The following is a 56,055-nucleotide window of genomic DNA, read 5'->3' as shown; positions in this document are numbered from 1 at the left end:
CAGCCGACACAACCGTTCAGCGGAATCATCTCCCGCGCCTTCAGCAGCATGGAGAACTTCACCAACTGGACCCGCCACCTGGGCGACACCGGGACGCAATGGCTTGCAATGAAGGGGCTGCATCCTGCCGATGAACTGGTAGCATTGCCCGCAGACTTCACAGTGGAAAGCGAGCAGGCCCTGACCGTTCCAGGTTGCCAGGGCCAGCGCCATCTGCTGATACTGCGCCGCAAGGCATGACTGGGAACACACGCAACAATGGCTAAGGTATTCGCAATCGCGAACCAGAAAGGTGGTGTGGGCAAGACAACCACCTGTATCAATCTCGCCGCCTCGCTGGCCGCGACCAAGCGTCGTGTGCTGCTGATCGACCTCGATCCGCAGGGCAACGCCACCATGGGCAGCGGTGTGGACAAGCACGAGCTCGAGCACTCGGTCTACGACCTGTTGATCGGGGAATGCGACCTGGCCCAGGCCATGCATTACTCCGAGCATGGTGGTTTCCAGTTGCTGCCGGCCAACCGTGACCTGACCGCCGCCGAAGTGGTGCTGCTGGAAATGCAGGTCAAGGAGAGCCGCCTGCGCAACGCCCTGGCGCCGATTCGCGAGAACTACGACTACATCCTCATCGACTGCCCTCCGTCGCTGTCGATGCTCACGCTCAACGCCCTGGTCGCCTCCGATGGCGTGATCATCCCGATGCAGTGCGAGTACTACGCACTGGAAGGTCTCAGCGACCTTGTGGATAACATCAAGCGCATCGCCGCCCGGCTGAACCCGGAGCTGAAGATCGAGGGCCTGCTGCGGACCATGTACGATCCGCGCCTGAGCCTGAACAACGATGTCTCGGCGCAGCTGAAGGAGCACTTTGGCCCGCAGCTGTACGACACGGTCATTCCGCGCAACATTCGCCTGGCCGAGGCCCCGAGCTTCGGCATGCCGGCCCTGGCCTACGACAAGCAATCGCGAGGCGCGCTGGCTTATCTGGCGCTGGCCGGGGAACTGGTACGCCGTCAACGCCGTCAATCACGCACTGCACAAACAACTTAAGGAATCCGTATGGCCGTCAAGAAACGGGGTCTCGGACGTGGGTTGGATGCACTGCTCAGTGGTCCTTCCGTCAGCGCGCTCGAAGAGCAGGCTGTGAAGATCGACCAGAAAGAACTGCAACACCTGCCGGTCGAGCTGATCCAGCGTGGCAAGTACCAGCCGCGCCGGGACATGGACCCGGAGGCGCTTGAAGAGCTCGCGCACTCGATTCGCAACCATGGCGTGATGCAACCGATCGTGGTGCGCCCGATCGATGGCAACCGCTTCGAGATCATCGCCGGTGAGCGCCGCTGGCGCGCCACCCAGCAGGCTGGCCTGGACAAGATCCCGGCGATGGTCCGCGAAGTGCCCGACGAAGCCGCCATCGCCATGGCGCTGATCGAGAACATCCAGCGCGAAGACCTCAACCCGCTGGAAGAGGCCCTGGCCCTGCAGCGCCTGCAGCAGGAGTTCGAGCTCACCCAGCAACAGGTGGCCGATGCCGTGGGCAAGTCGCGGGTGACCGTGGCCAACCTGCTGCGCCTGATCACCCTGCCTGACGCGATCAAGACCATGCTCGCCCACGGCGACCTGGAGATGGGCCACGCCCGTGCATTGCTCGGCCTGGAAGAACACCGCCAGGAAGAGGGGGCGCGTCATGTTGTCGCACGTGGCCTCACCGTGCGCCAAACCGAGGCACTGGTTCGTCAGTGGCTCAGCGACAAACCTGATCCGGTCGAACCGAGCAAACCTGATCCGGATATCGCACGCCTTGAACAGCGGCTCGCAGAGCGCCTGGGCTCGGCCGTGCAGATCCGCCATGGCAACAAGGGCAAAGGCCAATTGGTTATTCGCTACAACTCGCTTGACGAGTTGCAAGGCGTGCTTGCTCACATCCGCTGAAACAATTCCCGTTGTAGCGCGCAGTCGGAAATCACTACCGAATAGTTGAATAGGGGTTAATCCACCCCTATACTCTGCGCGCATTTTGTCGGCACAAATTATGCCAAGTCATAACTGACTTGCTGGTCGACTTCCGAGGAGCAGTTGTGATGGAAATCCGCACGCCAAACCGCCTGCCTTTCCATCGCTGGGCGGTTTTCCCGGTACTGCTGGCTCAATTCGTCGTACTGCTGCTGGCAACGTTGGTGTTGTGGCAGTGGAAAGGGGCGGTCAGTGGATATTCAGGCCTTTGCGGAGGTTTGATTGCCTGGCTACCCAATGTGTATTTCGCCTGGAAGGCTTTTCGCTTCAGCGGGGCCCGGGCGGCACAAGCCATCGTCAAGTCGTTCTACGCTGGCGAGGCAGGCAAGATGATTTTGACGGCAGTGCTTTTTGCACTGACCTTCGCAGGAGTGAAGCCACTGGCGCCGTTAGCAGTATTCGGCGTCTTCGTGTTGACCCTTTTGGTCAGCTGGTTCGCGCCCCTGCTGATGAATAAAAGACTTTCGAGACCTTAGGGCGTTTGAGGCAACCATGGCAGCAGAAACCGCTTCGGGCTATATCCAGCACCACTTGCAGAACCTGACCTACGGTCAACTACCAGACGGCAGCTGGGGCTTCGCCCATTCGGCTGCAGAAGCCAAGGCAATGGGCTTCTGGGCGTTCCACCTGGACACCCTGGGTTGGTCCGTCGCGCTGGGTCTGATCTTCCTGTTCATCTTCCGCATGGCGGCCAAGAAGGCGACTTCCGGCCAACCTGGCGGCCTGCAGAACTTCGTAGAAGTGATGGTGGACTTCGTCAACGGCAGCGTGAAGGACTCCTTCCACGGCCGTAGCCCGGTAATCGCTCCGCTGGCGCTGACCATTTTCGTCTGGGTATTCCTGATGAACGCCGTCGACCTGGTACCGGTCGACTGGATTCCTCAGCTGGCCATCCTGATCTCCGGTGACCCGCACATTCCGTTCCGCGCCGTGTCGACCACCGACCCGAACGCGACCCTGGCCATGGCCTTCTGCGTGTTCGCCCTGATCATCTTCTACAGCATCAAGGTCAAGGGCCTGGGCGGCTTCATCGGTGAGCTGACCCTGCACCCGTTCGGCAGCAAGAACATCTTCGTTCAGATCCTGCTGATTCCGGTCAACTTCCTGCTGGAATTCGTCACCCTGATCGCCAAGCCGATCTCGCTGGCACTGCGTCTGTTCGGCAACATGTATGCCGGCGAACTGGTGTTCATCCTGATCGCTGTAATGTTCGGCTCCGGCCTGCTGTGGCTCAGCGGCCTGGGTGTGGTGCTGCAATGGGCGTGGGCTGTGTTCCACATCCTGATCATCACCCTGCAAGCTTTCATCTTCATGATGCTGACCATCGTCTACCTGTCGATGGCTCACGAAGATAACCATTAAGACCGCCTGGCGTGTCTGATAGCCTTCCCCGCCTGTTCGGGGGGAGGGCTTAAAAAGTCCGCAAGGGCATGCTGTACCAAACGATTTGTTTTACCGCTTCAAACTAAAAACCTAACCAATACGACGTAAAAGTCGGGAGGAAAGATGGAAACTGTAGTTGGTCTGACCGCTATCGCTGTTGCTCTGCTGATCGGCCTGGGTGCTCTGGGTACCGCCATTGGTTTCGGCCTGCTGGGCGGCAAGTTCCTGGAAGGCGCTGCTCGTCAACCAGAAATGGTTCCGATGCTGCAGGTTAAAATGTTCATCGTTGCCGGTCTGCTCGACGCCGTAACCATGATCGGTGTTGGTATCGCTCTGTTCTTCACCTTCGCGAATCCGTTCGTTGGTCAGATCGCCGGCTAATCACTCGTCACCACGAGTTGATGGCTGTATGAATTAAGACCGAGCGAGGTGTTGGCGTGAACATTAATGCAACCCTGATTGGCCAATCCGTTGCTTTTCTGATTTTTGTACTCTTCTGCATGAAGTATGTATGGCCTCCGGTCATCACTGCCCTGCAAGAGCGCCAAAAGAAGATTGCCGACGGTTTGGACGCTGCCAACCGCGCAGCTCGCGACCTGGAGCTGGCCCAAGAGAAAGCGGGTCAGCAACTGCGTGAAGCTAAAGCACAGGCAGCCGAAATCATCGAGCAAAGCAAGAAACGCGCTGCTCAGCTTGTCGAGGAAGCCCGTGATCAGGCCCGCGTCGAAGCTGACCGTGTGAAGGCTCAGGCTCTGGCCGAGATCGAACAGGAACTGAACAGCGCTAAAGACGCCCTGCGCGCCCAAGTGGGTGCCCTGGCCGTTGGTGGTGCTGAAAAGATCCTTGGCGCCACAATCGATCAAAACGCGCATGCGGAGCTGGTTAACAAACTGGCCGCTGAAATTTAAGCGAGGGCGATCATGGCAGAACTGACCACGTTGGCCCGACCTTACGCTAAGGCTGCCTTTGAGCATGCCCAGGCCCATCAGCAACTGGCCAATTGGTCAGCCATGCTCGGCCTGGCTGCTGCGGTGTCGCAAGACGACACCATGCAGCGCCTGCTCAAGGCCCCGCGACTGACGAGCGCAGAAAAGGCCGCCACGTTCATTGACGTGTGCGGTGACAAGTTCAATGCACAGGCACGGAATTTCATTCATGTTGCCGCGGAAAACGACCGTCTCCTGCTTCTGCCGGAGATTGCCGCCCTGTTCGACCTGTACAAGGCCGAGCAAGAGAAATCCGTGGACGTGGAAGTCACCAGTGCCTTCGCGTTGAACCAAGAACAGCAAGACAAACTCGCCAAGGTTCTCAGTGCACGGTTAGGCCAGGAAGTGCGCCTGCACGCGTCGGAGGATGCCAGCCTGATTGGCGGCGTCGTCATCCGCGCTGGTGACCTGGTAATCGATGGCTCTGTTCGCGGCAAAATCGCGAAACTGGCCGAAGCATTGAAATCTTGAGTTTGAAGGGGCAGCAGAGCAATGCAGCAACTCAATCCTTCCGAAATTAGTGAAATCATCAAGGGCCGCATCGACAACCTCGATGTGAGCTCCCAAGCCCGTAACGAAGGTACCGTTGTTTCGGTATCCGACGGTATCGTGCGGATCCACGGTCTGGCCGACGTCATGTACGGCGAAATGATCGAGTTCCCTGGCAGCGTATTCGGCATGGCCCTGAACCTGGAGCAAGACTCCGTTGGTGCAGTGATCCTGGGTGCCTATGACACCCTCGCCGAAGGCATGAGCGCCAAGTGCACCGGTCGCATCCTGGAAGTTCCGGTCGGCAAAGGCCTGCTGGGCCGCGTCGTCGACGCTCTGGGTAACCCGATCGATGGCAAAGGTCCTCTGACCACCACCGAAACCGACGCGGTCGAAAAGGTCGCTCCAGGCGTGATCTGGCGTAAGTCGGTAGACCAGCCTGTACAGACTGGCTACAAGTCCGTCGACGCCATGATCCCTGTCGGCCGTGGCCAGCGCGAGCTGATCATCGGTGACCGTCAGATCGGCAAGACCGCCATGGCCATTGACGCCATCATCAACCAGAAAGACTCCGGTATTTTCTGTGTTTATGTTGCTGTCGGCCAGAAGCGTTCCACCGTTGCCAACATCGTTCGCAAGCTGGAAGAAGCCGGCGCCCTGGCCAACACCATCGTGGTCGTTGCCAGTGCTTCGGAATCCGCCGCACTGCAGTTCCTGGCGCCATACGCCGGCTGCACCATGGGCGAGTTCTTCCGTGACCGCGGTGAAGACGCCCTGATCGTTTACGATGACCTGTCCAAGCAGGCCGTTGCCTACCGTCAGATCTCCCTGCTGCTGCGCCGTCCACCAGGACGTGAAGCGTACCCAGGTGACGTGTTCTATCTCCACTCCCGTCTGCTGGAGCGTGCATCGCGCGTTTCGGAAGAGTACGTCGAGAAGTTCACCAACGGTGCTGTGACTGGCAAAACCGGTTCCCTGACCGCCCTGCCGATCATCGAAACCCAGGCTGGCGACGTTTCCGCGTTCGTTCCGACCAACGTGATTTCCATCACCGACGGTCAGATCTTCCTCGAATCGGCCATGTTCAACTCGGGCATCCGCCCTGCAGTGAACGCCGGTGTTTCGGTATCCCGCGTAGGTGGTGCCGCTCAGACCAAGATCATCAAGAAGCTGTCCGGTGGTATCCGTACCGCTCTGGCTCAGTACCGTGAACTGGCTGCATTCGCCCAGTTCGCTTCCGATCTGGACGAAGCGACCCGCAAGCAGCTTGAGCATGGTCAGCGCGTTACCGAGCTGATGAAGCAGAAGCAGTACGCGCCGATGTCCATCGCGGACATGGCCCTGTCGCTGTACGCCGCTGAGCGTGGCTTCCTGACTGACGTAGAAGTCTCCAAGATCGGTAGCTTCGAGCAAGCACTGATCGCCTTCTTCAACCGTGATCACGCTGAACTGATGGCGAAGATCAACGTGAAGGGTGACTTCAACGACGAAATCGACGCAGGCCTGAAAGCCGGTATCGAGAAGTTCAAGGCCACCCAGACCTGGTAAGCCGCAGCGGGGGCTCAGGCCCCCGCTTGCTAACCTGATAGGTGATACATGGCAGGCGCAAAAGAGATTCGCAGTAAGATTGCGAGCATCAAAAGCACGCAAAAAATTACCAGCGCCATGGAGAAAGTGGCGGTCAGCAAGATGCGCAAGGCACAAATGCGCATGGCTGCTAGCCGTCCTTACGCGGAGCGTATCCGCCAGGTGATCGGTCATCTGGCCAACGCCAACCCGGAATACCGCCACCCGTTCATGATCGAGCGCCCTGTAAAGCGCGCCGGTTATATCGTGGTGAGCAGTGACCGTGGTCTGTGCGGTGGCTTGAACACCAACCTGTTCAAGGCCCTGGTCAAGGACATGAACGAAAACCGCGAACAGGGCGTGGAAATCGACCTGTGCGTGATCGGCAGCAAGGGTGCGACTTTCTTCCGCATCTTTGGCGGCAACGTCGTAGCCGCGATCAGCCACTTGGGCGAAGAGCCATCGATCAACGATCTGATCGGCTCCGTCAAAGTAATGCTGGACGCCTACCTGGACGGCCGTATCGATCGCCTCTCGGTGGTTTCGAACAAGTTCATCAACACCATGACCCAGAAGCCAACGGTCGAGCAATTGGTACCGTTGGTGGCAACCCCGGATCAGGATCTCAAGCATCACTGGGACTACCTGTACGAACCCGACGCAAAAGAGCTGCTGGACGGCTTGATGGTGCGTTACGTGGAGTCGCAGGTGTACCAGGCGGTGGTCGAGAACAACGCTGCTGAACAAGCGGCCCGGATGATCGCCATGAAGAACGCCACAGACAACGCCGGTGATTTGATCAAAGAGCTTCAGTTGATCTACAACAAGGCGCGTCAGGCTGCGATCACCCAGGAGATCTCGGAAATCGTCGGCGGCGCTGCCGCGGTTTAACGGTTCAAATATTCAGAGGATCCAGCTATGAGTAGCGGACGTATCGTTCAAATCATCGGCGCCGTCATCGACGTGGAATTCCCACGTGACGTCGTGCCGAGTGTTTACAACGCGCTGAAAGTACAAGGCGCGGAAACCACCCTGGAAGTTCAGCAGCAGCTGGGCGACGGCGTGGTTCGTACCATTGCGATGGGCTCGACCGAAGGCCTGAAGCGCGGTCTGGAAGTCGTTGACTCCGGCGCTGCCATTTCCGTTCCTGTTGGTAAGGCCACCCTGGGCCGTATCATGGACGTACTGGGCAACCCGATCGACGAGGCCGGCCCGATCGGCGAAGAAGAGCGTCGCGGTATCCACCAGCCAGCGCCTTCGTTCGCTGACCAGGCAGGCGGCAACGACCTGCTGGAAACCGGCATCAAGGTTATCGACCTGGTTTGCCCGTTCGCCAAGGGTGGTAAGGTTGGTCTGTTCGGTGGTGCCGGTGTCGGCAAGACCGTAAACATGATGGAACTGATCCGTAACATCGCCATGGAACACAGCGGTTACTCCGTGTTCGCTGGTGTGGGTGAGCGTACTCGTGAGGGTAACGACTTCTACCACGAGATGAAGGACTCCAACGTTCTCGACAAGGTAGCGCTGGTCTACGGTCAGATGAACGAGCCACCAGGAAACCGTCTGCGCGTAGCGCTGACCGGCCTGACCATGGCCGAGAAGTTCCGTGACGAAGGTAACGACGTTCTGCTGTTCGTCGACAACATCTATCGTTACACCCTGGCCGGTACCGAAGTATCCGCACTGCTGGGCCGTATGCCTTCGGCAGTAGGTTACCAGCCGACCCTGGCTGAAGAGATGGGCGTTCTGCAAGAGCGTATCACCTCCACCAAGGAAGGTTCGATCACCTCCGTTCAGGCCGTATACGTACCTGCGGACGACTTGACCGACCCGTCGCCAGCGACCACCTTCGCCCACTTGGACGCCACCGTCGTTCTGTCCCGTGACATCGCCTCCCTGGGTATCTACCCAGCGGTCGACCCACTGGACTCGACTTCGCGCCAGCTGGACCCGAACGTGATCGGCAACGAGCACTACGAGACCGCTCGTGGCGTTCAGTATGTTCTGCAGCGCTACAAAGAGCTGAAGGACATCATCGCGATCCTGGGTATGGACGAACTGTCCGAAGCCGACAAGCAACTGGTAGCCCGCGCTCGTAAGATCCAGCGCTTCCTGTCGCAGCCGTTCTTCGTGGCCGAAGTCTTCACCGGTTCGCCAGGCAAGTACGTTTCCCTGAAAGACACCATCGCTGGCTTCAGCGGCATCCTCAAAGGTGACTACGACCACCTGCCAGAACAAGCGTTCTACATGGTCGGCAGCATCGACGAAGCGATCGAGAAAGCCAAGAAACTGTAATTCCTGCGCCCCGCAAGGGGCGCTATCAGGTTGAGGCAAGCAGATGGCTATGACAGTCCATTGCGATATCGTCAGCGCGGAAGGAGAGATCTTCTCCGGCCTGGTCGAGATGGTAGTTGCGCACGGTAACCTAGGTGATCTTGGTATCGCTCCGGGTCACGCGCCGCTGATCACCAATCTCAAGCCTGGTCCGATTACGCTGACCAAGCAGGGTGGCGCCCAAGAGGTGTTCTACATCTCTGGTGGTTTCCTCGAGGTTCAGCCGAACATGGTCAAGGTGCTTGCCGATACCGTGCAACGTGCTGCAGACCTGGATGAAGCTCAGGCTCAGGAAGCCCTCAAGGCTGCCGAGAACGCCCTGAATCTGAAAGGCGCGGACTTCGACTACGGCGCCGCCGCCGCACGTCTGGCCGAGGCCGCAGCTCAGCTGCGTACCGTCCAGCAAATGCGCAGAGGCAAGTAATCGGCCCTCGGCTGATAACTTCTGTTGCGATTGAGTAAAAGGGTAGCCTCGGCTACCCTTTTTCTTTTTCTGATTTCTCCCCGGTCATTTCACTGACCACCCAGGATTGGTAGCCAGTAATGTCACTCGATATCGTTATTCTCGCCGCCGGCCAAGGCACCCGCATGCGCTCGGCGCTGCCCAAGGTGCTGCACCCGGTAGCCGGCAACTCCATGCTCGGCCATGTTATCCACAGCGCGCGCCAGCTGCAGCCGCAAGGTATTCATGTGGTGATTGGCCATGGGGCCGAGCTGGTTCGCGAGCGCCTGGCCGCCGATGACCTGAACTTCGTCATGCAGGACAAGCAGCTGGGTACCGGCCATGCGGTTGCCCAGGCACTACCGGGCTTGACCGCCGAAACCGTGCTGGTGCTGTACGGTGATGTGCCGTTGATCGAAGTGGAAACCCTGCAGCGTCTGCTGGCCAAGGCCAACGAGCAGCAGCTGGGCCTGCTCACGGTGACCCTCGACGACCCGACCGGCTATGGCCGCATCGTGCGTGACGAGCAGGGCAAGGTGACCGCCATCGTTGAGCACAAGGACGCCAACGATGCGCAGAAAGCGATCAAGGAAGGCAACACCGGTATTTTGGCCCTGCCAGCCGCGCGCCTGGCCGACTGGATGGGCCGTCTGTCGAACAACAACGCTCAGGGCGAGTATTACCTGACCGACGTCATCGCCATGGCTGTGGCCGATGGCCTGGTGGTGGCTACCGAACAGCCGCACGACCCGATGGAAGTGCAAGGTGCCAACGACCGCCGCCAGTTGTCGGAGCTGGAGCGCCACTACCAGTTGCGCGAAGGTCGTCGCCTGATGGCCCAGGGTGTGACCCTGCGCGACCCGGCGCGCTTCGATGTCCGCGGTGAAGTGACCGTTGGCCGTGACGTGCTGATCGACATCAACGTGATTCTCGAAGGCAAGGTGGTCATCGAGGATGATGTGCAGATCGGCCCTAATTGCGTGATCAAGAACACCACCCTGCGCAAAGGCGCAGTGGTCAAGGCCAACAGCCACCTCGAAGGCGCCGTGATGGGCGAGGGCAGCGATGCCGGCCCGTTCGCCCGCCTGCGCCCGGGCAGCGTGCTGGACGCCAAGGCCCATGTGGGTAACTTCGTCGAACTGAAAAACGCCCACCTCGGGGAAGGCGCCAAGGCCGGTCACCTGACCTACTTGGGCGATGCCGAAATCGGTGCGCGCACCAACATCGGCGCCGGCACCATTACCTGCAACTACGATGGCGCCAACAAGTTCAAGACCGTGATGGGCGAGGACGTGTTCATCGGCTCGAACAACTCGTTGGTAGCGCCTGTGGAAATCAAGGCTGGTGCGACCACTGCTGCTGGTTCGACCATCACCCAGACCGTGGAGGCAGGCGACCTGGCGGTGGCTCGTGCGCGTCAGCGCAACATCTCGGGTTGGAAGCGGCCGGAAAAGATCAAGAAGAGCTGAGTTATACACAGCTGTTTCGATCGAAAGCCGACTTATGTGAATAAGTCGGCTTTTTTCTTGGTCGTTTGGTGTTACTTGTGGGAGCGGCCTTGTGTCGCGAAAGGGCTGCGAAGCAGCCCCGGCAATATTCGCGTTGCCTGTGAAATCATTGGGGCCGCTTTGCGGCCCTTTCGCGACACAAGGCCGCTCCCACAAGGGCATGGCGATTGCCGGAAGAAACTATCCACAGGCAGTGACACCTTGACGAATCGCTCATCTTAGGTTTTGATTGCCGCCATTATCTTTCGAATCGAAACTTAAGCGCTCATGTCGAAACGAAATACCCCGCAGCGGCGGCACAACATCCTGGCTTTGCTCAGCGAGCAGGGCGAGGTGAGTGTGGATGCGTTGGCCAAGCGTTTCGCTACCTCGGAAGTCACCATCCGCAAGGACCTCGCTGCCCTCGAAACCAACGGCCTGTTGCTGCGGCGCTACGGTGGCGCGGTCCCGGTGCCACAAGAGTTGCTCGGCGAACCTGCCCAGCCGGTGTCTTCCTATAAAAAGGCCATCGCCCGCGCCGCCGTGGCACGTATCCGCGAACATGCGCGCATCATCATCGACAGCGGTAGCACCACGGCAGCCATGATCCCCGAACTGGGGCGCCATCCTGGCCTGGTGGTGATGACCAATTCGATGAACGTGGCCCGCGCCATCTGCGACCTCGAACACGAGCCGGTGCTGCTGATGACCGGTGGCACCTGGGACCCGCATTCCGAGTCGTTCCAGGGCCAGGTGGCCGAGCAGGTGTTGCGCTCCTACGATTTCGACCAGCTGTTCATCGGCGCCGACGGCATCGACCTCGGTCGTGGTACCACCACCTTCAACGAACTTCTCGGGCTGAGCCGGGTCATGGCCGAAGTCGCCCGTGAAGTGATCGTGATGGTCGAATCGGACAAGGTAGGGCGCAAGATCCCCAATCTCGAGCTGCCCTGGGGCAGCGTGCACACCCTTATTACTGACGAACGCCTGCCCGCAGCGGCACGCGAACAAATTCAAGCCCGCGGCATCAACCTGATCTGCGCCGCGATCAGCCAGGAGCAATAAACCATGTGTGGAATCGTTGGTGCCGTCGCCGAACGCAACATCACAGCCATCCTGATCGAAGGCCTCAAGCGTCTTGAGTACCGCGGGTACGACAGCGCCGGCCTGGCCGTCCTCACCCAGAACGGTGAACTGCAGCGCCGTCGCCGTATCGGCAAGGTCAGTGAACTGGAAGCCGCTGTTGCCGCCGAGCCACTGGCCGGCCAGCTGGGCATCGCCCACACTCGCTGGGCCACCCACGGTGCGCCGACCGAGGGCAACGCCCACCCGCACTTCTCGGGCAATGAAGTGGCCGTGGTGCACAACGGCATCATCGAGAACCACGAAGAACTGCGCGAAGAGCTGAAGGGCCTTGGCTATGTCTTCACTTCGCAGACCGATACCGAAGTCATCGTCCACCTGATCCACCATACCCTGAAGAGCGTTCCGGACTTGACCGATGCCCTGAAGGCTGCGGTGAAGCGCCTGCATGGTGCTTACGGCCTGGCGCTGATCAGTGCCAAGCAGCCTGACCGCCTGGTAGCCGCACGCAGTGGCAGCCCGCTGGTCATCGGCCTGGGCCTGGGCGAGAACTTCCTGGCATCCGACCAGCTGGCCCTGCGCCAGGTCACCGACCGCTTCATGTACCTGGAAGAAGGCGACATCGCCGAAATTCGCCGTGACCAGGTCTCCATCTGGGACCAGGATGGCCACAAGGTCCAGCGCGAAACCGTGCAGTACCACGAAGGTGCCGAAGCTGCCGACAAAGGCACCTACCGCCACTTCATGCTCAAGGAAATCCACGAGCAGCCAAGCGTGGTGCAGCGCACCCTGGAAGGTCGCCTGGGCAAGGACAACGTGATGGTCCAGGCCTTCGGCCCGCAGGCTGCCGAACTGTTCGCCAAGGTGCGTAACGTGCAGATCGTTGCCTGCGGTACCAGCTACCACGCCGGCATGGTCGCCCGTTACTGGCTGGAAAGCCTGGCCGGGATCCCGTGCCAGGTCGAAGTGGCCAGCGAGTTCCGTTACCGCAAGGTGGTAGTTCAGCCGGACACCCTGTTCGTCTCCATCTCGCAGTCTGGCGAAACCGCCGACACCCTGGCCGCACTGCGCAACGCCAAGGAGCTGGGCTTCCTCGGTAGCCTGGCGATCTGCAACGTCGGTATCAGCTCGCTGGTGCGTGAGTCGGACCTGACCCTGCTGACTCTGGCTGGCCCGGAAATCGGCGTGGCGTCGACCAAGGCTTTCACCACCCAGCTGGTTTCGCTGATGCTGCTGACCCTGGCTCTGGGCCAGGTGCGCGGTACCTTGGAAGCCGGCGTCGAAGCCGAGCTGGTTGACGAGCTGCGCCGCCTGCCGGCCCGCCTGGGCGAAGCCCTGGCCATGGACGCCACCGTCGAGAAAATCGCCGAGCTGTTCGCCGACAAGCACCACACCCTGTTCCTCGGCCGTGGTGCGCAGTACCCGGTGGCGATGGAAGGTGCGCTCAAGCTCAAGGAAATCTCTTACATCCACGCCGAAGCCTACCCGGCAGGCGAGCTGAAGCACGGCCCGCTGGCGCTGGTGGATAGCGACATGCCGGTAGTTACCGTTGCGCCGAACAACGAACTGCTGGAGAAGCTGAAGTCCAACCTGCAGGAAGTACGCGCCCGTGGTGGCGAGCTGGTAGTGTTTGCCGATGAGCAGGCCGGCATGACCAATGGCGAAGGTACCCACGTGATCAAGGTGCCGCACATCGCCGACGCCCTGGCGCCGATCCTGTACACCATCCCGCTGCAGCTGCTGTCTTACTACGTGGCCGTGCTCAAGGGCACCGACGTGGACCAGCCGCGTAACCTGGCCAAGTCGGTTACGGTCGAGTAAGCCAGAAGCCAGGGACGCTTTGCGCCCCATCGCGACACAAGGCCGCTCCTACAGGAGAACGCAATATCCTGTAGGAGCGGCCTTGTCGCGATGGGCTGCAAAGCAGCCCCGGCTATCTCACATCAAATCTGCATCGCCATCCCGTCCACATTCATCGCTGCCTGGCGCAAGGCCTCGGAGCGGGTCGGGTGGGGGTGGCAGGTGAGGGCGATGTCTTCCGCCGAGGCCGAGAACTCCATGGCCACGCAGAACTCACCGATCATCTCGCTGACACTTGGGCCTACCAGGTGCACACCCAGCACTTCGTCGGTCTCGGCATCGGCGATGACCTTGGCGAAGCCTTCGGTCTCGTGGTTGATCTTGGCCCGGCTGTTGGCCGTGAACGGGAACTTGCCGACTTTATAGGCACGCCCTTCGGCCTTGAGCTGCTCTTCGGTCTTGCCCACGGTGGCCAGCTCCGGACGGGTGTAGATCACGCCAGGGATAAGGTTGTAGTTGACCTCGTGGGGCTTGCCGGCGATGCGTTCGATGCAGGCCACCGCTTCGTCTTCGGCTTTGTGCGCCAGCATCGGGCCGGAGGTGACGTCGCCAATCACCCAGATACCCGGCACGGAAGTGCGGTGGTGGTCGTTGCCGAGCATGCCGCGCTTGTCGGTTTCCAGGCCCACGCTTTCCAGGTTGAGCCCTTTGGTATAGGGGCGGCGGCCAATGGCGACCAGTACATAGTCAGCCTGCAGCGTTTCTGCGGTGCCACCGGCGGCCGGCTCCAGGGTCAGGCTCACGCCATCGGCGCTGGCGCTGGCCTGGGTCACCTTGCTGCCCAGCTTGAACACCATGCCTTGCTTGGCCAGGGCCTTCTGCAGGGTCTTGGCGGTTTCTTCGTCGGTGCCCGGGCAGATGCGGTCGAGGTATTCGATGACCGTGACCTGGCTGCCCAGGCGGCGCCATACCGAACCCAGCTCAAGGCCGATCACGCCGGCGCCGATGACGACCAGGTGCTTGGGCACCTGTGGTAGCGACAGCGCGCCGGTCGAGTCGATGATGCGCTGGTTGTCGATGGTCACGCCCGGCAGGGGCGTAGGTTCGGAGCCGGTGGCAATGACAATGTCCTTGGCCTGCAGTGCGGTTTCGCTACCGTCCTCAGCCTTGACCACGACCTTGCCGACGCCATCCAGGCGGCCCCAGCCCTTGATCCAGTCGACCTTGTTCTTGCGGAACAGGTACTCGATGCCCTTGGTCAGGCCGGTCACGCTCTCGTCCTTCTGTTTCATCATCTGGGCGAGGTTGAGGGTAGGTTTGACTTCGATACCGAGGTGGGCGAACTCGTTACCACTGGCGGCTTCGTACAGCTCGGAAGCATGCAGCAATGCCTTGGAGGGCATGCAGCCCACGTTCAGGCAGGTGCCGCCCAAGGTCTGGCGGCCTTCCACGCAGGCTACGCTCAGGCCCAGTTGGCCGGCGCGGATGGCTGCGTTGTAGCCGCCAGGGCCACCGCCGATGATCACCACGTCATAGGATTTCATGGGTTCAACTCCAGGATGAAGAAGCGCAAGAGGGGCACAAGGTTAAGCTGAGATGCAAAAATTGTATACAATCTGCTGCTTGGATAAGATCAGTTGGTTCTAGACCATGGTCTCGTTTAGAGGAAACATCCCACGAATGAACTACTCTGATCCGGCGACGTTCGAAATATCAGGCGTCGTGGCCAAATACGGACAGGAGGGTCGTTCATGCTTGCGCAACTTCCACCGGCATTGCAGAGCCTGCATCTGCCGCTGCGGCTGAAACTGTGGGACGGTAACCAGTTCGATCTGGGGCCTAGCCCGCAGGTCACTATTCTGGTCAAGGAGCCACAGCTGATCAGCCAGTTGAGCCACCCGAGCATGGACCAGCTGGGCACGGCATTCGTCGAAGGCAAGCTGGAGCTGGAGGGCGATATTGGTGAAGCCATCCGCGTATGCGATGAGCTGAGCGAAGCGCTACTGACCGATGAGGACGACGCCCCACCGCAGCGCCGGGCCCATGACAAGAGCACCGACGCTGAAGCCATTTCCTACCATTACGATGTTTCCAACGCGTTCTACCAGCTATGGCTGGATCAGGACATGGCCTACTCGTGCGCCTACTTCCGCGAGCCGGACAACACGCTGGATCAGGCACAGCAGGACAAGTTCGATCATCTATGCCGCAAGCTGCGCCTGGACGCAGGTGAGTACCTGCTCGACGTCGGCTGCGGCTGGGGCGGGCTGGCGCGTTTCGCTGCTCGCGAATATGGCGCCAAGGTGTTTGGTATCACCTTGAGCAAGGAGCAACTCAAGCTCGGTCGCGAGCGGGTGAAGGCAGAGGGGTTGGCCGACAAGGTCGACCTGCAGATTCTCGACTACCGCGACCTGCCTCAGGATGGCCGCTTCGACAAGGTTGTCAGCGTTGGCATGTTCGAGCATGTCGGGCATGCCAACCTGGCGCTGTATAGCCAGAAGCTGTTCGGTGCCGTGAGGGAAGGGGGGCTGGTGATGAATCACGGTATCACCGCCAAGCATGTCGATGGCCGCCCGGTCGGGCGTGGCGCTGGCGAGTTCATCGATCGCTACGTCTTCCCCCATGGCGAGCTGCCGCACCTGTCGATGATCAGTGCCAGCATCTGTGAAGCGGGACTGGAGGTGGTAGACGTGGAAAGCCTGCGTTTGCACTACGCCAAGACCTTGCACCACTGGAGCGAGAACCTGGAGAACCAGCTGCACAAGGCGGCGGCGCTGGTGCCCGAGAAGACTTTGCGCATCTGGCGCCTGTACCTGGCCGGGTGTGCCTATGCCTTCCAGAAGGGGTGGATCAACCTGCATCAGATTCTGGCCGTGAAGCCGTACGCCGATGGGCACCATGACCTGCCTTGGACGCGTGAAGACCTGTATCGCTGAATTGCTCCAAAGCACGCAAGCGCGACACCATACACCCTTTGGGAGCGGGTTTACCCGCGAATGCGTCGGTACAGCCACTGACGTCTTCGCGGGTAAACCCGCTCCCACAAGGTCCGCGATACCCTGCAACGGGCGCAGGCGCATCAGAGAATCGGCGAAATCAGCCGCGCAATCCGCATCCCCAGTTGCTGCAGCCGATGAGTATCCCGGCTGTCCTCCGCAGTAATTTCCCGCGCCTGTTCAAAGTCATTGTTCAGCATGTTCTCGACCTGGTCAGCGAAGCCGCGGTCGACCGTCAGCAGGGTAATTTCGAAGTTCAGGCGGAACGAGCGGTTGTCCAGGTTGGCACTGCCAATCGCGCTGACATCGTCGTCCACTAGCACCACCTTCTGATGCAGGAAGCCCGGTTGGTAGCGGAACATGCGCACACCCGCACGTACCGCTTCAAAGGCGAAAAGGCTGGAGGCGGCATAGACGATGCGATGGTCTGGGCGTGACGGAATCAGCACTCGCACATCGACCCCACGCAGTACCGCCAAACGCAATGCGGCGAACACCGCCTCGTCGGGGATGAAGTACGGGCTGGTGATCCACACGCGCCGGGTGGCTGAATGGATCGCCTCAAGGAAGAACAGCGAGCAGGTTTCCTGTGGGTCGGCCGGGCCGCTGGCCAAGGCTTGGCACAGCACGCCGTTGTCCGGGTAGGCATCCGGCAGAATCAGCGGCGGTAGCTGGCGCGTGGCCCAGTACCAGTCTTCGGCGAACGATTCCTGCAGGCAGGCCAGCACTGGCCCGCTGATCTGCACATGGGTGTCGCGCCAGGGTGAGAGCTGCGGGTGGCCACCGAGGTACTCATCGCCAACGTTGTGCCCGCCGATGAAACCGAGCAAGCCATCCACCACCACGATCTTGCGGTGGTTACGGAAGTTCACCTGGAAGCGGTTGAACCAGCCACGACGGGTTGCGAAGGCATGAATCTGTACACCACCGTCGCGCAGCAACTGGCTGTAGCTTGCCGGCAAGGCATGGCTACCGACACGGTCATACAGCACGAACACCCGCACCCCCTCGGCGGCCTTGCGCAGCAGCAGTTGCTGCAGCGCTTTGCCAAGGTTGTCGTCATGGATGATGAAGAACTGCACCAACACCACGTCGCGGGCTTTTTCGATGGCGGCGAATATTGCATCGAATGTTGCCTTGCCATCGATCAGCAGCTTCACCTCGTTATTGGCAAGGCAGGGCATGCGCCCGAGCTTGGGCATGGCGCGCAACGCCGCATAGCTTTCCGACTCGCGGGCGGTAAGGGCTTCTTCTACCCAAGGCCGCCAGTTGAGGTTGGCCATGGCCACATGCATTTCCTGGTTGGCCTGGCGCCGGGCCTTGATGTAGGCATAGAACGAGCGCGCACCGAAGATCAGGTAAGGGATCAGGGTGAGGTAGGGGATGAAGAACAACGGCATGGCCCAGGCGATTGCGCCCTGGGCAGTGCGCACGGTGAATAGTGCGTGCAGTGCGGCGACGATACCCAGCAGGTGAACCAGGCCGAGTAGGTAACCGAAGAAGTAGGGGCTGTGGTAGTCCATATGCATCCTGCTTGCCGAGTACACTTGAGTAACAGAACACGTTCCCGGTCCGCCTTGCAACCTGCAGGTGGATTTGGCGTCTAAGGCTCAGCCCGGCCCGCTTGGCCGGCTTTTTCCAGGAGCGTTCGTCCATGAAGATTCGTCTGCCACTGTTGGCGTTGGCCCTAGGTGTGAGCAGCCCGCTGGTGCATGCTCAGATGCTACAGCCAGGTTTGTGGGAGCTGACCACCAGCAACATGCAGGTCGATGGCAAGCCGTTACCCGACATGGAGTTCATGCTCGGTCAGTTGAAGAACCTGCCGCCAGAGCAGCGCGCGATGATGGAAGGGGTGCTGGCCAAGCAGGGAGTGACTGTTGGGGGTAAGGGGGTGCGCTCTTGCCTGACGCCAGAACAGGTGGCAACCAACGATATCCCACTGCAGGACCCGAAGTCAGGGTGTACCCAGAAGATCACCGACCGCACCGGCAATGTGTGGAAATTTCAGTTCAGCTGCCCCAAAGCGCAGGGCAGTGGCCAGGCGACATTCCTCAGTGACCGGGAATTCACCACCCAGGTCAATGGAACCTTCAACGCCTCGGGTGTACAGCAGCAAGGCAGCATGAACACCCGTGCCGTGTGGTTGGGCAATGACTGCGGCTCGGTCAAGCCGCGCAGCTGACATCCCATTGCCACTGGCTGGTCGCGACAGCATCGTGGGCATGCAGGCTCTCTGCATGTTCCACGCGCAGCTTGAAGGCCGTGCTCCATTCCATTTGCCGTAGCGCCTTGTGCAGGCGTCGTGCGGCGTCTTCGCAGAACATCAGGTTCTGGCCGTTGGCCAAGGCAAAGGCTTGTTCGTCTGCGCGCTTCACTGCGGTCTGCACCGCCGTCCCCAGGCTTGCTTCTATCCGGTCGATCAACTCGGTGATTGGCAGAACCTGCTGATTGCTGCGCAGCCTTACCTGGATTTGCGCGTTACTACGTTGGCTATGGGGCGTCGCTACGATGCCTTCGGCGCTGCCAAGCCACTGTAGGACTGCAGATTTGTCGACCTGCTCGGCGCTGAAATGCGCCTGGAACTGCTGCTGAATCAGCTGCCGTGCAAGTGCAGCCGAGCATGGGCAGGTCGAGGAGTAAGGGATGGAAACGGATAGTTCCACGTGGAACATTTCATTTTCGATCCTTGCATCGACTGTGACGGCATAGCTTTTCCAACCCTCCAGCGGGCTGATCAATGCAGGCCTTTTTAGCAGATGCTCGAAGCGCAAACGCAGATAGGCGGCTGAAGAAAGGCCTTCGTGGCTGCTGAGGAAGTCAGCCAGCAGTTGGCGGATGGTGAGCGGCGTCAGAGGCTGATGCTCCAACGACTCCAGGGCGAGATAAAGCCGCGACATATGGATACCGCGTGCGCTGCCGTCTACCAGGCTAACGCCGGCATCGACAGTGGCAGCTGCTGTGCGCCCCTCGAACTGCACAGGTTGGGCGATCCCGCACATACCCACCCAGTTCAAAGGCAAGGCGTATTCATGGTTTTGTGCGGCAATGTCGGGGAGCTTGAGCTGAGTCATCTGGTATTCCAAACAAAAGGGAGATCAGCGGCCACCACCGATCAAGCTGCAATGCCGGGAGGGGCACCCTGGCACTTGGCGGGTTCATTCATCCTCCCGGGGGTACTCGTTCGTCACGAACGGCTTGGCGAAATTGTATTGTTACTTTATAACATTGTGCAATGCATCGTTTCGAATGCGCTCGCCTGAAGAGGTTTCGCCATGTCCAACCGTCTCCCTGTCACCGTGCTGTCCGGCTTCCTTGGCGCCGGCAAGAGCACCTTGCTCAACCATGTGCTGCGTAACCGCGACAACCTGCGGGTTGCGGTCATCGTCAATGACATGAGCGAAATCAACATTGATGCCAGCGAGGTGCAGCGCAATGTAAGCCTCAACCGTGCCGAGGAGAAGCTGGTGGAGATGAGCAATGGCTGCATCTGCTGCACGTTGCGTGAAGACCTGCTCGAGGAAGTGGCGCGGCTGGCCGAAGAAGGGCGTTTCGATTATTTGCTGATCGAGTCCACGGGGATCTCGGAGCCACTGCCGGTGGCCGAGACCTTCACCTTCCGCGACGAACAGGGCCGTAGCCTGTCCGACATGGCGCGCCTGGACACCATGGTCACTGTGGTCGATGGCCTGAACTTCCTGCGTGATTTCCAGGCAGCAGATAGCCTGGCCAGCCGTGGCGAAACCCTGGGTGAGGAGGACGAGCGCTCGATCAGTGACTTGCTGATCGAGCAGGTCGAGTTCGCCGATGTACTGTTGCTGAGCAAGATCGACCTGATCAGCCAGCACGAGCGCGAAGAGCTCATGGCCATGCTGCGCAGCCTCAATGCCCGGGCGCAGATCGTGCCCATGGTCATGGGCAAGGTACCGCTGGAACGTATCCTCGACACCGGTCTGTTCGACTTCGACCAGGCTGCCCAGGCACCGGGCTGGCTGCGAGAGTTGCGCGGCGAGCATGTGCCGGAAACCGAAGAGTACGGCATTGCCGCCACCACCTGGCAGGCCCGGCGCCCCCTTCATCCACAGCGCTTTTTCGATTTTATCCACACGCCCTGGAGCAATGGCCGACTGCTGCGTTCGAAAGGCTTTTTCTGGCTGGCCAGCAAATACCAGGAGGCCGGCAGCTGGTCGCAGGCAGGCGGCATGATGCGCCATGGCCTGGCGGGCCGCTGGTGGCGCTTCGTGCCGCGCGAGCAGTGGCCCCAGGATGTGGATAACTCCGCCGCGATCTTGAAGAACTGGATTGCCGAGAGCGGTGACTGCCGCCAGGAACTGGTGTTCATCGGGCAGAATATTGACTTCGAAAAATTATCCACAGCACTCGATGCATGCCTTTTGACCGATCAGGAAATGGAATTGGGGCACATGGGCTGGTTGCGCCTGCCCGATCCGTTCGGTCCATGGCATGAGGAGGCGGCAGCATGAACCCTGCACGCAAGCCTGTGGATATTTTTCAGGTATTTGGCGAGACACCGCAGGTGCTGACCGATGTGCTGCAGGATGGCGTGAACCTGGCGGTATGGCGCCGACGCTTGCCGCCACAACTGGAGGACTTTGCCGCCCTGGTAGTCAGCCTCGGCCAGCCCTTGGCAGACCAGCGCGTCATCGATGTGGACGAGCAGCACATGCCGGTATTCACCGAACTCTTGCGCGAAGCGGCCGACTTGCACGGCTATGAGGCATTCGTGGCGGATGTGGCCTGGCTGGTGGCGGCCTATACCTGCCTGGTGGGTGCGCAGCGGGTAGGTTTGCGCCTGCGGGTACTGACAGGCCCGATGTGCCCGCGCTTCCATGTGGATAACGTTCCGCTGCGTCTGCTCACTACCTACGCAGGCCCAGGTAGCGAGTGGTTGAAAGAGGACGCGAGCCCTCGTGGCAACTTACATACAGCAATACTGCCTGTGGATAACGTTCAGCACCTGCAAGCGGGCGACGTAGCTGTGCTCAAAGGTGAGAAGTGGCAGGGCAACGAAGGGGCGGGCCTGGTGCATCGTTCGCCGTCGGGGCAGCTGGGGCGTCTGCTGCTCAGCCTTGACTGGCTGGCCTGACAGCGCATAGTGAGGCATCACCATCGCCCGAAGCCGCCCCATGCTGCAGAACATTCCCACCCACGTGATTGCCGGCCCGCTGGGGGCCGGCAAGACCACCCTGATCCGTCACCTGCTGGCCCAACGCCCGGCCAATGAGCGCTGGGCAGTATTGATCAACGAATTCGGCCTGGTAGGCCTGGATGCGGCCTTGCTCAGCCGTGACGAAGACGGCATCGCCATCGGCGAAGTCGCAGGTGGCTGCCTGTGCTGCGTCAATGGCATGCCGTTCCAGGTGGGCCTGGGCCGACTGCTGCGCAAATCCCGCCCTGACCGGCTGTTCATCGAGCCGTCCGGGCTGGGTCATCCCTTGCAGTTGCTCGCTCAGTTGCAAAAAGCCCCTTGGGCTGGAGTGCTGACAATACAGCCATTGCTGATGGTCGTGGACGCGCAGTCGATGGTCCGGAACGAGCAGCTTCCGGAGGATCAACAGCAGGCGTTCGATGCTGCTGAAAGCGTTGTCTTGAACAAATCAGAGGCTGTGGATGAAAGCACTAAATTGTTGATAACTAATAAATTTTATAAAAAGAAAATATTCTGGACCGTCCAAGGTGGGCTGCCCTTGTCGGACCTTCCGTCTGTACCCCATGGCACTGTCGACAGCTCGCTTGTGGATAACAGGATTGTCGACAATCTTGTAAATCCACCGGCAGCGCTATGGGCAGACCCCGGCCAGCCTATCTGTCTTGCCCAGCAGGGAGAGGGAGGTTGGAGCATCGGCTGGCGCTGGCACCCTGGCCAGCAGTTTTATCCACAGCGGCTGCAGGCGTTCTTGCGGGCTTGGCCGTGGCGGCGCGCGAAGGGGGTTATCCACAGCGTGGAGGGCTGGCAATCATTCAATGGCCTGAATGGGGACATGCCTGCCTGGCAGCCCAGCGACTGGCGCAGGGATACGCGTATCGAGCTGATTTTCGACCAGCCGCAATCGCAATCCGCGCTGCAGGCCGGGTTGAGCGAATGCCGTGTCAGCTGATCAGTTGCGCCAGCGGTTGTGCTCCTGGCGCCACTGCTGCATCTCGATGACATTGTCGGTGCGCGGTGGGGTCTTGATCTCGAACGGGTAGGGCGCCAGTTCAATCTGTACGCTGTGGGCGCCGAACTGGGTCACGGTACCGGGGTGGCGCTGCTCGCCCGTAACGGTGAACTCGAAGGCGTAGACGCGCGCCAGGCGCTTGCGGCCGTTGGCGTCACGGACAAAGGCGATACGCTTGAGTGCGACCGCGTCGTCGAGCAGTTCGAGGTCGAGCTTGGCGCAATGCTGTTTGACCCGTTCCAGGGCTTTCTCGCGCAACCCGTGGTTGTGCCACAACCAGGCGCCTGCCGTGGCGACCAGCATCAGGACGAAGAGGTTTTCCAGGGTCAACATTTGCGTATGCTCCAAACAGGTCGATCCAGCTTAACTGCGTCCCTGGCCTGTCGTACAGGTGGCAATCGAGTTCATACTGCGGTGCGCACAATCCCTGAAACAGCTTTGGAAACCTCCCGCATGAAACGTACCCCGCACCTGCTCGCCATCCAGTCCCACGTGGTGTTCGGCCACGCCGGCAACAGCGCCGCGGTGTTTCCCATGCAGCGTATCGGGGTCAATGTGTGGCCGCTCAATACCGTGCAGTTCTCCAATCACACACAGTATGGCCAGTGGGCGGGTGAAGTGCTTGCCCCCGCGCAAATTCCTGCGTTGGTGGAAGGCATTTCCAACATTGGCGAGCTGGGCCATTGCGACGCGGTGCTGTCCGGTTACCTGGGCAGCGCCGAACAAGGTCGGGCGATTCTGGCCGGCGTCGAGCGCATCAAGGCAGTCAACCCAAAGGCTTTGTACCTTTGCGACCCGGTCATGGGGCACCCTGAGAAGGGTTGCATCGTGCCAGCGGAAGTCAGCGAGTTCCTGCTCGACGAGGCGGCTGCCAGAGCTGACATCCTGTGCCCCAACCAGCTGGAACTGGACAGCTTCTGTGGCCGCCGAGCGCAGTCGCTGGAGCACTGCGTGAACATGGCGCGCAGCCTGTTGCAGCGCGGGCCGCAGGTGGTGCTGGTCAAGCACCTGGCGTACCCCGGGCGCGCCGAAGACCAGTTCGAGATGCTGCTGGTGACCGCCGAGCAAAGCTGGCACCTGCGCCGCCCGCTGCTAGCGTTCCCGCGGCAGCCGGTAGGGGTGGGGGACCTGACTTCAGGCCTGTTCCTGGCCCGCGTTCTGCTCGGCGACAGCTGGGTGCAGGCGTTCGAATTCACCGCTGCGGCCGTACACGAAGTGCTGCTCGAAACCCAGGCCTGCTCCAGCTATGAACTGCAGCTGGTGCGGGCCCAGGACCGCATTGCGCACCCGAGGGTGCGCTTCGAGGCACAGATGCTGGCGCTTTAAATCGCGTCGGTTTTCAGGTCCTGGTAGCGCTTTTCCAGCTCCTGGCGGATCTGTCGGCGCTGCTGGCCCTGCAGGAAGCGGCGCTTTTCTTCACTGCTTTGCGGCTGGCGCGGCGGCACCTGCACCGGGCGACGGTTGTCGTCGACCGCGACCATGGTGAAGAAGCAGCTGTTGGAATGGCGCACCGAGCGCTCGCGGATGTTCTCGGTCACCACCTTGATGCCCACCTCCATCGAGGTGTTGCCGGTGTAGTTGACCGACGCCAGGAAGGTCACAAGTTCACCCACGTGCACCGGCTCACGGAAGATCACCTGGTCGACCGACAGGGTGACTACATAGCTGCCGGCATAGCGGCTGGCGCACGCATAGGCCACTTCGTCGAGGTACTTGAGCAGGGTGCCGCCATGTACGTTGCCAGAAAAGTTGGCCATGTCCGGGGTCATCAGGACGGTCATGCTCAGCTGGGCGTTTCCAGGTTCCATAGTGTGCTCACGGTGAGGTTGCGCTGAATCGGGCGAATGGGGGGCATTATCTGCAGACACTTCTGTTCCCCTCTTTTGAATTTGCCTTCCTGGTACGGGACGTTGGCTGACGCTCCATCGTCACGCCGATCATGCCATCAGCGGCGCTTTTCCAGCCGATCTGTTTCTGCATATTGCACCGCCTTTTTGCGGCGGGGTGCGATGTTAACCTGACTACACCCATGCAACATGGGCTTTTCCTGCATTCAAAACAGTATGTACTTGCTGCTCGCTCGGGGTTGCCTTGGCAGAGGAGCGGTCTGCCCAGGCATCCAGCAACGGACGAGAAAAGGAGTATCACGCCATGCATGCCATCAGCTTCATCCAGGACCTGGCAGTCATCATGCTGGTTGCTGGCGTGGTCACCATTCTCTTTCACCGCCTCAAGCAGCCTGTGGTGCTGGGCTACATCGTCGCCGGCTTCATCATCGGCCCGCACACCCCACCGTTCGGCCTGATCCACGACGAAGACACCATCAAGACCCTCGCCGAGCTGGGGGTGATCTTCCTGATGTTCTGCCTGGGGCTCGAATTCAGCCTGCGCAAGCTGTTCAAGGTAGGCGCCACGGCGTTCATCGCGGCGTTCCTGGAAATCGTGCTGATGATCTGGATCGGCTTCGAGATCGGCCGCTGGTTTGGCTGGAACACCATGGATTCGCTGTTCCTCGGCGCCATCCTGGCGATTTCCTCGACCACCATCATCGTCAAGGCGCTCAACGACCTGAAGATGAAGAACGAGCGTTTCGCCCAACTGATATTCGGCGTGCTGATCGTCGAGGACATCCTCGGTATCGGCATCATCGCCCTGCTGTCGGGCATCGCCGTCAGCGGCACGGTCAGCTCGGGCGAGGTATTCTCCACTGTCGGCAAGCTGTCGCTGTTCATGATCGTTGCGCTGGTCATCGGCATCCTGCTGGTGCCGCGCCTGCTGGCCTACGTGGCCAAGTTCGAAAGCAACGAGATGCTGCTGATAACCGTATTGGGCCTGTGCTTCGGCTTCTGCCTGCTGGTGGTGAAGCTCGAGTACAGCATGGTGCTTGGCGCCTTCCTGATTGGCGCGATCATGGCCGAATCGCGCCAGTTGCTGAAGATCGAGAGCTTGATCGAACCGGTACGCGACCTGTTCAGTGCCATCTTCTTCGTCGCCATCGGCCTGATGATCGACCCCCAGGTGCTGATCGACTACGCCTGGCCGATCGTGGTCATTACCCTGGCGGTGGTGTTGGGCAAGATGTTGTCGTGTGGCATGGGCGCGTTCATTGCCGGAAATGACGGGCGCACATCGCTGCGGGTGGGCATGGGGCTTTCGCAGATTGGCGAGTTTTCCTTCATCATCGCCGCGTTGGGCATGACCCTGCAGGTGACCAGCGATTTCCTCTACCCGGTGGCTGTGGCGGTATCGGCAATCACCACGCTGCTGACACCCTACCTGATCCGTGCCGCCGACCCGCTGTCGCTCAAGTTGGGCAAGGTGGTGCCCAGCCGCCTGGCGCGGGTGCTGTCGTTGTATGGCGAATGGTTGCGCAGCATCCAGCCGCAGGGTGAGGGCGCCATGCTCGCGGCGATGATCCGGCGCATCCTGTTGCAGGTTGGGGTGAACCTGGCGCTGGTGATCGCCATCTTCTTCAGTGGTGGCTATTTCGCCGGGCGGATCGGCAACTGGCTCAGCGAGTGGGTCAGCGATGCCAGCCAACAGAAAGCGCTGATCTGGGGCGCAGCGCTATTGCTGTCGCTGCCATTCCTGATTGCCGCCTATCGAAAGCTCAAGGCGCTGTCGATGCTACTGGCAGAGATGGGCGTCAAGCCGGAAATGGCCGGGCGGCATACCCAGCGCGTGCGCCGTGTGATTGCCGAGGTGATCCCGCTGTTGTCGCTGCTGGTGATTTTCCTGCTGCTGTCGGCGCTGTCAGCGAGCATTCTGCCCACCAGCGAGCTGCTGCTGGTGATTGCCGTGGTGGCTGCGGTGGTAGTGGCCTTGCTGTGGCGCTGGTTTATCCGCGTGCATACGCGCATGCAGATTGCCTTGCTGGAGACGCTGGAGAACAGCCGCGAGAATACGCACTGAAGGGGGCAATGCTCCCTGCGCAAGATTTCACCGTCGTCCGAGGGGATGGAGCGGTAGCGATGTCGCCGGGCGCAGAAAGCCTGGCGATTTTGACTACATTGATGGCACTAGGCCATAATTTTTCCTATTCCTGTGCCGGCCTCTTCGCGGGTAAACCCGCTCCCACAGGTACTGCACAATGCTCAACACCTGTGCAGTACCTGTGGGAGCGGGTTTACCCGCGAAGAGGCCGGCACAGGCAGCATCAAATCAGAGGTTGGAATCAGCTCTCCAGCCAGACATCCCGCGCCCAGTGCCACACCGATTCCCAGCTGTCTTCACCGACGATTTCCTCTTCGGCATCCCACAGCACCACGGTGCCATCCTCTTCGACGCAGTAGTAGTTGTCGCCGTCCTGGCACAGTGGAATCAGGTCACGTGGTACGCCGGCATCCCAGGCGTTGGCGGCGACTTCTGGCAGGTAGGTATGCGATTGTGGGTCGGTAACGGTCACCGGCTCCAGTGAGCCATACACCACGTCACTGACGGTCAGCAGGAACTCTTTGAACACGAACGGAATGTTGATGAACAGCTCTTCTTCGATCTCGACCAGTTGGTCCTCGTCGGGAAGCTCAAGGGGCACCGGCACTGGCTCGTTGGCTTCACGGAGTTGTTCGATCACTTCTTCCACGGTTCACTTCCTCTGACCTAGATGACAACGCTGCGCGTTATACCCTAGTAGGCCACTCTGGCAAAAGCAAAAACCCCGGGACAGGCCCGGGGTTTTTTGTGCAGCACGCAGCGGTTAGCCGTTTTGACGGATACCGGCCACCAGCCAAGGCTGGTTTTCGCCCTGGGCGCGGACCATGTGCCAGCTTTCGCTGAACACTTCGCCCTGGTCGAAGCGCGAGTTCTTCGACACGCCACGGAAGGTCAGGGTGGCGTCGGTACGGTCGGCGCGGTCGTCGACACCGTCCAGCTGTACCTCGAGGTTGTCGATGTAGGTGGACTGGAAGCCATCACCCAATTCGGCGCGCTCGCGCTTGAGGAACTCGAGCATCTGCGGGGTGACGAACTCGGCGATCTTGTCCATCTCGTTGGCGTCCCAGTGCTGCTGCAGCGCCTGGAAGTGGTTACGGGCAGCAGCCAGGAAGTTCTGCTCGTTGAACCAGGCCGGGGCGTTGATCACTGGGGCGGCTGCGGCAGCAGGTGTGGCCGAACCACCGAAGATCGACGGCTGGGCAGGCTGCGCGTGAGCTTCACGCTGCATCGGCGCATGGCCCGGCATGGCCATTTGCGGCTGCTGCTGGCGACGGCGCGCGGCGATGAAGCGGAACACCAGGAAGGCGATGAGCGCCACGATCAGGAAGTCCATGATCTGGAAGCCTTCGAAACCGTCGCCCATGAACATGGAAGCCAGCAGGCCACCGGCGGCGAGGCCGGCCAGAGGGCCCAACCAGCGCGAAGCACCGCTGGCGGCCGGAGCGGCACGGCCAGGTGCGGTCGGCGCGGCGGCAGGCGTGGTTGGCGTGGCCTGGCGGGTCTGGTGAATAGGCGCGGAGCCCGAACTCTTGCCGCCGCCAAAACGCTTGGCGTTGGCGTCCAGGCTCAGCGTCAGGCCGACGCAGAGCGCCAGAGCGATGCTAAGAAAACGTTGCATAAGTGGGATATCCCCTGTTGTGGATTGCACGCGCGTCATGGTGCACAGGTTCCCGGGCACATGACCAGCGACATAATGTTTCGAGCTTTTGCCTGAATGTTACAAACCCGGCACGACCTGCTCTCGGAATGCTGGCGCAATACTTGTGGGAGCGGCCTTGTGTCGCGATAGGGCTGCGAAGCAGCCCCAAGATATCAGCGTCAAAGCCACAATCGTGGGGCCGCTTTGCGGCCCTTTCGCGACACAAGGCCGCTCCCACAAAGGCCGCTCCTACAAGGGACTTCGCAGGCTTTTAGATGGCCTCGAGCTTGGCATACCCCAGCATCAGCCACTTGCTGCCTTCGGCAAAATTCACCTGCACCCGCGCCTGGGCGCCGGAGCCTTCGAAGTTGAGGATCACACCCTCGCCAAACACCGCATGCTGCACACGCTGGCCCAGATTGAACGCGGTCTGCGGAATGCTGGCATTGGCGAACAGGTTGCTGTTCGTGGCCGTCTTGGCCCCGCCGAACGGGCGGCTGACGCTGTTGGACAGGCGCACTTCCTGAACCAGGCCTGCCGGAATTTCGCGTACGAAACGTGACACCTTGTTGTAGGTCTCGCTGCCATACAGGCGACGCGTTTCGGCGTAGGTCATGACCAGCTGGCGCATGGCGCGGGTGATGCCCACATAAGCCAGGCGGCGTTCCTCTTCCAGGCGGCCAGGCTCTTCCAGGCTCATCTTGTGCGGGAACAGGCCTTCTTCCATGCCCACCAGGAACACATACGGGAACTCCAGGCCCTTGGCGCTGTGCAAGGTCATCAGCTGGACGCTGTCTTCATGCTCGTCGGCCTGGGCATCGCCTGCCTCGAGCGAAGCGTGGCCGAGGAACGCCGAGAGTGGCGAGAGGCCGGCGTCTTCTTCGGTGGACTCGAAGTTGCGCGCTGCGCTGACCAGTTCCTCAAGGTTTTCTACCCGTGCCTGGCCCTTCTCACCCTTTTCTTCCTGGTGATAGATGATCAGCCCGGACTGCTCGATGGTGGTCTGGGTCATGGTATGCAGTGGCATGTCCACGACCTTCGCCGCCAAGCCCTCGATCAGCTCGATGAACGCACCCAGGGCACTGGCCGCGCGGCCTTTCAGGGCTTTGGCGGCGAGCAGCTGGCACATGGCCTCCCACATCGACACCTGGCTGTGGCGGGCGTGCTCGCGGATGGCTTCGACGGTTTTTTCGCCAATGCCACGTGGCGGCACGTTGATCACCCGCTCCAGGGCTGCATCGTTGCCACGGCCTTCGATCAGCCGCAGGTAAGCCATGGCGTTCTTGATTTCGGCTCGCTCGAAGAAGCGCTGGCCACCGTAGATGCGGTAGGGGATGCGTTCGCGCAGCAGGGCTTCTTCCAGCACCCGCGACTGGGCGTTGGAGCGGTACAGAATGGCGATTTCGTTGCGCGCATTGCCCTGCTTGACCAGGCTCTCGATGGTTTCCACCACGTAGCGGGCTTCGTCGTGCTCGTTGTAGGCCGCATACAGGGTCAGCGGTTCGCCTTCGCCCATGTCGGTCCACAGCTCCTTGCCCAGGCGCCCGCTGTTGTTGGCGATCAGCGCGTTCGCTGCCTTGAGGATGCCGCCAGTGGAGCGGTAGTTCTGCTCCAGGCGGATCATCTCGGCGTCGGGGAAGTCGGCAGTGTACTGGTGAATGTTCTCGATCTTGGCACCGCGCCAGCCGTAGATCGACTGGTCGTCATCGCCCACCGCCATCAGGCTGTCACCGCCGCGCGCCAGCAGGCGCAGCCAGGCGTACTGCACGGCGTTGGTATCCTGGAACTCGTCCACCAGCACGTGGCGGAAGCGCCGCTGGTAGTGCTCCAGCAGGCCCGGGTGGTCGCGCCACAGGTCCAGGGCGCGCAGCAGCAGCTCGGAGAAGTCGATGACCCCGGCGCGCTCGCAGGCCTGCTCATAGGCGGTATAGACGTCGCGCATGGTCGACAGGAACAGGTCGCCCCCGGCCTGGATATGCTGTGGGCGCAGGCCTTCGTCCTTCTGCCCGTTGATGAACCACTGGGCCTGGCGTGCCGGCCATTTCTGCTCGTCCAGGCCCAGCTCGCGCATCACCCGCTTGATCAGGCGCTGCTGGTCGTCGCTGTCGAGGATCTGGAAGTTCTGCACCAGCCGTGCTTCCTGCCAGTGGGCCCGCAGCAGGCGATGGGCCAGGCCGTGGAAGGTGCCGACCCACATGCCCGCCGGGTTGATGCCCAGCAGTTGCTCGATCCGCTGGCGCATTTCTGCCGCGGCCTTGTTGGTGAAGGTCACCGACAGGATCGAGTGCGGCGATGCCTGCTCCACCTGAATCAGCCAGGCAATGCGGTGCACCAGCACGCGGGTTTTACCGGAACCGGCGCCAGCAAGCACCAGTTGACGCCCGAGCGTGGCCGCTACGGCCTGGCGTTGGGCATCGTTGAGGGAATTCAGCAGGAGGGAGAGGTCGTCTGTGCGCATCGGGCCATTCTAGGGCGCGGCAGGAAATGGGGCAAACCTCCACTGTATAAATATTCACCTGCCGCACGCCCGTTCATCGAGCCGATGGCAGGTGCCAGGCCACCGCTCGGGCGGCCTGGCAGGTAGCTGTTCAGTCAATCGCCTCGATGGTGCGAATTTCGCAGCGCTGCGAACCGCCGGCATGGATGATCTCCACGATTTTCCAGCCAGTGCCGCCTGCACGTTCGAAAGCCACGGTTTTTTCGGTCAGCACCTGCGGGGTGATTGCGCCGCTATCCAGCAGCTGAAGCTCCAGCACTTCCCAGCCACCCCGGTGGCGCAGCTTGGGTTCGACCAGCACCGGTTCGATGGCCGGAGAGGCGACCGTAACGGTGCCATGAACCCTGAAAGCCTGCTTGCCGTGGGCGATGTCGTTGATTGCAACGAGGTTGGTGATAGTAGCCATTGTCTGCTCCTGTCTCGGGTTGAAAGTAGCGCCAGCGCGCTGGGGCTACTTTCTGCCCTTTCGCCTGCGACGGGAGCAGGGCAGTGCTTCAGCTATGCCAGTGCCTGCCGTGCCTGGCCAGCAGGCTGTTGGCTTGCTCCGGCCCGTTACTGCCTGCCGGGTACGGTCGCGGTGCCTGGAAGTGCTCTTCACAGCCCTTGATGATCGGGTCGATCCAGGCCCAGGCCGCTTCCACTTCATCGCGGCGCATGAACAGCGTCGAGTCGCCCTCCAGCACATCCAGCAGCAGGCGCTCGTAGGCGTCCCAGCGGCGGGTCTGGCTGAACACCTGGGCCAGGTTCAGGTCCAGGTCCACAGGTTCCAGGCGCATGCCCTTGCCCGGGCTCTTGGTCATCATGCGCAGGCTGATGCGTTCGTCCGGTTGCAGCTGGATCAGCAGCTGGTTGACCTGGCCGCCATTGAAAAGCTCGTGGGGCACCGGCTTGAACTGGATGACGATCTGCGATGAGCGCCGTGCCATGCGCTTGCCGGTCCGCAGGTAGAAGGGCACGCCCGCCCAGCGCCAATTGTCGATGTGCGCCTCGATGGCGATGAAGGTTTCGGTGTCGCTGTCGTTGTCGACGTCCTTTTCGAAGTAATAGGCCGGCACTTCCTGGCCGCCGATGCGCCCGGCGCCATACTGGCCGCGTACGGTCTTGTCCTGCACGTCCTGGCCAGTGATGGGCTTGAGGGCCCGCAAGATCTTCACCTTCTCGTCACGCACCGCTTCGGCCTCGAACTGCGCGGGGGGCTCCATGGCCACCAGGCATAGTAGCTGTAGCAGGTGGTTCTGCAACATGTCGCGGGTCGCCCCGGCGCGGTCGTAGTAGGCGCCGCGGTTCTCTACACCCAGGGTCTCGCAAACGCTGATCTGCACGTGGTCGACCTGATTGTTGCGCCACACCGGCTCCAGCAGGGCGTTGGCAAAACGCAGGGCCATCAGGTTCTGCACGGTTTCCTTGCCCAAGTAGTGGTCGATGCGAAATACCTGGTTCTCCTCCAGCACTGCGCCAATCGCTTCGTTGATGGCGGTAGCCGATTCCAGCGAGTGGCCGATCGGCTTTTCCAGCACGATGCGCGCTTCGGCGTCGGCCAGGCCGGCGTTATGCAGGTGCTTGGCAATCGGCACGAACAGGTTGGGGGCGGTGGCCAGGTAGAAGATGCGCGTCAAGCCGCCGGGTTCGCCCAGGTAGCGCGCCAGGCGGCCGAAGTCGGCGCTTTGCGAAGCATCCATGGCGAAATAGTCGACCCGCGCGGAAAACCGCTGCCAGACCTCTTCGTCGAAGTCGTTGCGGGCAATTTGTGCCCGGCAATGGCGCTCGGCGAGCTTGAGATAATCGTTACGTGGCAAGTTGCGTCGTGCCAGCGCGATGATGCGCACGGCGTTGTTAAGACGGGCCTCGCGAAACAGGTGGTAGAGCGCCGGAAGCAGTTTGTGCAGGGCCAGATCGCCGGTGCCGCCGAAGACCAGAATGTCGCAAGGAATAGTCAAACCACCACTCTCCACGTTCGTTTAACTGGGCGGGTTGGCGTCCATGTAGTATAACTACAAGATAGCTACAACCCGGCCAGCCGATCATAACCGAGTCCAGCCTGTGAATCTGTTGCAACATATCGCCCAATCGCGCCACCTGCTGCGCAAATCGGAACTCAAAGTAGCCGACCACGTGCTACTCGACCCGGCTGCCGTCATGCACAGCTCCATGGCCGACCTGGCGCACAGCGTGGGTATCAGCGAACCGACCATCGTGCGTTTCTGCCGCGCGATCGGTTGCTCGGGCTTCCAGGACCTGAAGCTGAAGCTGGCGCAGAGCCTGGCTGCGGGGGCCAGTTTCGGCCAGTTCGCCATCCATGAAGACGACTCGGTCGCCGACTACAGCCTGAAGATCTTCGACACCACGCTGCACACCCTGATGGAAGTGCGCGAGCACCTCGACCCGCAGGCGCTGCAGCAGGCGGTGACCGCCATGGCCCAGGCGCAGCGTGTGGAGTTCTATGGCTTTGGCGCCTCCGGTGCGGTAGCGGCCGATGCCCAGCACAAGTTCTTCCGCCTGCTGCTCAGCGCGGCAGCCTATTCCGACCCGCACATGCAGGCGATGTCGGCGGTGACCCTGAAGCCGGGTGATGTGGCGGTATGCATTTCCCAGTCGGGCCGTTCCAAGGACCTGCTGATCACCGCCAACCTGGTCCGTGAGAGCGGCGCCAACCTGATTACCTTGTGCCCCAGCCAGACACCACTGGCGGAGCTGTCGACGGTAAACCTGGCGATCGACGTGCATGAAGACACCGAAATCTATACCCCGCTGACCTCGCGTATCGCCCACCTGGTGGTGATCGACGTGCTGGCCATGGGCGTGGCCATGGCGCGCGGGCCGAGCCTGGTCAACCATCTGAAGAGTGTGAAGCGCAGCTTGCGCAGCCTGCGCTTGTCGCCCAAGTCGATCAAGGCTACCGACGACTGATCTGCATTGCCTGTGCTGGCCCTATCGCCGGCAAGCCGGGCTCCCACACAGTCACCACAGGCCTCGAGTCCTGTGGAGTACCTGTGGGAGCTGGCTTGCCGGCGATAGGGCCAGCACAGGTGCTATAAATTTCACTGTTTTGTCACCATTCCACAGCCAAACCGTAAACCACTCAAGCCAGTCTGAAACTCCCGCATCCTATCTGGGAGACAGGCAATGGCTCGTGACTTCGACGGTACGTACCAACCCAGCGCCAAGGCTCGCAAGCAGCAGGAAAAGGATCAGCGCCGCATGGAATACCGCCGCGCGATCGAGAGCTATTGCGACCAACGTCAACTGCTCCGCGAACTAGTGGACTACCCCGAGCTGCAAGAGCTCACGGTCTGGCAGGCGTCGGCAGCAGCTTCCCCGAAAAACGCTCAACCAGTGCGCTGATCAGCGCACGTTCGCTGCGGATGAACGCCAGGAAAGCCAAGGCCACCGGCGACTGCCGTTTGGCCTTGGACTGCACCACGCACCAGCTGCGGTACAGGGGTAGTTCCTCCACGGGCAGCTCCCTCAGCACACCGGTGGCCAGCTCCAGGTTGACCGCATGGCGGGTAAGCATGGCAATGCCCAGGCCGGCGATCACGCATTCGCGCTGGGCGTCGGCCGAGGCCACCTCCAGGGTCTGGGTGAAATGCACGCGCTTGTCCTTGAAGTATTCCTCGCAAGCCTTGCGCGTGCCCGAACCCTGTTCGCGGACCAGCAGGGTATGAGGCTCCAGGTCCTGCAGGCGCAGTTGCTCCAGCTTGCACAGCGGGTGCTCGGGCGGCGCCACCGCGATGATCGGGTTGTTGAGGAACGGCAGAAACTCCAGGCCCATGTCCTGCGGCACCATGGACATGATGATCAGGTCGTCGCGGTTGTCCGACAGGCGGCGGATGGCCTGGGCGCGATTGACCACCGTCAGGGTCAGGTTGACCTCCGGGTGACGCTGCTTGAAGGCCGCGAACAGGTGTGGCACGAAGTACTTGGCACTGGACTCGATCGCCAGTTTCAACTGCCCCTGCAATGAGCCCTGCATGTCCGAAAGCTGCATGTCCAGGCTTTCCAGGCGCCCGAAGATGTCGCGGCTGGCGCGTTGCAGGGCCTCGGCAGCTTCGGTCAGGTAGAGCTTCTTGCCCACGTACTCGAACAGCGGCTGGCCGATCAGCTCTTCGAGCTGGCGGATCTGTAGACTAACGGCGGGTTGCGTCAGCGCCATCTCTTCCGCCGCACGGCTGTACGAACGCAAATCGCATACCTCGTTGAAGATCTGCAGTTGACGCAAAGTCATACGCATCAAGGACTTACGCATTTTTATCCGCCCTTCGGCAACACCTTGTTACCGCACTATAAGCTTTTGCTAATACAGCCCCTAACAAATATTGATTTTTGTTTATCAACCTACAGCGCTAGGGTGAATGTGCGACTGGCCAGCAACGTCTGGTCACGCGCCGACCGGGAGAACCGGCTCGACTGTTCCTACGGCTTTGGGAAGACTCCAGTGATAAAAAAAATCCTGATCGCCAACCGAGGTGAAATTGCAGTTCGGATCGTGCGTGCCTGCGCCGAGATGGGCATTCGCTCGGTGGCGATCTATTCCGACGCCGACCGCCACGCGTTGCACGTCAAGCGCGCCGACGAAGCCCACAGCATTGGTGCCGAGCCGCTGGCCGGTTACCTGAACCCGCGCAAGCTGGTGAACCTGGCTGTGGAAACCGGCTGTGATGCCCTGCACCCGGGCTATGGTTTCCTGTCGGAAAACGCTGAACTGGCAGAGATCTGCGCCGAACGCGGGATCAAGTTCATCGGCCCGGCCGCCGAGGTCATTCGCCGCATGGGCGACAAGACCGAAGCACGCCGCACCATGATTGCCGCCGGTGTACCGGTAACCCCGGGTACCGAAGGCAACGTTGCCGATATTCACGAAGCCCTGAGTGAAGGTGACCGCATCGGTTACCCGGTCATGCTCAAGGCCACCTCTGGTGGTGGTGGCCGTGGTATTCGCCGTTGCAACAGCCGTGAAGAACTGGAACAGAACTTCCCCCGCGTCATCTCCGAGGCTACCAAGGCCTTTGGTTCTGCGGAAGTGTTCCTGGAAAAGTGCATCGTCAACCCCAAGCACATCGAGGCGCAGATCCTCGGTGACAGCTTTGGCAACGTCGTGCACCTGTTCGAGCGCGACTGCTCGATCCAGCGCCGCAACCAGAAGCTCATCGAAATCGCCCCGAGCCCACAGCTCACCCCCGAACAGCGCGCCTACATCGGCGACCTGGCGGTGCGTGCGGCCAAGGCAGTGAACTACGAGAACGCCGGTACCGTGGAGTTCCTGCTCGCCGATGGCGAAGTGTACTTCATGGAAATGAACACCCGGGTGCAGGTGGAACACACCATCACCGAGGAAATCACCGGTATCGACATCGTCCGTGAGCAGATCCGCATTGCCTCGGGCCTGCCGCTGTCGGTCAAGCAGGAAGACATCCAGCATCGCGGTTACGCGCTGCAGTTCCGCATCAACGCCGAAGACCCGAAGAACAACTTCCTGCCCAGCTTCGGCAAGATCACCCGTTACTACGCCCCCGGCGGCCCGGGCGTGCGTACCGACACGGCGATCTACACCGGCTACACCATTCCGCCGTTCTACGACTCCATGTGCCTGAAACTGGTGGTGTGGGCGTTGACCTGGGAAGAAGCCATGGACCGCGGCCTGCGGGCCCTGGACGACATGCGCGTGCAAGGGGTGAAGACCACCGCCGCGTACTACCAGGAAATCCTGCGCAATCCCGAATTCCGTAGCGGCCAGTTCAACACCAGCTTCGTCGAAAGCCACCCGGAACTGACCAACTACTCGATCAAGCGCAAACCCGAAGAGCTGGCCCTGGCCATCGCCGCTGCCATCGCCGCCCACGCAGGCCTGTGAGGAACCCCATAATGTCCAAGAAAATTCACGTAACCGACACGATCCTGCGCGACGCCCACCAGTCCCTGCTGGCCACCCGCATGCGTACCGAAGACATGCTGCCGATCTGCGACAAGCTCGACAAGGTCGGCTACTGGTCGCTGGAAGTCTGGGGTGGCGCCACCTTCGACGCCTGCGTGCGCTTCCTCAAGGAAGACCCGTGGGAGCGCCTGCGCAAGCTACGCGCGGCACTGCCCAACACCCGCCTGCAAATGCTGCTGCGCGGCCAGAACCTGCTGGGCTACCGCCACTACAGCGACGATGTGGTCAAGGCGTTCGTCGCCAAGGCAGCGGTCAACGGTATCGACGTGTTCCGCATCTTCGATGCCATGAACGACGTGCGAAACCTGCGCGTGGCCATTGAAGCGGTCAAGGCTGCCGGCAAGCACGCCCAGGGCACCATCGCCTACACCACCAGCCCGGTACACACCATCGAAGCCTTCGTGAATCAGGCCAAGCAGATGGAAGCCATGGGTTGCGACTCGGTGGCGATCAAGGACATGGCCGGCCTGCTGACCCCGTTCGCCACCGGCGAACTGGTCAAGGCGTTGAAGGCCGAGCAGTCGCTGCCGGTGTTCATCCACTCCCACGACACTGCCGGCCTGGCCGCAATGTGCCAGCTGAAGGCTGTGGAAAACGGCGCCGATCACATCGACACCGCCATCTCCAGCTTCGCCTGGGGCACCAGCCACCCGGGTACAGAGTCGATGGTTGCCGCGCTCAAGGGCAGCGAATTCGATACCGGCCTGGACCTGGAGCTGCTGCAGGAAATCGGCCTGTACTTCTATGCCGTGCGCAAGAAATACCACCAGTTCGAAAGCGAGTTCACCGCCGTGGACACTCGCGTGCAGGTCAACCAGGTGCCGGGCGGCATGATTTCCAACCTGGCCAACCAGCTCAAGGAGCAGGGCGCCCTCAACCGCATGAACGAAGTGCTGGCTGAGATCCCGCGCGTGCGTGAAGACCTCGGCTTCCCACCGCTGGTAACCCCGACCTCGCAGATCGTCGGTACCCAGGCGTTCTTCAACGTGCTGGCCGGCGAGCGCTACAAGACCATCACCAACGAGGTGAAGCTGTACTTGCAAGGCGGTTACGGCAAGGCTCCGGGCGTGGTCAACGAGCAGCTGCGCCGTCAGGCGATCGGTAGTGAAGAAGTGATCGACGTGCGCCCGGCCGACCTGCTGAAGCCGGAAATGGCCAAGCTGCGTGCCGATATCGGCGCCCTGGCCCGTTGCGAAGAAGACGTGCTGACTTTCGCCATGTTCCCGGACATTGGCCGTAAGTTCCTCGAAGAACGCGAAGCCGGCACTCTGACCCCTGAAGTCCTGCTGCCAATTCCTGAAGCGGGCGCAGTGGCGTCTCATAGCGGTGAAGGCGTACCGACCGAGTTCGTCATCGACGTGCACGGCGAAACCTACCGCGTCGACATCACCGGTGTGGGCGTGAAGGCCGAAGGCAAGCGCCACTTCTACCTGTCGATCGACGGCATGCCGGAAGAAGTGGTGTTCGAGCCGCTCAACGAATTCGTCGGCGGCGGCAGCAGCAAGCGCAAGCAGGCCAGTGCCCCGGGCCATGTCAGCACCACCATGCCAGGCAACATCGTCGATGTGCTGGTCAAGGAAGGCGACATGGTCAAGACCGGCCAGGCCGTGCTGATCACCGAAGCCATGAAGATGGAGACCGAAGTGCAGGCGGGTATCGCTGGCAAGGTCGTGGCCATCCACGTGGCCAAGGGCGACCGCGTGACACCGGGCGAGATCCTGATCGAGATCGAAGGCTGAGATAAGCCCTCATCTACAAGCGGTTTACCTCTGGGGAGCGGATGCTCCCCTTTTTTTTGCGTTGAATCTGCCGGCCTCTTCGCGGGCTTGCCCGCTCCCACAGGTACACCACCAGTCTCGAGACCTGTGGAAAACCTGTAGGAGCGGGCAAGCCCGCGAAGTGGCCGGTTGGTCCAGTGCAATTCTCAACCCTTGCGGCACGCCTCCAAGGTCTGCACCTGCCCCTCGGGCTTCTGGTTTTCCTCGCTCAACCAACGCTCGAACCCGGCAGCCACCGCCGGCCACTCATCATCGGTGATCGAATACCACGCCGTATCCCGATTGTGGTCCTTCACCACCAGGTGCTTGCGGAACACTCCTTCATAGACAAAGCCAAACCGCTCCGCCGCACGCTTGGAGCGTGCGTTGGCGTTGTTGCACTTCCACTCCAGCCGGCGGTTGCCCAGTTCGAAGCCCAGCTTACCCAGCCGGTACACCGCTTCGGTGCCCTTGGGCGTACGCTGCATGGCAGCGCCGAAGGCGATGTGGCCGATTTCGATGCGGCCGTGGTCGGGCACGATCGACATCAGGCTCAGGATGCCCTGGGCCTGGCCGCTGGCGCGGTCGATGACGGTGTAGAACAGCGGGTCGCGGCCAGCGGCGTTGCCTTCCAGCCAACGGTCGAAGGCGGCACGTTCGGTGAACGGGCCATAGGGCAGGTAGTCCCACAGCACCGGGTCGGCCGCCGGGCCTTGCAGCACCTCCCAGAGGTCGTCGCCATGGCGCGCCGGGTCGAGCTTTTCCAGGCGGATGAAGCGGCCGTCGATGGGCTCGGCCTGGGGAGCTGTGGCGGGTTTCCAGTTCAATGCGTCGGTCATGTTCGGCTTAGAACTCTTTGCGGAATTGGATGAAGCCCGAGCGCTCGGCAACCTGTTGGTACAGGCTGATGGCGGTGGCGTTGGTCTCGTGGGTCAGCCAGTGCACCTTGGCGCAGTTGTCGGCCTTGGCTTTGGCGTAGACGTGCTCGATCAGCTGGCGGCCGATGCCCAGGCTGCGCTGTGTGCTGTCCACGTACAGGTCCTGCAGGTAGCAGGCGTTTCCGATGCTCCAGTTGGAACGATGGTAGATGAAGTTGACCATGCCCACTGCCTTGCCATCGACCCAGGCCAGGGCCGAATGGGTCGGTTCGTTCGGGTCGAGCAGGCGTTGCCAGGCGCTGAGGCTGACCTCTTCGGTCAATTCGGACTCATAGAAGTGCAAGTAGGCCTGCCACAGGGCGAGCCAGGCAGCATGGTCTTGGGTGGTAACAGGACGCAGGGTAACGCTGGACATGGGCTATTCCTTCAGAGTTGGCGCATGTGCGCCGCGAGTTGGTTATCCAGGTAATCGGGGCTGGCGCTCAGGCCTTCACGCACGCCGGCAATGTCTTGCTCAGAGCGGTTCTGGCTGAGCTTGCGCGCGCCTTGCAGGCGGGCGATGGGCAGGCGAATGCCGACGATGGCGCGGAGCATGCCATCGAGGTAGTCACGCGGGGCATCGGTGACGTTCCACGGTTCGCCGCGGCCTTGTTCGTGGCGCTCGGTCAGGCGACTGACAATGGCCAGCAATGGCTCGGCTTCGTGAATCACTTCGGCCGGGCCATAGGCGTGCACGGCCAAGTAGTTCCAGGTTGGCACCACCTTGGGGTTGTCGGCCTTGCTCGGGTAGTAACCGGGGCTGACATAGGCATCGGCGCCGGGGAACACCAGCAGGGCTTCGCCGCCTTGCTTCAGGTCGTGCCACTGGGGGTTGGCCCGCGCCAGGTGGGCATAGACGGTGCCGAATTCGCCTTCGGCGATATCGACCAGCGCTGGCAGGTGCGTGGCCAGCAGGCCTTGTTCGCCCTGGCTGACCAGGATGGCCAGGCGGGTGTCGAGCATGTGCTGGTGCAGGCGCCCGAGGTCGTGTTCCTGATGGGGTTTGCTGTTGTACATGCTCGGTTTCCTTGTGCGATGGCTCCATCCTAGGCAGGCTATTGGTTCATAGTAAGTGCCATTAACAGCTGTTTTTATAGGTCCAATACCGTGAGCGAGCGCCCCCTAGTGTTGCCTTTCGACCCTGCCGGGATCACCCTCGATCGCCGTCGCGGGCTCAGCCAACAGCTGTATCAGGCGCTACGTGCGCGGGTGCTGGACGGGCGCCTGAGCAGTGGCACGCGGCTACCGGCCACTCGTGATCTGGCCGCCATGCTGGCGCTGTCACGCAACAGCGTGGTGCGGGCCTATGACCAGCTATATGCCGAGGGCTACATCGAAAGCCGGGTAGGCGACGGCACCTATGTCAGTCAGTTACCGAAACTCTCCGCTGCAAAACTATCCACACAAGTATCCACAGGGTTACCCCGGGGGTTATCAACAGACTTATCCACATTTTCCTCAAAAAATACTGAGGATTTATCCAGCAAGCGCTTTTCCAGCGAGCCTTTGCAGCGCCTGAAAATTAACCATCTGCCGCCCCCAAGAAGCGGTGCACCGCGTGCTTTTCGCGTCGGTATTCCGGCGTTCGACCTGTTCCCGTTCGACGTCTGGGCCAAGCTGCAGGCGGGTTTCTGGCGCAACCCGGCTCCGGCGCAGTTAGGTTATGGCGACCCGGCAGGCGAGCCGCTGCTGCGCGAGCTGATCGCGGCCTACCTGCGTCGCTCGCGTGGGTTGAGTTGTACTGCTGAACAAATTGTGATCACCAGTGGTGCGCAGCAGGCCATCAGCCTTTGTGCACAGTTGCTGTTGCAGCCGGGCGACGGTGTGGCTGTGGAAAACCCGGGTTACCGCGCAGCCGGGCATGCCTTTGCGCTGGCCGGTGGCAGGTTGTGTGGTGTGCCGGTGGACGAGGACGGCATGGACTGTCGCCGGCTCGGGCAGCTGACGGATTGCCGGCTGGCCTATGTCACGCCAGCCCACCAGTACCCGACCGGGGTGACCATGAGCCTGGCGCGACGCCTGGATCTGCTGGCCTGGGCCGAGCGCAGCGAAGGCTGGATCATCGAAGACGACTACGACGGCGAGTATCGCTACAGCGGTGCGCCCTTGGCCCCGCTAGCGGCGCTCGACCGGCACGGGCGGGTACTGTACGTCGGTACCTTCGGCAAGATCGCCTTTCCGGCGTTGCGCCTGGGCTACCTGGTACTGCCGCCGCAACTGGCGCAGGCGTTCAGCCAGGGCAGGGCGCTGGCGGTGCGGCATTCGGAGGTCAGTAGCCAGTGCGTGATGGCCGAGTTCATGGCCCGGGGGCACTTCCAGCGGCATATTCGGCGCATGCGCAAGGCAGCGTTGAGCCGGCGCAATGTGCTGAAGGCTGGCTGGCCTGTGGATATTCCGGGTTTGGGCGGCATGCCGGAGGTGGCGGCCGGGCTGCATGTGAAGGTCGATGTGGATAACTTTGCGCGAGAGCAGGAGCTGGTGGCCAAGGCTGAAGCGGTAGGGGTGGAGGTGACGCCGCTGAGCAATTTCTGGCTGGCGGACAGCGAGCAGCCTGTGGATAAAAGGGCAGGGCTGGTGCTGGGGTTTGCAGCGGTGCCGGAGGGGGAGATTGCCGAGGCGTTGATGCGCTTGCGCAAGGCCTGGAGAAAGTGAATGGGGCCGCTGTGCGGCCCTTCGCGGGCACGCCCGCTCCCACAGGGACTGCACTGGTCTTGAGAGCTGTGCAGCCCTGGGGAGCAACTGCCTTGCTCTAAATCCTCAAGCTTGCGCGATCCCTGTGGGAGCTGGCTTGCCGGCGATTGGGCTGCAAAGCAGCCCCCGGCTCTAAATCAGGTGCCGGACTTGATTCGCGTCCAGGCCCTGGTCCGAGCCCGCTCGGCATCCCGCGCCAGGGGCTTGAGGGTATACAGCTTGGCCATCGCCTCCGCCGTCGGATACAGGTTGGGGTTGTTGCGAATCGCCGGGCTCACCTTGTCAGTCGCGTCCTTGTTCGGGTTCGGGTACCCGACAAAGTCGCTGATCGGCGCAATCACTTCGGGCCGCAGCAGGTAGTTGATGAACGCGTGGGCATCTTCCGGGTTGGCCGCGTTCTTCGGAATCGCCAGCATGTCGAACCAGATCGGTGCACCTTCCTTGGGCAGGCGCATGTCCACCACTACGCCATTCTTCGCCTCGACGGCGCGGTTGGCGGCCTGCGAAAAGCTGCCGCTGTAGCCCACTGCCACGCAGATATCGCCGTTGGCGATGTCGGCCATGTATTTCGAGGAATGGAAGTAGGTGATGTGCGGGCGAATCTTCAGCATCAGCGCTTCGGCTTTCTTGTAATCAGCCGGTTTGTCGCTGTTCGGTGGCAAGCCCAGGTACTGCAACGCCAGCGGCATGATCTCAGACGGCGAGTCGAGCAGGGCCACGCCGCACTGCTTGAGCTTGGCGATGTTCTCTTCCTTGAAGATCAGGTCCCAGCTGTCCACCGGGGCGTTGTCGCCGAGCGCAGCCTTGACCTTGGCCGGGTTGAAGCCGATCAGCACGGTGCCGTACATGTAAGGCACGGCAAATTTGTTGCCGGGGTCGTTGGCCTCGATCAGCTTCATCAGCGCCGGGTCCAGGTGCTGCCAGTTCGGCAGCTTGCTGCGGTCCAGCGGCTGGAACACCCCCGCTTCGATCTGCTTGGCGAGGAATACGTTGGACGGCACTACCACGTCATACCCGGAGTTGCCGGTCAGCAGCTTGGCTTCCAGCGCCTCGTTGGTGTCGAAGATGTCGTAGACCAGCTTCACCCCGCTGTCTTTCTGAAATTCGGTGAGGGTTTGCGGGGTGATGTAGTCGAACCAGTTGTACACCCGCAGGGTGCGCTGTTCGGCCTGGGCTTGCAGGGCACCGGTGATCAGGGTAGCGGCGATGAACGGGGCGAGCAGACGCTTGAGTCGGACCATTACCGGGCTCCTGGCTGGGCGCGCTGGAAGCCTTCCAGCACATTGACCGCGTTGATACCGATTTCTTCCACAGCGTAGCCGCCTTCCATCACGAACAGGGTCGGCTTGCCGAGCTGGGCAATGCGCTTGCCCATTTCCAGGTAGTCCGGGCTGTCCAGCTTGAACTGCGAGATCGGGTCGTCCTTGAAGGTATCCACGCCCAGCGAGATCACCAGTACATCGGCGTCATAGGCGGCGATGCGCTGGCAGGCGTCCTCCAGGGCAGCGCTCCAGGCGGCCCAGTCGCTGCCGGCCGGCAGAGGGTAGTTGATGTTGCAGCCTTCACCGGCACCCTCGCCGGTTTCATCGGCATAGCCGAGGAAGAACGGGAACTCGTCGCGCGGGTCGCCATGGATCGAGGCGAAGAACACATCGTTGCGGTTGTAGAAGATGTCCTGGGTGCCGTTGCCGTGGTGGTAGTCGACGTCGAGGATGGCGACCTTGCGCCGGCCCTGGTCGAGGAAGGCCTGGGCGGCGATCGCGGCGTTGTTCAGGTAGCAATAGCCACCCATGACTTCGCCGGCGGCATGGTGCCCTGGCGGGCGGCACAGGGCGAAGGCGGAATGGGCGCCTTGCTGGATAGCCGCCTGCGCGGTGAGGGCGACCTGGGCGGCGCTGTAGGCGGCCTGCCAGGTACCGGCGGTGATCGGTGCGCCGGCATCGAAGCTGTAGTAGCCCAGCTCACCGTGCAGGCCGGTGGGTTTTACCTGGCGCAGGGTGCGTGCGGGCCAGGTGAACGGCAGCAAGTCGCCTTCCTGGCCCAGTGCGGCCCAGCGCGCCCAGGCGCCTTCGAAGAAGTCCAGGTAGCCGGCGCTGTGGATGCGCAGCAACGGTGCGCGACCGAAGTCGGTGGGGCCCAGGATGTCGCCGAGGTTGCGCTTTTTTACCTGGTCGAGCACATGGTCGGCGCGTGACGGCATTTCGAAACAGGGCATCAGCTTGCCGTCGATCAGCTCGCAGCGGCCGTGGTGCAGGCGGTGGTCATCGGAATAGATCGTCAGCATTGTTGTTCTCCGGTGGGTACTGGCGTGGGCCCATTCTCATGGGCGGGCCAGTGGGGGAGAACGACGCAAGTGGCCAAAAGGGGATCGATATGGCCAAGCTCTTTGGCTGGATTTGTTGGTGGCCTGTACTGGCCCTTTCGCGGGTGAACCCGCTCCCACAGGTACAGTGTTGCACCTGAGTGTGTGCAATCCCTGTGGGAGCGGGTTCACCCGCGAAAGGGCCGGTACAGGTCAACCGCGGAAGTGACTGGGCGCGACGCCACTCCAACGCTGGAAGGCATGCCGAAAACTGGCGGTCTCGCTGAACCCCAGGCACTCGGCAATCCGATAGATCGGCATCTGCTCATCAGCCAGCATCTGCTTGGCCCGCTCGAACCTCAGTTCATCCAGCAGCTGTTGATAACTGCTGCCCAACGCCTGCAAATGCCGGCGCAGGGTGCGCGATGAGCAGTTCATCTGCCGCGCCAGCCCTTCCAGCCCGGGCGCTGCATCCAGTTGCTGCGCCAGCAGTTGGCGAATCCGCCCCAGCCAGGCCTGGCGGCCGGTGAATTCCAGGTTCAGGCGCCGGCAGCGTTCGCTCATGGCCTTGTGGGTAATCGGGTCGGCCAGCGGCAGTGGTGTGTCCAGCCAGCGCCGTTCGAAGGCAAAGGCATTGTCCTCGGCCTCGAAACCGACCGGGCACTGGAATGCCCCGGCATAGAGTGCGTGGTAACCGGGCCGTGGGTGTTCGAAACGGGCTGCCAGCAGGGGCAGCGGGCGGCCGAGCAGGTCGTCGCAGATGACCTTGAGCGACACCAGGCAGAACTCGGCGTTGAAGGCGGTCAGCGTCGGGCTATCGTGGTAGTCGCTGGCGCTGAACCAGACGCGCTGGCCGTCGTCGAGCAAACGCAGCTTGAAGACTGTTCCCAGCAGTGCCGGATACTGCAGCGCCAGGCGCAAGGCGTCACCCAAAGTGGCACTGGAGAGCAGGGCGTAACCGAGCATGCCGTAGCACGACACATGCATGCGCCGGCCCAGTTCCAGGCCGATATCCTCGCGTCGGGCAACGGCGTTGGCGCACACCTGCAGTTCCTGCTGGGTAGTGATGCGCGCATCGGCATGGCCCAGGTCTGCCGGGCCGATGCCGCTGCCGGCCAGCAGCGCCGACGCGTCGCAACCGTCTGCCTGGAAGACGTTGAGGATCAGCGAAACCGCGTTGAGGGTGGTCAGGTGGCTGTGCAGCATGCTGGGTAATCCCGTTGGGCTGGGACGCATTATGGAGCAAGTTGTGTGCCGATGTTCGGGGGCCGCTCCCACATTGGCCGTTGTACGCAGGGCTCTTGTAGGAGCGGCCTTGCGTCGCGATGGGCTGCAAAGCAGCCCCAAATCCTTCAGGCAAAAAAAAGGCCCGAAGCATAGGCTCGGGCCTTGGAAAGGTTGAGAGGTGTCTAGTCCCTCGACCTGGTGAGACTGTTTACAGCGGCCTGGTTACGCCTTCAGCGGAACCAGACGGGGAGCGATCATGTTTTCCGGACGCAGGATGTCGTCGAGCATCGCGTCGTCCAGCAGCTTCTCTTCGCGCACCAGTTCCAGTACGCCGCGGCCGGTTTCCAGGGCAACGCGGGCGATACGGGTGGCGTTTTCGTAGCCGATGTACGGGTTCAGGGCGGTGACCAGGCCGATCGAGTGCTCGACCAGTTCACGGCAGCGCTGTTCGTTGGCGGTGATGCCGACGATGCAGTGCTCGCGCAGCATGTCCATGGCGCGTTGCAGCAGGCGGATCGAGTCGAAGATCTTGTAGGCGATCAGCGGCTCCATAACGTTCAGCTGCAGCTGGCCACCTTCGGCGGCGACGGTCAGGGCCAGGTCGTTGCCCATGATGGCGAAGGCCACCTGGTTGACGGCTTCCGGGATAACCGGGTTGACCTTGCCTGGCATGATCGAGCTGCCTGGCTGGCGCGCTGGCAGGTTGATCTCGTTGATGCCGGTGCGTGGGCCGCTGGACAGCAGGCGCAGGTCGTTGCAGATCTTCGACAGCTTGACGGCGGTACGCTTGAGCATGCCGGAGAACAGCACGAAGGCGCCCATGTCGGAGGTGGCTTCGATCAGGTCGGCAGCCGGTACCAGCGGCTGGCCGCTGATGGCAGCCAGGCGCTGTACGGCCAGGGCCTGGTAGCCAGGGTCGGCGTTGATGCCGGTGCCGATGGCGGTACCGCCCAGGTTGATTTCGGTCAGCAGTTCCGGGGCCAGCGAGCGCAGGCGCTGCAGGTCTTCGGTCATGGTGGTGGCGAAGGCGCGGAATTCCTGGCCCAGGGTCATCGGTACGGCGTCCTGCAGCTGGGTACGGCCCATCTTCAGTACGTGGTCGAATTCCTTACCTTTGGCAGCGAAGGCCTGGATCAGGCTGTCGAGGCTGGCCAGCAGGGCGTCGTGGCCCAGCAGCAGGCCCAGACGGATGGCGGTCGGGTAGGCGTCGTTGGTCGACTGCGCCATGTTCACGTCGTTGTTCGGGTGCAGGTACTGGTACTCACCCTTCTGGTGGCCCATGGCCTCCAGCGCGACGTTGGCGATGACTTCGTTGGCGTTCATGTTGGTAGAAGTACCAGCACCGCCCTGGATCATGTCCACCACGAACTGGTCGTGGTAATCGCCTTTGATCAGGCGGGCGCAGGCTGCGGTGATGGCAGCGTGCTTGGCATCGCTCAGGTGACCCAGCTCACGGTTGGCGTCGGCAGCAGCCTGCTTGACCATGGCCAGGGCCACGACCAGCTTCGGGTAGTGCGACAGCGGAACACCGGAGAGGTGGAAGTTGTTGGCAGCGCGCAGGGTCTGGATGCCGTAGTAGGCATCTGCAGGAACTTCAAGGGTACCCAACAAATCTTTTTCGACGCGGAACGATGCAGCGGAGGACATGATGTATATCATCTCGATTTTGACCCGGCACATGCCGGAATGGCGCCAATCCTAGGCCTGAAGGTGATTTTGCGGCCAATGCTGTTGCACGCTAACCTATGCACAAACGGCATAGTGTTTCATGTGACGCCAATTGACATTCGAGCGTGTTCCATTTTGGTGCACGCCAGGAGATGTGCTTCGTGAACCTTGAAAGCAAATGGCTGGAAGACTTCAGCGCGCTGGCCGCCACCCGCAGTTTTTCCCAGGCGGCAGAGCGGCGTTTCGTCACCCAACCGGCCTTCAGCCGGCGCATTCGCAGCCTGGAAGCAGCCTTGGGCCTGCAATTGGTGAATCGTTCCCGCACGCCGATCGAGCTGACAGAGGCCGGCCAGCTGTTTCTCGTCACGGCGCGTACTGTTGTCGACCAGTTGAGCGAAATTCTCCGCCACTTGCATCATCTGGAAGGCGGGCAGGGTGAAGTGGTGCAAGTGGCCGCGGCACACTCGCTGGCATCGGGCTTTTTCCCGCGTTGGGTGGCCCAGTTGCGCAATGACGGGTTGAACATTGCCACCCGCCTGGTTGCGACCAACGTCGGAGATGCCGTGCATGCATTACGCGAAGGTGGCTGCGACCTGATGCTGGCCTTCTATGACCCGGATGCCGCCCTGCAGATGGATGCCGAGATCTTCCCGTCGCTGCACATGGGCACCACTGAAATGTTGCCGGTATGCGCCGTGGATGCCGACGGCAAGCCGTTGTTCGACCTGGAAGGCGAGGGCAGCGTGCCGCTGCTGGCCTATACCGCCGGCGCCTTCCTCGGTCGCTCGGTCAATTTGCTGCTGCGTCAGCGCAACCTGCGCTATACCACCGTCTATGAAACCGCCATGGCCGACAGTCTGAAGAGCATGGCGCTGGAAGGCATGGGCATCGCCTGGGTGCCGCGCCTGTCGATGCGTGGCGAACTGGAACGGGGCGAACTGGCGATCTGCGGCGGCAGCCAGTGGCACGTGCCGCTGGAAATCCGCCTTTACCGCTGCGCCCTGGTGCGCAAGGCCAATGTGAGGCTGTTGTGGCGCAAGCTCGAGGGGGCGGCGATGGTTGACCCAAAAGTCAGTCAAAGCCCCGAAAAATAAGGGGCGACAGTTGGTCGCCGGGGTGCCTTAAACGCACCACCTTACGGTATACTGCGCGGCCTTTCGACCGGATGCGTCCGGTCCTGATCAGCAAACAAGCCACGCCGGTCGTCCCGCGTGGCTTGTTGTTTTTTGACGCGCCCAAGGGCGCACAAGCGAAGAGGCTCGACGATGAGTGCACTGGTTGGCGTGATCATGGGCTCCAAGTCCGATTGGTCCACCCTTAGCCACACCGCCGATATGCTGGAAAAACTCGGCATTCCCTACGAGGTGAAGGTGGTTTCCGCCCACCGTACCCCGGATCTGCTGTTCCAGTATGCCGAGGAGGCTGAGGGCCGTGGCATCGAGGTGATCATCGCCGGTGCCGGTGGCGCAGCCCACCTGCCAGGCATGTGTGCCGCCAAGACCCACCTGCCGGTGCTGGGCGTGCCTGTGCAATCGTCGATGCTGTCGGGTGTCGATTCGCTGCTGTCGATCGTGCAGATGCCAGCCGGCGTGCCGGTTGCCACCCTGGCCATCGGTCGTGCCGGTGCGGTCAACGCCGCGCTGCTGTCGGCCAGCATCCTCGGCGCCAAGTACCCGCAGTACCACGCGGCGCTCAAGCAGTTCCGCACGGAACAGACCGACACCGTGCTGGACAACCCAGACCCGCGCCAGGCTTGAGGCTCAACCCATGAAGATCGGTGTAATCGGTGGCGGCCAGCTGGGCCGCATGCTGGCCCTGGCGGGTACCCCGCTGGGCATGAACTTCGCCTTCCTCGACCCGGCGCCGGACGCCTGCGCTGCGCCGCTGGGCGAGCACCTGCGTGCCGACTACGGCGACCAGGACCACCTGCGCCAGCTGGCCGACGAAGTCGACCTGGTCACCTTCGAGTTCGAAAGCGTCCCGGCCGAGACCGTGGCCTTCCTCTCGCAGTTCGTGCCGGTGTACCCCAGCGCCGAAGCGCTGCGCATCGCCCGTGACCGCCTGTTCGAGAAGAGCATGTTCCGCGACCTGGGTATCCCTACCCCGGCCTTCGCCGACATCCTCTCGCAGGCCGACCTGGACGCCGCGGTGGCCAGCATCGGCCTGCCGGCCGTGCTGAAAACCCGCACCCTGGGTTACGACGGCAAGGGCCAGAAGGTGCTGCGCACGCCTGAGGACGTGGTCGGTACCTTTGCCGAGCTGGGCAGCGTACCTTGCCTGCTGGAAGGCTTCGTGCCGTTCACCGGCGAAGTGTCGCTGGTGGCCGTGCGTGCCCGTGATGGCGAAACCCGCTTCTACCCGCTGGTGCACAACACCCACGAAAGCGGCATCCTGCGCCTGTCGGTCGCCAGCCAGGCGCACCCGCTGCAGGCCCTGGCCGAAGACTACGTGGGCCGTGTGCTCAAGCAACTGGACTATGTGGGCGTGATGGCCTTCGAGTTCTTCGAAGTCGATGGCGGCCTGAAGGCCAACGAAATCGCCCCGCGCGTGCACAACTCCGGGCACTGGACCATCGAAGGCGCCGATTGCAGCCAGTTCGAGAACCACCTGCGCGCCGTCGCCGGCTTGCCGCTGGGCTCGACTGCCAAGGTCGGCGAGAGCGCGATGCTCAACTTCATCGGTGAAGTGCCGGCGGTGGACAAGGTGGTTGCCATCGGTGACTGCCACCTGCACCACTACGGCAAGGCCTTCAAGGTTGGTCGCAAGGTTGGCCACGCTACCCTGCGCTGCCACGACATGGCCACCCTCGAGCGCAAGATTGCCGAAGTAGAAGCCCTGATCGGCAACTGATCGAACTTCTACCAGCGGCTTGCCCTCTGAAATGGCAACAAGCCAAAGCGCTGTCTAGGCTTTGGCTTGTTCCATCTTCACTGCAGAGGGATTGCCATGGGTATCATTGGAACCATCTTCATCGGCCTTATCGTCGGCCTGCTGGCCCGCTTCATCAAGCCGGGCGACGACAGCATGGGCTGGATCATGACCATCCTGCTGGGGATTGCCGGCTCCCTGCTGGCCACCTACGGCGGCCAGGCGCTGGGTATCTACCAGGCCGGGCAGGCTGCCGGTTTCCTTGGCGCGCTGATCGGTGCAGTGATCCTGCTGGTGATCTACGGATTCATCAAGAAACGTTGAATACTGGTTAGAATGCCCGGCAATTCATTCGAGTTGCCGAGCATTTTCATGCGTGCCTTTTTCCTCGCCCCACTGCTGTTGGCCAGCGCCCTGGCCCATGCCGAACTGCCTGAAACCGACTGGCTGGAGCTGATGCCCAAGTCGGACCAGCAGGCGCTCGAGCAAATGCCCGATATCGACCACAACTCGCCGGAAGCCATGGGCACCTTTACCGACAAGGGCGGCCTGAAGCAGAGCAAGGGCCTGCCGGCGGTGATGTACTCGACCAAGACCGTGGCGGCCATGAACGGCAAGGATATTCGCCTGGGCGGCTACCCGGTGCCGCTGGAGAGCGATGCCAAGGGCAACAGCACATTGTTCTTCCTGGTGCCGTACCCGGGCGCGTGCATCCATGTGCCGCCACCACCACCGAACCAGCTGGTGCTGGTGCGCTACCCGCAAGGCCTGAAGATCGATGATATCTACACACCGCTGTGGGTCAGCGGCAAACTGAAGGTGGAGAAGGTCAGCAATGACCTGGCCGATGCGGCCTATGCGCTGGATGCCGGGAAGGTGAGGGTGGTGGAGGACGCAGACCTCTGATTGCCTGCACTGGCCCTTTCGCGGGTAAACCCGCTCCCACAGGGTCTCCACAAACCTTGAATATTGTGGAGACCTTGTGGGAGCGGGTTTACCCGCGAAGGGGCCCGAACAGGCACTGCAAGACTCAGATCATTTCACAGCCAATCCTGACCCCCAGCGAGCTGCTGCCCCCAGGCTTCAATTCCACCAGGTCATCCCACACATTCGCCGTCTCGATGCACAGCATCCGCTGCCACCCATCATCAGCCATGTCCGGCAGATCCCTGGCCCGTTCAGTCCAAGGGTTCCAGATCACCGCCGAGCGCGACCCGCTGCTGGTCAAGGTAATGCGCCGCTCCCAGTGCGGGTCGACGATGCTCAGGGTTTGCGGGGTCGCCAGGTAGATCCGGTCAGTCTCCCCGGCAAACGCCAGCGGCCCCTGCTGCTGGCGCTGCTCCCAGTCAGCCAGGGTCTCGATATAGCTCAGCCCCTCCACCCCTTCGACCCGCGCCTGGCGCACATCACTGACCGCGAAGTAGCTGTGCAGGGCCTGGCTGATGGTGACGGGGGTATTGCCCATGTTGCGGCTGGTCAGGTTCAGCTGCAGGTCCTTGCCCAGCTCCACTACCAGCTTCAGCTCGACGTCATGAGGCCAGCCAGGCAGGTCACCCTGCGCTTCCGGCAGTTCGAATTCGATACGTAGGCCTTCGCCCGCTTCTTCGATAGCCAGCAATTGCCAGTCGCGCGCGCGCGCCAGGCCGTGGGCGGGTGCCTGTTTGCCGTGGTACATGGCCTGCACGGCCTGGGGGTTGCGCTGCAGGTTGCCGAACCACGGCCAGCACACCGGCACACCGGCGCGTACCGACTTGCCCTGACGGAAGATGGCCTGGTCGCTCAGCCACAGCAGCGGTGGCTCGCCAACGCGCTGGTAGCTGAGGATCTGCGCGCCCTGCTGGGCGATCAGTAGTTCGGCTTGGTCGCTGCTGATACGCCAGCAGTTGAGTTCGCCATGTTGCTCGGTTACGACCTGGAAGGTAGCCATTGCATTCATCTCATTGATTGCCAGTGGGCCTTGGACCCGGGCACATGCAATGAGTTTACCGCCGGCGTGGCTCAGCGACGAGGTACGGAGCGGGTGCGGCCACTGCCGTCGATGGCGACGAAGACGAAGACTGCTTCGGTGACCTTGCGCCATTCGCTGGACAGCGGGTCGTCGCTCCACACTTCGACCATCATCTGGATCGAGCTGCGGCCGATTTCCAGGGTCTGGGTATAGAATGACAGCTGCGCGCCGACGGCGACCGGGACCAGAAAGGCCATGCGGTCGATGGCCACGGTGGCCACGCGGCCGCCGGCGACACGGCTGGCCATGGCGGTACCGGCCAGGTCCATCTGGGCGACCAGCCAGCCGCCGAAGATGTCGCCAAACCCGTTGGTTTCGCGCGGCAGTGCGGTGATCTGCAAGGCCAGGTCGCCTTGCGGGATTGGATCTTCTTGTTCGAGCTCAATCATGCGATGGGGCCTCTGACCCGTGACGCTTTTCGTTGGTGTGGCGCAAAGGCCGGGTAAACGATTCAGCTTGAAACATACTACGCCGATTTCGTTTCACTGAGCGGCCGTAGGGAAACTCTGCGAAACCGCCTGACATAAAGACCGGCGTTTTCGCACAACATCCCACGCTAGCAGCAACCTTTTCCTACGAACTGCCAGTATATAGAGCATAACGGCCAGCGACGACCGTGCATTCATGAATATGTGTAGGGATTTTGTATCGCTTCCGGCGCAGCTCAGCAATTTGCTATCTTCGCCTGTCTCCCACTCCAGAAGCCGCGTGCCAAGCGGCCTGCATGCCTACAAAGAGAACAATCAGCGATGACTTCCGTGCCGAGCAGTATCGAGCAGCCCTCGCGGCCGCTGACCCGCAGTGACTACAAGACTCTCTCACTGTCCGCCCTGGGCGGCGCACTGGAGTTCTACGACTTCATCATCTTCGTGTTCTTCGCCACGGTGGTCGGCAAGCTGTTCTTCCCCGCCGACATGCCCGAATGGCTGCGCCTGATGCAAACCTTCGGCATTTTTGCCGCTGGCTATCTGGCGCGGCCGCTGGGCGGCATCATCATGGCCCACTTCGGCGACCTGCTCGGGCGCAAGAAGATGTTCACCCTGAGCATCTTCATGATGGCCTTGCCAACGCTGATCATGGGCCTGCTGCCCACCTATGCACAGATCGGCATGTGGGCGCCGATCCTGTTGCTGCTGATGCGCGTGATCCAGGGCGCGGCCATCGGCGGCGAGGTACCCGGCGCCTGGGTATTCGTGTCCGAGCACGTGCCAGAACGCAACACCGGCTACGCCTGCGGCACCCTCACCGCAGGCCTGACTGCGGGTATCCTGCTTGGCTCGCTGGTGGCGACCCTGATCAACAGCGTCTACAGCGCGCAGGAAGTGGCCGATTACGCCTGGCGTATCCCGTTCCTGCTCGGCGGTGTATTCGGCCTGTTCTCGGTGTACCTGCGCCGTTGGCTGCACGAAACCCCGGTGTTCGCCGAGATGCAGCAGCGCAAGGCGCTGGCCGAGGAGCTGCCGTTGCGCGCGGTGCTGCGTGACCATCGCGGTGCGATCATCCTGTCGATGCTGCTGACCTGGATGCTGTCGGCCGCCATCGTGGTGCTCATCCTGATGACTCCGGCGCTGCTGCAGAGCATCTACCACATCAGCCCCACCGACTCCCTCAAGGCCAACAGCCTGGCCATCGTGCTGCTCAGCTTCGGCTGCATCGGCGCTGGCAGCCTGGCCGATCGCTTTGGCGCGGGCCGGGTGTTCGTGATCGGCAGCCTGTTGCTGCTGGCGACCTCCTGGACCTTCTACCACAGCCTGCCTACGCGCCCCGAGCTGCTGTTCCCGCTGTATGCAGTGACCGGGCTGTGCGTGGGCGTGATTGGCGCGGTGCCTTATGTGATGGTCAAGGCGTTCCCGGCGGTAGTGCGCTTCAGCGGGCTGTCGTTCTCGTACAACGTGGCCTACGCAATCTTTGGTGGGCTGACGCCGATGGTGGTGACTGCGCTGCTGAAAGTGAGCCCGATGGCGCCGGCCTACTATGTGGCGGGGCTGTGTGCCGTTGGTCTGGTTGTGGGCCTGTACCTGCTCGCCAACAAGCGCTGATCGGCATGGCTGGCACAGTCATTGTGGGAGCGGCCTTGTGTCGCGAAAGGGCCGCAGCGCGGCCCCAAGGGCTCAGCGCAGAAGCATGAATTGCCGGGGCTGCCTTGCAGCCCTTTCGCGACACAAGGCCGCTCCCACAAAGATCGGCGTCTGTGGCGAGAAAGCGTGCGCTCTTCAGTGATGGCCTTTCATCCAATTGTCATATTCAAGTCATATCGTATTCATGCGGCCTGCAGATACTTGGGCCCGTTCCATCCAACACCCCAATATTCCTGCTAGGAGCAAGGCATGAAACTGAAGCGTTTGATGGCGGCCCTCACCTTTGCCGCCGCTGGCGTTGCAACCGCCAACGCGGTAGCCGCTGTCGATCCTGCGATCCCGACCTACACCAAGACCACCGGTGTTTCGGGCAACCTCTCCAGCGTCGGTTCGGACACCCTCGCCAACCTGATGACTCTGTGGGCCGAGGCCTACAAGAAGGAATATCCGAACGTAAACATCCAGATCCAGGCTGCCGGCTCCTCCACCGCGCCACCCGCGCTGACCGAAGGCACCGCCAACCTCGGCCCGATGAGCCGCAAGATGAAGGACGTCGAGCTGCAGGCCTTCGAGCAGAAGTACGGCTACAAACCGACCGCCATCCCGGTCGCCGTAGACGCCCTGGCCGTGTTCGTGCACAAGGACAACCCGATCAAAGGCCTGACCATGGCCCAGGTCGACGCCATCTTCTCTTCCACCCGCCTGTGCGGTGGCAAAGCCGACGTCAAGACCTGGGGTGACCTGGGCGTGACCGGCGACCTGGCCAACAAGCCAGTACAGCTGTTCGGCCGTAACTCGGTATCGGGCACCTACGGCTACTTCAAGGAAGAAGCCCTGTGCAAAGGCGACTTCAAGCCTAACGTCAACGAACAGCCTGGCTCGGCCTCGGTCGTGCAGTCGATCAGCTCCTCGCTGAACGGTATCGGCTACTCGGGCATCGGCTACAAGACTGCCAGCGTCAAGACCGTGGCCCTGGCCAAGAAGGAAGGCGGCGAGTTCGTTGAAGACAACGAAGCCAACGCCCTGAACGGCACCTACCCGCTGTCGCGCTTCCTGTACGTCTACGTCAACAAGGCCCCGAACAAGCCTCTGGCCCCGCTGGAAGCCGAGTTCGTCAAGCTGGTGCTGTCGCAAGCTGGCCAGCAGGTCGTGGTGAAGGATGGCTACATCCCGCTGCCGGCCAAAGTAGTCGACAAGACCTTGGCTGACCTGGGCCTGTCCCACGCAGGTAACGTCGCAAAAAAGTAAGTAATTGAAGGGGAGGCCGGCGCTGATGCCCGGCCTCTTCCACGAAATTCCAGTCCGAAGCCAGGTTTCCTGTGCGGCGGGCTTTCGTGCGTCACCACTTTGTAATGTTTTTGTCACACGGGACCGCTAGGGTGTGCGCATGAATGATCTGGCCAACTCCAACATGACCCAAAACTCCCAGCCCGTGCGGATTGATTTCAATACGCCGGAGTTGCAACGCAAGCGCCGCATGCGCGCGCTAAAGGACCGCCTGACCCGCTGGTATGTACTGGTGGGCGGGCTTGCCGTATTGGCGGCGATCACCCTGATCTTCTTCTATCTGGCCTATGTGGTGCTGCCGCTGTTCCAGGGCGCCGAGCTGACCAGCAAGAAAGCCCTGGAGCCGACCTGGCTGCAACAGGATGCCGGCAAGCCGCTGATGATCGCGCTTGAAGAGCAGAACCTGGTGGGCATGCGCGTTTCGGACAAGGGCCAGGCACTGTTCTTCGATACCAAGACCGGTAACGAGCTCAAGCGTTTCGACCTGCCAGTGCCG

Annotated in this window: 55 protein-coding genes (2 of these 55 only partly in view); 35 read left to right on the top strand and 20 right to left on the bottom strand. The window is 61.7% G+C overall.

Going from position 1 to position 56,055, the window contains the following annotated elements; translation table 11 throughout:
- The 15 genes from rsmG to glmS all read left to right on the top strand — a co-directional run.
- A protein-coding gene (rsmG, locus tag RYH74_RS02480) for a 16S rRNA (guanine(527)-N(7))-methyltransferase RsmG (protein WP_013970242.1) crosses the window boundary here: on the top strand, positions 1–240 show its end. It extends 411 nt beyond the left edge of the window; the window shows 240 of its 651 coding nt (coding positions 412–651); its start codon lies off the left edge, out of view; it ends in the stop codon at positions 238–240.
- A gap of 18 nt (positions 241–258) precedes the next feature.
- Positions 259–1,050, top strand: a complete 792-nt coding sequence (locus RYH74_RS02475) for a ParA family protein (protein ID WP_012274913.1) — start codon at positions 259–261, stop codon at positions 1,048–1,050.
- A gap of 9 nt (positions 1,051–1,059) precedes the next feature.
- Positions 1,060–1,932: a ParB/RepB/Spo0J family partition protein gene (locus RYH74_RS02470; RefSeq protein WP_075046821.1), complete on the top strand. Its 873-nt coding sequence runs from the start codon at positions 1,060–1,062 to the stop codon at positions 1,930–1,932.
- Between the two features lie 149 nt (positions 1,933–2,081).
- Positions 2,082–2,489, top strand: a complete 408-nt coding sequence (locus RYH74_RS02465) for a F0F1 ATP synthase subunit I (RefSeq protein ID WP_008092225.1) — start codon at positions 2,082–2,084, stop codon at positions 2,487–2,489.
- Positions 2,490–2,505: 16 nt separating this feature from the next.
- Positions 2,506–3,375: a F0F1 ATP synthase subunit A gene (gene atpB / locus RYH74_RS02460; RefSeq protein ID WP_003260030.1), complete on the top strand. Its 870-nt coding sequence runs from the start codon at positions 2,506–2,508 to the stop codon at positions 3,373–3,375.
- Positions 3,376–3,519: 144 nt separating this feature from the next.
- A complete protein-coding gene (gene atpE / locus RYH74_RS02455) occupies positions 3,520–3,777 on the top strand; it encodes a F0F1 ATP synthase subunit C (protein ID WP_003097235.1) in 258 nt (85 codons plus the stop codon).
- 56 nt (positions 3,778–3,833) lie between these two features.
- Positions 3,834–4,304 (top strand): F0F1 ATP synthase subunit B, encoded by a 471-nt coding sequence (locus tag RYH74_RS02450; protein WP_003260032.1) that lies wholly within the window; start codon positions 3,834–3,836, stop codon positions 4,302–4,304.
- A 12-nt stretch (positions 4,305–4,316) separates the two neighbouring features.
- The gene (locus tag RYH74_RS02445) at positions 4,317–4,853 is read left to right on the top strand and encodes a F0F1 ATP synthase subunit delta (protein ID WP_003260034.1); all 537 of its coding nucleotides are present in this window, start codon (positions 4,317–4,319) and stop codon (positions 4,851–4,853) included.
- A 21-nt stretch (positions 4,854–4,874) separates the two neighbouring features.
- The gene (gene atpA / locus RYH74_RS02440; RefSeq protein WP_013974906.1) at positions 4,875–6,419 is read left to right on the top strand and encodes a F0F1 ATP synthase subunit alpha; all 1,545 of its coding nucleotides are present in this window, start codon (positions 4,875–4,877) and stop codon (positions 6,417–6,419) included.
- A gap of 48 nt (positions 6,420–6,467) precedes the next feature.
- Positions 6,468–7,328: a F0F1 ATP synthase subunit gamma gene (gene atpG / locus RYH74_RS02435; RefSeq protein WP_013974905.1), complete on the top strand. Its 861-nt coding sequence runs from the start codon at positions 6,468–6,470 to the stop codon at positions 7,326–7,328.
- 27 nt (positions 7,329–7,355) lie between these two features.
- On the top strand, positions 7,356–8,732 hold the full coding sequence (gene atpD / locus RYH74_RS02430) for a F0F1 ATP synthase subunit beta (RefSeq protein WP_013974904.1): 1,377 nt from the start codon (positions 7,356–7,358) through the stop codon (positions 8,730–8,732).
- A 43-nt stretch (positions 8,733–8,775) separates the two neighbouring features.
- The gene (locus RYH74_RS02425; protein ID WP_003260039.1) at positions 8,776–9,195 is read left to right on the top strand and encodes a F0F1 ATP synthase subunit epsilon; all 420 of its coding nucleotides are present in this window, start codon (positions 8,776–8,778) and stop codon (positions 9,193–9,195) included.
- A 119-nt stretch (positions 9,196–9,314) separates the two neighbouring features.
- On the top strand, positions 9,315–10,682 hold the full coding sequence (gene glmU, locus RYH74_RS02420) for a bifunctional UDP-N-acetylglucosamine diphosphorylase/glucosamine-1-phosphate N-acetyltransferase GlmU (protein ID WP_085588874.1): 1,368 nt from the start codon (positions 9,315–9,317) through the stop codon (positions 10,680–10,682).
- 306 nt (positions 10,683–10,988) lie between these two features.
- Positions 10,989–11,765, top strand: a complete 777-nt coding sequence (locus tag RYH74_RS02415) for a DeoR/GlpR family DNA-binding transcription regulator (RefSeq protein ID WP_015268400.1) — start codon at positions 10,989–10,991, stop codon at positions 11,763–11,765.
- Between the two features lie 3 nt (positions 11,766–11,768).
- The gene (glmS, locus tag RYH74_RS02410) at positions 11,769–13,604 is read left to right on the top strand and encodes a glutamine--fructose-6-phosphate transaminase (isomerizing) (RefSeq protein WP_317408908.1); all 1,836 of its coding nucleotides are present in this window, start codon (positions 11,769–11,771) and stop codon (positions 13,602–13,604) included.
- A gap of 122 nt (positions 13,605–13,726) precedes the next feature.
- Here glmS and lpdA read toward each other — a convergent pair whose 3' ends face one another.
- On the bottom strand, positions 13,727–15,127 hold the full coding sequence (gene lpdA, locus RYH74_RS02405; protein ID WP_317408907.1) for a dihydrolipoyl dehydrogenase: 1,401 nt from the start codon (positions 15,125–15,127) through the stop codon (positions 13,727–13,729).
- 207 nt (positions 15,128–15,334) lie between these two features.
- On the opposite strand from lpdA, the gene cfaB reads away from it, so the two are divergent.
- The gene (gene cfaB / locus RYH74_RS02400; RefSeq protein WP_317408906.1) at positions 15,335–16,519 is read left to right on the top strand and encodes a C17 cyclopropane fatty acid synthase CfaB; all 1,185 of its coding nucleotides are present in this window, start codon (positions 15,335–15,337) and stop codon (positions 16,517–16,519) included.
- Positions 16,520–16,662: 143 nt separating this feature from the next.
- Here the strand turns inward: cfaB and cls are convergent, their stop codons facing one another.
- Complete coding sequence (gene cls / locus RYH74_RS02395; RefSeq protein ID WP_084785309.1) at positions 16,663–18,102, bottom strand: cardiolipin synthase; 1,440 nt, start codon at positions 18,100–18,102, stop codon at positions 16,663–16,665.
- Positions 18,103–18,233: 131 nt separating this feature from the next.
- On the opposite strand from cls, the gene RYH74_RS02390 reads away from it, so the two are divergent.
- A complete protein-coding gene (locus tag RYH74_RS02390; protein ID WP_015272374.1) occupies positions 18,234–18,761 on the top strand; it encodes a DUF3617 domain-containing protein in 528 nt (175 codons plus the stop codon).
- Here RYH74_RS02390 and folE2 read toward each other — a convergent pair.
- Positions 18,745–19,650 (bottom strand): GTP cyclohydrolase FolE2, encoded by a 906-nt coding sequence (gene folE2, locus RYH74_RS02385; RefSeq protein WP_075046797.1) that lies wholly within the window; start codon positions 19,648–19,650, stop codon positions 18,745–18,747. The two genes, RYH74_RS02390 and folE2, sit on opposite strands and share 17 nt — an antisense overlap.
- A gap of 201 nt (positions 19,651–19,851) precedes the next feature.
- Between folE2 and zigA the strand changes: the two genes are divergently transcribed.
- The 3 genes from zigA to RYH74_RS02370 are packed head-to-tail and all read left to right on the top strand — an operon-like array spanning position 19,852 to position 22,695.
- A complete protein-coding gene (gene zigA, locus RYH74_RS02380; protein ID WP_075046796.1) occupies positions 19,852–21,060 on the top strand; it encodes a zinc metallochaperone GTPase ZigA in 1,209 nt (402 codons plus the stop codon).
- Entirely contained in the window at positions 21,057–21,683 is a 627-nt protein-coding gene (locus RYH74_RS02375; protein ID WP_075046795.1) for a DUF1826 domain-containing protein, read from the top strand. Before zigA ends, RYH74_RS02375 begins: the two co-directional genes overlap by 4 nt.
- Before the next feature lie 40 nt (positions 21,684–21,723).
- Complete coding sequence (locus tag RYH74_RS02370) at positions 21,724–22,695, top strand: GTP-binding protein (RefSeq protein ID WP_317408905.1); 972 nt, start codon at positions 21,724–21,726, stop codon at positions 22,693–22,695.
- Here the strand turns inward: RYH74_RS02370 and RYH74_RS02365 are convergent, their stop codons facing one another.
- Positions 22,696–23,088 carry a DUF3301 domain-containing protein gene (locus tag RYH74_RS02365; RefSeq protein WP_015272369.1) on the bottom strand — a complete coding sequence of 131 codons (393 nt, stop codon included), beginning with the start codon at positions 23,086–23,088 and terminating at the stop codon, positions 22,696–22,698.
- A gap of 120 nt (positions 23,089–23,208) precedes the next feature.
- Between RYH74_RS02365 and pdxY the strand changes: the two genes are divergently transcribed.
- Complete coding sequence (gene pdxY, locus RYH74_RS02360) at positions 23,209–24,081, top strand: pyridoxal kinase PdxY (RefSeq protein ID WP_317408904.1); 873 nt, start codon at positions 23,209–23,211, stop codon at positions 24,079–24,081.
- Here the strand turns inward: pdxY and RYH74_RS02355 are convergent.
- Entirely contained in the window at positions 24,078–24,563 is a 486-nt protein-coding gene (locus RYH74_RS02355) for an acyl-CoA thioesterase (RefSeq protein WP_003260046.1), read from the bottom strand. The two genes, pdxY and RYH74_RS02355, sit on opposite strands and share 4 nt — an antisense overlap.
- A gap of 343 nt (positions 24,564–24,906) precedes the next feature.
- On the opposite strand from RYH74_RS02355, the gene RYH74_RS02350 reads away from it, so the two are divergent.
- Positions 24,907–26,667: a cation:proton antiporter gene (locus RYH74_RS02350; RefSeq protein WP_075046791.1), complete on the top strand. Its 1,761-nt coding sequence runs from the start codon at positions 24,907–24,909 to the stop codon at positions 26,665–26,667.
- Positions 26,668–26,929: 262 nt separating this feature from the next.
- Here the strand turns inward: RYH74_RS02350 and RYH74_RS02345 are convergent, their stop codons facing one another.
- The 5 genes from RYH74_RS02345 to zwf form a co-directional block, all read right to left on the bottom strand.
- Positions 26,930–27,337 carry an SMI1/KNR4 family protein gene (locus RYH74_RS02345; protein WP_025341149.1) on the bottom strand — a complete coding sequence of 136 codons (408 nt, stop codon included), beginning with the start codon at positions 27,335–27,337 and terminating at the stop codon, positions 26,930–26,932.
- 114 nt (positions 27,338–27,451) lie between these two features.
- Positions 27,452–28,306 carry a Tim44 domain-containing protein gene (locus RYH74_RS02340; protein WP_075046789.1) on the bottom strand — a complete coding sequence of 285 codons (855 nt, stop codon included), beginning with the start codon at positions 28,304–28,306 and terminating at the stop codon, positions 27,452–27,454.
- A gap of 292 nt (positions 28,307–28,598) precedes the next feature.
- A complete protein-coding gene (uvrD, locus tag RYH74_RS02335) occupies positions 28,599–30,785 on the bottom strand; it encodes a DNA helicase II (RefSeq protein WP_317408903.1) in 2,187 nt (728 codons plus the stop codon).
- Positions 30,786–30,915: 130 nt separating this feature from the next.
- A complete protein-coding gene (locus RYH74_RS02330; protein WP_317408902.1) occupies positions 30,916–31,230 on the bottom strand; it encodes a hypothetical protein in 315 nt (104 codons plus the stop codon).
- 88 nt (positions 31,231–31,318) lie between these two features.
- Complete coding sequence (zwf, locus tag RYH74_RS02325; RefSeq protein ID WP_085588862.1) at positions 31,319–32,761, bottom strand: glucose-6-phosphate dehydrogenase; 1,443 nt, start codon at positions 32,759–32,761, stop codon at positions 31,319–31,321.
- 103 nt (positions 32,762–32,864) lie between these two features.
- Here zwf and hexR point away from each other — a divergent pair, with 103 nt between their 5' ends.
- Together hexR and RYH74_RS02315 are read left to right on the top strand one after the other, a co-directional pair.
- Complete coding sequence (gene hexR, locus RYH74_RS02320; protein ID WP_011536461.1) at positions 32,865–33,731, top strand: transcriptional regulator HexR; 867 nt, start codon at positions 32,865–32,867, stop codon at positions 33,729–33,731.
- A gap of 216 nt (positions 33,732–33,947) precedes the next feature.
- Complete coding sequence (locus RYH74_RS02315) at positions 33,948–34,166, top strand: PA3496 family putative envelope integrity protein (RefSeq protein WP_075046785.1); 219 nt, start codon at positions 33,948–33,950, stop codon at positions 34,164–34,166.
- Here the strand turns inward: RYH74_RS02315 and RYH74_RS02310 are convergent.
- Positions 34,108–35,070, bottom strand: a complete 963-nt coding sequence (locus tag RYH74_RS02310; RefSeq protein ID WP_015272364.1) for a LysR family transcriptional regulator — start codon at positions 35,068–35,070, stop codon at positions 34,108–34,110. The two genes, RYH74_RS02315 and RYH74_RS02310, sit on opposite strands and share 59 nt — an antisense overlap.
- 189 nt (positions 35,071–35,259) lie before the next feature.
- On the opposite strand from RYH74_RS02310, the gene RYH74_RS02305 reads away from it, so the two are divergent.
- Together RYH74_RS02305 and oadA are read left to right on the top strand one after the other, a co-directional pair.
- A complete protein-coding gene (locus tag RYH74_RS02305) occupies positions 35,260–36,675 on the top strand; it encodes an acetyl-CoA carboxylase biotin carboxylase subunit (protein ID WP_013974837.1) in 1,416 nt (471 codons plus the stop codon).
- 11 nt (positions 36,676–36,686) lie between these two features.
- A complete protein-coding gene (gene oadA / locus RYH74_RS02300; RefSeq protein WP_232881303.1) occupies positions 36,687–38,495 on the top strand; it encodes a sodium-extruding oxaloacetate decarboxylase subunit alpha in 1,809 nt (602 codons plus the stop codon).
- A gap of 185 nt (positions 38,496–38,680) precedes the next feature.
- On the opposite strand, the gene RYH74_RS02295 is transcribed toward oadA, so the two are convergent.
- The 3 genes from RYH74_RS02295 to RYH74_RS02285 are packed head-to-tail and all read right to left on the bottom strand — an operon-like array spanning position 38,681 to position 40,447.
- A complete protein-coding gene (locus tag RYH74_RS02295; protein ID WP_075046784.1) occupies positions 38,681–39,352 on the bottom strand; it encodes a GNAT family N-acetyltransferase in 672 nt (223 codons plus the stop codon).
- 7 nt (positions 39,353–39,359) lie between these two features.
- Positions 39,360–39,806, bottom strand: coding sequence for a GNAT family N-acetyltransferase (locus tag RYH74_RS02290; protein ID WP_075046783.1), 447 nt, complete (start codon positions 39,804–39,806; stop codon positions 39,360–39,362).
- An 11-nt stretch (positions 39,807–39,817) separates the two neighbouring features.
- Entirely contained in the window at positions 39,818–40,447 is a 630-nt protein-coding gene (locus tag RYH74_RS02285; protein ID WP_317408901.1) for an FMN-binding negative transcriptional regulator, read from the bottom strand.
- A 90-nt stretch (positions 40,448–40,537) separates the two neighbouring features.
- Between RYH74_RS02285 and RYH74_RS02280 the strand changes: the two genes are divergently transcribed.
- Entirely contained in the window at positions 40,538–42,082 is a 1,545-nt protein-coding gene (locus RYH74_RS02280) for a PLP-dependent aminotransferase family protein (RefSeq protein ID WP_317408900.1), read from the top strand.
- Positions 42,083–42,258: 176 nt separating this feature from the next.
- On the opposite strand, the gene RYH74_RS02275 is transcribed toward RYH74_RS02280, so the two are convergent.
- From RYH74_RS02275 to aspA, 4 genes are all read right to left on the bottom strand, one after another.
- Positions 42,259–43,362: a polyamine ABC transporter substrate-binding protein gene (locus tag RYH74_RS02275; RefSeq protein ID WP_075046780.1), complete on the bottom strand. Its 1,104-nt coding sequence runs from the start codon at positions 43,360–43,362 to the stop codon at positions 42,259–42,261.
- Entirely contained in the window at positions 43,362–44,405 is a 1,044-nt protein-coding gene (locus RYH74_RS02270; RefSeq protein WP_317408899.1) for a histone deacetylase family protein, read from the bottom strand. The genes RYH74_RS02275 and RYH74_RS02270 overlap by 1 nt, the downstream gene beginning before the upstream one ends.
- A gap of 231 nt (positions 44,406–44,636) precedes the next feature.
- On the bottom strand, positions 44,637–45,629 hold the full coding sequence (locus RYH74_RS02265) for an AraC family transcriptional regulator (protein ID WP_084785308.1): 993 nt from the start codon (positions 45,627–45,629) through the stop codon (positions 44,637–44,639).
- Between the two features lie 243 nt (positions 45,630–45,872).
- Positions 45,873–47,297, bottom strand: a complete 1,425-nt coding sequence (gene aspA, locus RYH74_RS02260) for an aspartate ammonia-lyase (RefSeq protein ID WP_003260072.1) — start codon at positions 47,295–47,297, stop codon at positions 45,873–45,875.
- 182 nt (positions 47,298–47,479) lie between these two features.
- Between aspA and RYH74_RS02255 the strand changes: the two genes are divergently transcribed.
- The 5 genes from RYH74_RS02255 to RYH74_RS02235 all read left to right on the top strand — a co-directional run bounded on the left by RYH74_RS02255 (position 47,480) and on the right by RYH74_RS02235 (position 51,092).
- Positions 47,480–48,412, top strand: a complete 933-nt coding sequence (locus tag RYH74_RS02255) for a LysR substrate-binding domain-containing protein (RefSeq protein WP_161797629.1) — start codon at positions 47,480–47,482, stop codon at positions 48,410–48,412.
- A 171-nt stretch (positions 48,413–48,583) separates the two neighbouring features.
- On the top strand, positions 48,584–49,075 hold the full coding sequence (gene purE, locus RYH74_RS02250) for a 5-(carboxyamino)imidazole ribonucleotide mutase (protein ID WP_003253304.1): 492 nt from the start codon (positions 48,584–48,586) through the stop codon (positions 49,073–49,075).
- A 10-nt stretch (positions 49,076–49,085) separates the two neighbouring features.
- Positions 49,086–50,168, top strand: coding sequence for a 5-(carboxyamino)imidazole ribonucleotide synthase (locus tag RYH74_RS02245; RefSeq protein WP_317408898.1), 1,083 nt, complete (start codon positions 49,086–49,088; stop codon positions 50,166–50,168).
- A gap of 96 nt (positions 50,169–50,264) precedes the next feature.
- Complete coding sequence (locus RYH74_RS02240; protein WP_012274863.1) at positions 50,265–50,510, top strand: GlsB/YeaQ/YmgE family stress response membrane protein; 246 nt, start codon at positions 50,265–50,267, stop codon at positions 50,508–50,510.
- 48 nt (positions 50,511–50,558) lie between these two features.
- Positions 50,559–51,092: a DUF3299 domain-containing protein gene (locus RYH74_RS02235; protein ID WP_317408897.1), complete on the top strand. Its 534-nt coding sequence runs from the start codon at positions 50,559–50,561 to the stop codon at positions 51,090–51,092.
- Between the two features lie 124 nt (positions 51,093–51,216).
- On the opposite strand, the gene RYH74_RS02230 is transcribed toward RYH74_RS02235, so the two are convergent.
- Entirely contained in the window at positions 51,217–52,113 is an 897-nt protein-coding gene (locus tag RYH74_RS02230; protein WP_317408896.1) for a D-hexose-6-phosphate mutarotase, read from the bottom strand.
- Positions 52,114–52,184: 71 nt separating this feature from the next.
- Positions 52,185–52,583: an acyl-CoA thioesterase gene (locus RYH74_RS02225; RefSeq protein ID WP_003253317.1), complete on the bottom strand. Its 399-nt coding sequence runs from the start codon at positions 52,581–52,583 to the stop codon at positions 52,185–52,187.
- A 360-nt stretch (positions 52,584–52,943) separates the two neighbouring features.
- On the opposite strand from RYH74_RS02225, the gene RYH74_RS02220 reads away from it, so the two are divergent.
- From RYH74_RS02220 to RYH74_RS02210, 3 genes are all read left to right on the top strand, one after another.
- Positions 52,944–54,233, top strand: coding sequence for an MFS transporter (locus RYH74_RS02220; protein ID WP_003258167.1), 1,290 nt, complete (start codon positions 52,944–52,946; stop codon positions 54,231–54,233).
- Between the two features lie 288 nt (positions 54,234–54,521).
- Positions 54,522–55,520 (top strand): phosphate ABC transporter substrate-binding protein PstS, encoded by a 999-nt coding sequence (locus tag RYH74_RS02215; protein ID WP_013974822.1) that lies wholly within the window; start codon positions 54,522–54,524, stop codon positions 55,518–55,520.
- A gap of 139 nt (positions 55,521–55,659) precedes the next feature.
- Positions 55,660–56,055 carry the 5' portion of an ABC transporter permease subunit gene (locus tag RYH74_RS02210; RefSeq protein WP_085588835.1) on the top strand. It continues 1,893 nt past the right edge of the window, so only the first 396 of its 2,289 coding nucleotides appear in the window; its start codon is at positions 55,660–55,662; its stop codon lies beyond the right edge, outside the window.

Origin of the sequence: Pseudomonas sp. LSJ-87 (assembly GCF_032971465.1) — a bacterium.
Classification (GTDB): domain Bacteria; phylum Pseudomonadota; class Gammaproteobacteria; order Pseudomonadales; family Pseudomonadaceae; genus Aquipseudomonas; species Aquipseudomonas putida_Z.
This window is presented reverse-complemented; position numbering and strand designations above follow the sequence as displayed.

Excerpts from the sequence above, each read along its gene's own strand:
- uvrD (WP_317408903.1), bottom strand. The coding sequence starts at position 30,785 with ATGCGCACAGACGACCTCTCCCTCCTGCTGAATTCCCTCAACGATGCC.
- RYH74_RS02365 (WP_015272369.1), bottom strand. The coding sequence starts at position 23,088 with ATGTTGACCCTGGAAAACCTCTTCGTCCTGATGCTGGTCGCCACGGCA.
- RYH74_RS02315 (WP_075046785.1), top strand. The coding sequence starts at position 33,948 with ATGGCTCGTGACTTCGACGGTACGTACCAACCCAGCGCCAAGGCTCGC.
- atpA (WP_013974906.1), top strand. The coding sequence starts at position 4,875 with ATGCAGCAACTCAATCCTTCCGAAATTAGTGAAATCATCAAGGGCCGC.
- RYH74_RS02340 (WP_075046789.1), bottom strand. The coding sequence starts at position 28,306 with ATGCAACGTTTTCTTAGCATCGCTCTGGCGCTCTGCGTCGGCCTGACG.
- RYH74_RS02275 (WP_075046780.1), bottom strand. The coding sequence starts at position 43,362 with ATGGTCCGACTCAAGCGTCTGCTCGCCCCGTTCATCGCCGCTACCCTG.
- RYH74_RS02330 (WP_317408902.1), bottom strand. The coding sequence starts at position 31,230 with ATGGCTACTATCACCAACCTCGTTGCAATCAACGACATCGCCCACGGC.
- RYH74_RS02245 (WP_317408898.1), top strand. The coding sequence starts at position 49,086 with ATGAAGATCGGTGTAATCGGTGGCGGCCAGCTGGGCCGCATGCTGGCC.
- RYH74_RS02355 (WP_003260046.1), bottom strand. The coding sequence starts at position 24,563 with ATGGAACCTGGAAACGCCCAGCTGAGCATGACCGTCCTGATGACCCCG.
- lpdA (WP_317408907.1), bottom strand. The coding sequence starts at position 15,127 with ATGAAATCCTATGACGTGGTGATCATCGGCGGTGGCCCTGGCGGCTAC.
- cls (WP_084785309.1), bottom strand. The coding sequence starts at position 18,102 with ATGGACTACCACAGCCCCTACTTCTTCGGTTACCTACTCGGCCTGGTT.
- glmU (WP_085588874.1), top strand. The coding sequence starts at position 9,315 with ATGTCACTCGATATCGTTATTCTCGCCGCCGGCCAAGGCACCCGCATG.
- atpE (WP_003097235.1), top strand. The coding sequence starts at position 3,520 with ATGGAAACTGTAGTTGGTCTGACCGCTATCGCTGTTGCTCTGCTGATC.
- RYH74_RS02270 (WP_317408899.1), bottom strand. The coding sequence starts at position 44,405 with ATGCTGACGATCTATTCCGATGACCACCGCCTGCACCACGGCCGCTGC.
- pdxY (WP_317408904.1), top strand. The coding sequence starts at position 23,209 with ATGAAACGTACCCCGCACCTGCTCGCCATCCAGTCCCACGTGGTGTTC.
- RYH74_RS02370 (WP_317408905.1), top strand. The coding sequence starts at position 21,724 with ATGCTGCAGAACATTCCCACCCACGTGATTGCCGGCCCGCTGGGGGCC.
- aspA (WP_003260072.1), bottom strand. The coding sequence starts at position 47,297 with ATGTCCTCCGCTGCATCGTTCCGCGTCGAAAAAGATTTGTTGGGTACC.
- cfaB (WP_317408906.1), top strand. The coding sequence starts at position 15,335 with ATGCTTGCGCAACTTCCACCGGCATTGCAGAGCCTGCATCTGCCGCTG.
- RYH74_RS02230 (WP_317408896.1), bottom strand. The coding sequence starts at position 52,113 with ATGGCTACCTTCCAGGTCGTAACCGAGCAACATGGCGAACTCAACTGC.
- RYH74_RS02470 (WP_075046821.1), top strand. The coding sequence starts at position 1,060 with ATGGCCGTCAAGAAACGGGGTCTCGGACGTGGGTTGGATGCACTGCTC.
- RYH74_RS02295 (WP_075046784.1), bottom strand. The coding sequence starts at position 39,352 with ATGACCGACGCATTGAACTGGAAACCCGCCACAGCTCCCCAGGCCGAG.
- RYH74_RS02240 (WP_012274863.1), top strand. The coding sequence starts at position 50,265 with ATGGGTATCATTGGAACCATCTTCATCGGCCTTATCGTCGGCCTGCTG.
- folE2 (WP_075046797.1), bottom strand. The coding sequence starts at position 19,650 with ATGACTCAGCTCAAGCTCCCCGACATTGCCGCACAAAACCATGAATAC.
- RYH74_RS02265 (WP_084785308.1), bottom strand. The coding sequence starts at position 45,629 with ATGCTGCACAGCCACCTGACCACCCTCAACGCGGTTTCGCTGATCCTC.
- purE (WP_003253304.1), top strand. The coding sequence starts at position 48,584 with ATGAGTGCACTGGTTGGCGTGATCATGGGCTCCAAGTCCGATTGGTCC.
- RYH74_RS02425 (WP_003260039.1), top strand. The coding sequence starts at position 8,776 with ATGGCTATGACAGTCCATTGCGATATCGTCAGCGCGGAAGGAGAGATC.
- atpB (WP_003260030.1), top strand. The coding sequence starts at position 2,506 with ATGGCAGCAGAAACCGCTTCGGGCTATATCCAGCACCACTTGCAGAAC.
- zigA (WP_075046796.1), top strand. The coding sequence starts at position 19,852 with ATGTCCAACCGTCTCCCTGTCACCGTGCTGTCCGGCTTCCTTGGCGCC.
- RYH74_RS02235 (WP_317408897.1), top strand. The coding sequence starts at position 50,559 with ATGCGTGCCTTTTTCCTCGCCCCACTGCTGTTGGCCAGCGCCCTGGCC.
- oadA (WP_232881303.1), top strand. The coding sequence starts at position 36,687 with ATGTCCAAGAAAATTCACGTAACCGACACGATCCTGCGCGACGCCCAC.
- RYH74_RS02310 (WP_015272364.1), bottom strand. The coding sequence starts at position 35,070 with ATGCGTAAGTCCTTGATGCGTATGACTTTGCGTCAACTGCAGATCTTC.
- RYH74_RS02350 (WP_075046791.1), top strand. The coding sequence starts at position 24,907 with ATGCATGCCATCAGCTTCATCCAGGACCTGGCAGTCATCATGCTGGTT.
- RYH74_RS02475 (WP_012274913.1), top strand. The coding sequence starts at position 259 with ATGGCTAAGGTATTCGCAATCGCGAACCAGAAAGGTGGTGTGGGCAAG.
- RYH74_RS02215 (WP_013974822.1), top strand. The coding sequence starts at position 54,522 with ATGAAACTGAAGCGTTTGATGGCGGCCCTCACCTTTGCCGCCGCTGGC.
- RYH74_RS02445 (WP_003260034.1), top strand. The coding sequence starts at position 4,317 with ATGGCAGAACTGACCACGTTGGCCCGACCTTACGCTAAGGCTGCCTTT.
- atpG (WP_013974905.1), top strand. The coding sequence starts at position 6,468 with ATGGCAGGCGCAAAAGAGATTCGCAGTAAGATTGCGAGCATCAAAAGC.
- RYH74_RS02220 (WP_003258167.1), top strand. The coding sequence starts at position 52,944 with ATGACTTCCGTGCCGAGCAGTATCGAGCAGCCCTCGCGGCCGCTGACC.
- glmS (WP_317408908.1), top strand. The coding sequence starts at position 11,769 with ATGTGTGGAATCGTTGGTGCCGTCGCCGAACGCAACATCACAGCCATC.
- RYH74_RS02375 (WP_075046795.1), top strand. The coding sequence starts at position 21,057 with ATGAACCCTGCACGCAAGCCTGTGGATATTTTTCAGGTATTTGGCGAG.
- RYH74_RS02225 (WP_003253317.1), bottom strand. The coding sequence starts at position 52,583 with ATGATTGAGCTCGAACAAGAAGATCCAATCCCGCAAGGCGACCTGGCC.
- RYH74_RS02285 (WP_317408901.1), bottom strand. The coding sequence starts at position 40,447 with ATGTACAACAGCAAACCCCATCAGGAACACGACCTCGGGCGCCTGCAC.
- RYH74_RS02415 (WP_015268400.1), top strand. The coding sequence starts at position 10,989 with ATGTCGAAACGAAATACCCCGCAGCGGCGGCACAACATCCTGGCTTTG.
- atpD (WP_013974904.1), top strand. The coding sequence starts at position 7,356 with ATGAGTAGCGGACGTATCGTTCAAATCATCGGCGCCGTCATCGACGTG.
- RYH74_RS02465 (WP_008092225.1), top strand. The coding sequence starts at position 2,082 with ATGGAAATCCGCACGCCAAACCGCCTGCCTTTCCATCGCTGGGCGGTT.
- RYH74_RS02290 (WP_075046783.1), bottom strand. The coding sequence starts at position 39,806 with ATGTCCAGCGTTACCCTGCGTCCTGTTACCACCCAAGACCATGCTGCC.
- RYH74_RS02390 (WP_015272374.1), top strand. The coding sequence starts at position 18,234 with ATGAAGATTCGTCTGCCACTGTTGGCGTTGGCCCTAGGTGTGAGCAGC.